Annotated in this window: 56 protein-coding genes and 1 riboswitch (2 of these 57 only partly in view); of the genes, 15 read left to right on the forward strand and 41 right to left on the reverse strand. The window is 37.4% G+C overall.

The features are described from left to right. Nucleotides 1–1685, reverse strand: the 5' portion of a protein-coding gene (gene typA, locus MUA90_RS09525) for a translational GTPase TypA (protein ID WP_114603623.1). It extends 163 nt beyond the left edge of the window; the window shows 1685 of its 1848 coding nt (coding positions 1–1685); the start codon lies at nt 1683–1685; the stop codon falls past the left edge of the window. A gap of 94 nt (nt 1686–1779) precedes the next feature. Here typA and MUA90_RS09530 point away from each other — a divergent pair, with 94 nt between their 5' ends. After that, complete coding sequence (locus MUA90_RS09530) at nt 1780–1971, forward strand: DUF5325 family protein (RefSeq protein WP_262586550.1); 192 nt, start codon at nt 1780–1782, stop codon at nt 1969–1971. 162 nt (nt 1972–2133) lie between these two features. Here the strand turns inward: MUA90_RS09530 and MUA90_RS09535 are convergent, their stop codons facing one another. Next, nucleotides 2134–2952, reverse strand: coding sequence for an inositol monophosphatase family protein (locus MUA90_RS09535; protein WP_262586551.1), 819 nt, complete (start codon nt 2950–2952; stop codon nt 2134–2136). Between the two features lie 120 nt (nt 2953–3072). Between MUA90_RS09535 and MUA90_RS09540 the strand changes: the two genes are divergently transcribed. After that, nucleotides 3073–3684, forward strand: a complete 612-nt coding sequence (locus MUA90_RS09540) for a YktB family protein (RefSeq protein WP_232167105.1) — start codon at nt 3073–3075, stop codon at nt 3682–3684. A 208-nt stretch (nt 3685–3892) separates the two neighbouring features. After that, nucleotides 3893–5239, forward strand: a complete 1347-nt coding sequence (locus MUA90_RS09545) for an Nramp family divalent metal transporter (RefSeq protein ID WP_262586553.1) — start codon at nt 3893–3895, stop codon at nt 5237–5239. Nucleotides 5240–5588: 349 nt separating this feature from the next. Here MUA90_RS09545 and MUA90_RS09550 read toward each other — a convergent pair whose 3' ends face one another. The 15 genes from MUA90_RS09550 to MUA90_RS09620 form a co-directional block, all read right to left on the reverse strand. Next, a complete protein-coding gene (locus tag MUA90_RS09550; protein ID WP_262586555.1) occupies nt 5589–6458 on the reverse strand; it encodes an NAD(P)-binding domain-containing protein in 870 nt (289 codons plus the stop codon). 86 nt (nt 6459–6544) lie between these two features. After that, nucleotides 6545–7129 carry a TetR/AcrR family transcriptional regulator gene (locus tag MUA90_RS09555; protein ID WP_262586557.1) on the reverse strand — a complete coding sequence of 195 codons (585 nt, stop codon included), beginning with the start codon at nt 7127–7129 and terminating at the stop codon, nt 6545–6547. A gap of 475 nt (nt 7130–7604) precedes the next feature. Continuing rightward, nucleotides 7605–8192 carry a DUF4064 domain-containing protein gene (locus tag MUA90_RS09560; protein WP_262586559.1) on the reverse strand — a complete coding sequence of 196 codons (588 nt, stop codon included), beginning with the start codon at nt 8190–8192 and terminating at the stop codon, nt 7605–7607. Nucleotides 8193–8392: 200 nt separating this feature from the next. Continuing rightward, complete coding sequence (auxB, locus tag MUA90_RS09565) at nt 8393–9550, reverse strand: lipoteichoic acid stability factor AuxB (protein WP_398577346.1); 1158 nt, start codon at nt 9548–9550, stop codon at nt 8393–8395. Between the two features lie 31 nt (nt 9551–9581). Next, a complete protein-coding gene (locus MUA90_RS09570; protein WP_262586563.1) occupies nt 9582–10655 on the reverse strand; it encodes an ABC transporter substrate-binding protein in 1074 nt (357 codons plus the stop codon). Beyond that, on the reverse strand, nt 10652–11464 hold the full coding sequence (locus tag MUA90_RS09575; protein WP_262586565.1) for an ABC transporter permease: 813 nt from the start codon (nt 11462–11464) through the stop codon (nt 10652–10654). Before MUA90_RS09575 ends, MUA90_RS09570 begins: the two co-directional genes overlap by 4 nt. Continuing rightward, the gene (locus MUA90_RS09580; RefSeq protein ID WP_262586568.1) at nt 11461–12267 is read right to left on the reverse strand and encodes an ABC transporter permease; all 807 of its coding nucleotides are present in this window, start codon (nt 12265–12267) and stop codon (nt 11461–11463) included. Before MUA90_RS09580 ends, MUA90_RS09575 begins: the two co-directional genes overlap by 4 nt. Before the next feature lie 3 nt (nt 12268–12270). After that, nucleotides 12271–13350 carry an ABC transporter ATP-binding protein gene (locus MUA90_RS09585; RefSeq protein ID WP_262586570.1) on the reverse strand — a complete coding sequence of 360 codons (1080 nt, stop codon included), beginning with the start codon at nt 13348–13350 and terminating at the stop codon, nt 12271–12273. A gap of 13 nt (nt 13351–13363) precedes the next feature. Then, nucleotides 13364–13903, reverse strand: a complete 540-nt coding sequence (locus MUA90_RS09590) for a helix-turn-helix domain-containing protein (protein ID WP_114603633.1) — start codon at nt 13901–13903, stop codon at nt 13364–13366. A gap of 123 nt (nt 13904–14026) precedes the next feature. Then, a complete protein-coding gene (locus MUA90_RS09595; RefSeq protein WP_262586573.1) occupies nt 14027–14302 on the reverse strand; it encodes a UPF0223 family protein in 276 nt (91 codons plus the stop codon). Between the two features lie 126 nt (nt 14303–14428). Beyond that, nucleotides 14429–15835 (reverse strand): dihydrolipoyl dehydrogenase, encoded by a 1407-nt coding sequence (gene lpdA / locus MUA90_RS09600; RefSeq protein WP_105993809.1) that lies wholly within the window; start codon nt 15833–15835, stop codon nt 14429–14431. A gap of 3 nt (nt 15836–15838) precedes the next feature. Beyond that, a complete protein-coding gene (locus tag MUA90_RS09605) occupies nt 15839–17170 on the reverse strand; it encodes a dihydrolipoamide acetyltransferase family protein (RefSeq protein WP_262586576.1) in 1332 nt (443 codons plus the stop codon). A gap of 351 nt (nt 17171–17521) precedes the next feature. Then, nucleotides 17522–18499 carry an alpha-ketoacid dehydrogenase subunit beta gene (locus MUA90_RS09610; RefSeq protein WP_105993807.1) on the reverse strand — a complete coding sequence of 326 codons (978 nt, stop codon included), beginning with the start codon at nt 18497–18499 and terminating at the stop codon, nt 17522–17524. Between the two features lie 3 nt (nt 18500–18502). After that, nucleotides 18503–19615, reverse strand: a complete 1113-nt coding sequence (pdhA, locus tag MUA90_RS09615) for a pyruvate dehydrogenase (acetyl-transferring) E1 component subunit alpha (protein WP_114603636.1) — start codon at nt 19613–19615, stop codon at nt 18503–18505. A 169-nt stretch (nt 19616–19784) separates the two neighbouring features. Next, nucleotides 19785–20417, reverse strand: coding sequence for a YkyA family protein (locus tag MUA90_RS09620; protein WP_262586579.1), 633 nt, complete (start codon nt 20415–20417; stop codon nt 19785–19787). A 124-nt stretch (nt 20418–20541) separates the two neighbouring features. Between MUA90_RS09620 and def the strand changes: the two genes are divergently transcribed. Next, on the forward strand, nt 20542–21102 hold the full coding sequence (gene def, locus MUA90_RS09625) for a peptide deformylase (RefSeq protein ID WP_105993804.1): 561 nt from the start codon (nt 20542–20544) through the stop codon (nt 21100–21102). Between the two features lie 54 nt (nt 21103–21156). Here def and MUA90_RS09630 read toward each other — a convergent pair whose 3' ends face one another. Next, nucleotides 21157–21606: a DUF1801 domain-containing protein gene (locus MUA90_RS09630; protein WP_262586580.1), complete on the reverse strand. Its 450-nt coding sequence runs from the start codon at nt 21604–21606 to the stop codon at nt 21157–21159. An 18-nt stretch (nt 21607–21624) separates the two neighbouring features. Further along, nucleotides 21625–21897, reverse strand: a complete 273-nt coding sequence (locus tag MUA90_RS09635; RefSeq protein WP_262586581.1) for a hypothetical protein — start codon at nt 21895–21897, stop codon at nt 21625–21627. A gap of 376 nt (nt 21898–22273) precedes the next feature. Between MUA90_RS09635 and MUA90_RS09640 the strand changes: the two genes are divergently transcribed. Next, complete coding sequence (locus MUA90_RS09640) at nt 22274–22489, forward strand: DNA-dependent RNA polymerase subunit epsilon (protein ID WP_262586582.1); 216 nt, start codon at nt 22274–22276, stop codon at nt 22487–22489. Next, complete coding sequence (gene rnjA / locus MUA90_RS09645) at nt 22489–24405, forward strand: ribonuclease J1 (protein ID WP_105993800.1); 1917 nt, start codon at nt 22489–22491, stop codon at nt 24403–24405. Before MUA90_RS09640 ends, rnjA begins: the two co-directional genes overlap by 1 nt. Nucleotides 24406–24510: 105 nt before the next feature. On the opposite strand, the gene MUA90_RS09650 is transcribed toward rnjA, so the two are convergent. From MUA90_RS09650 to MUA90_RS09660, 3 genes are all read right to left on the reverse strand, one after another. Then, complete coding sequence (locus MUA90_RS09650) at nt 24511–25170, reverse strand: potassium channel family protein (protein ID WP_105993799.1); 660 nt, start codon at nt 25168–25170, stop codon at nt 24511–24513. 94 nt (nt 25171–25264) lie between these two features. Then, the gene (locus MUA90_RS09655; RefSeq protein ID WP_262586584.1) at nt 25265–26302 is read right to left on the reverse strand and encodes a cytochrome d ubiquinol oxidase subunit II; all 1038 of its coding nucleotides are present in this window, start codon (nt 26300–26302) and stop codon (nt 25265–25267) included. Further along, nucleotides 26299–27654, reverse strand: a complete 1356-nt coding sequence (locus MUA90_RS09660; RefSeq protein WP_262586586.1) for a cytochrome ubiquinol oxidase subunit I — start codon at nt 27652–27654, stop codon at nt 26299–26301. The genes MUA90_RS09655 and MUA90_RS09660 overlap by 4 nt, the downstream gene beginning before the upstream one ends. Before the next feature lie 166 nt (nt 27655–27820). Here MUA90_RS09660 and MUA90_RS09665 point away from each other — a divergent pair, with 166 nt between their 5' ends. Further along, nucleotides 27821–28057 (forward strand): glutaredoxin family protein, encoded by a 237-nt coding sequence (locus MUA90_RS09665; protein ID WP_114603649.1) that lies wholly within the window; start codon nt 27821–27823, stop codon nt 28055–28057. Nucleotides 28058–28362: 305 nt separating this feature from the next. On the opposite strand, the gene ptsP is transcribed toward MUA90_RS09665, so the two are convergent. The 5 genes from ptsP to auxA all read right to left on the reverse strand — a co-directional run bounded on the left by ptsP (nt 28363) and on the right by auxA (nt 33694). Next, nucleotides 28363–30084, reverse strand: coding sequence for a phosphoenolpyruvate--protein phosphotransferase (ptsP, locus tag MUA90_RS09670; RefSeq protein WP_262586588.1), 1722 nt, complete (start codon nt 30082–30084; stop codon nt 28363–28365). A 1-nt stretch (nt 30085) separates the two neighbouring features. Continuing rightward, entirely contained in the window at nt 30086–30352 is a 267-nt protein-coding gene (locus MUA90_RS09675; RefSeq protein ID WP_105993794.1) for a phosphocarrier protein HPr, read from the reverse strand. A 157-nt stretch (nt 30353–30509) separates the two neighbouring features. Beyond that, nucleotides 30510–31061, reverse strand: a complete 552-nt coding sequence (locus MUA90_RS09680) for a DUF697 domain-containing protein (protein WP_262586589.1) — start codon at nt 31059–31061, stop codon at nt 30510–30512. 3 nt (nt 31062–31064) lie between these two features. After that, on the reverse strand, nt 31065–32267 hold the full coding sequence (locus MUA90_RS09685) for a class I SAM-dependent rRNA methyltransferase (protein WP_262586592.1): 1203 nt from the start codon (nt 32265–32267) through the stop codon (nt 31065–31067). A 131-nt stretch (nt 32268–32398) separates the two neighbouring features. After that, nucleotides 32399–33694 (reverse strand): lipoteichoic acid stability factor AuxA, encoded by a 1296-nt coding sequence (gene auxA / locus MUA90_RS09690; protein WP_262586594.1) that lies wholly within the window; start codon nt 33692–33694, stop codon nt 32399–32401. 237 nt (nt 33695–33931) lie between these two features. Next, nucleotides 33932–34033, forward strand: a riboswitch (TPP riboswitch). 104 nt (nt 34034–34137) lie between these two features. Here auxA and MUA90_RS09695 point away from each other — a divergent pair. The 4 genes from MUA90_RS09695 (at nt 34138) to MUA90_RS09710 (ending at nt 37384) form a co-directional block, all read left to right on the forward strand. After that, a complete protein-coding gene (locus tag MUA90_RS09695; RefSeq protein ID WP_105993790.1) occupies nt 34138–34713 on the forward strand; it encodes an ECF transporter S component in 576 nt (191 codons plus the stop codon). Nucleotides 34714–34725: 12 nt separating this feature from the next. Next, nucleotides 34726–36135, forward strand: coding sequence for an ABC transporter ATP-binding protein (locus tag MUA90_RS09700; protein WP_262586597.1), 1410 nt, complete (start codon nt 34726–34728; stop codon nt 36133–36135). Beyond that, entirely contained in the window at nt 36128–36922 is a 795-nt protein-coding gene (locus MUA90_RS09705; protein WP_262586599.1) for an energy-coupling factor transporter transmembrane component T family protein, read from the forward strand. The genes MUA90_RS09700 and MUA90_RS09705 overlap by 8 nt, the downstream gene beginning before the upstream one ends. A gap of 237 nt (nt 36923–37159) precedes the next feature. Next, entirely contained in the window at nt 37160–37384 is a 225-nt protein-coding gene (locus MUA90_RS09710; protein WP_105993787.1) for a hypothetical protein, read from the forward strand. A 226-nt stretch (nt 37385–37610) separates the two neighbouring features. Here the strand turns inward: MUA90_RS09710 and MUA90_RS14095 are convergent. From MUA90_RS14095 to purE, 12 genes are all read right to left on the reverse strand, one after another. Further along, nucleotides 37611–39163 (reverse strand): IS3 family transposase gene (locus MUA90_RS14095; protein WP_398577347.1). Its coding sequence is split into 2 segments (ribosomal slippage): nt 37611–38483 and nt 38486–39163, totalling 1551 coding nucleotides; the frame shifts between segments, so codons are not numbered across the junction. A gap of 229 nt (nt 39164–39392) precedes the next feature. Beyond that, the gene (purD, locus tag MUA90_RS09725; RefSeq protein WP_262586602.1) at nt 39393–40640 is read right to left on the reverse strand and encodes a phosphoribosylamine--glycine ligase; all 1248 of its coding nucleotides are present in this window, start codon (nt 40638–40640) and stop codon (nt 39393–39395) included. A gap of 24 nt (nt 40641–40664) precedes the next feature. Then, nucleotides 40665–42143, reverse strand: a complete 1479-nt coding sequence (purH, locus tag MUA90_RS09730; protein ID WP_105993785.1) for a bifunctional phosphoribosylaminoimidazolecarboxamide formyltransferase/IMP cyclohydrolase — start codon at nt 42141–42143, stop codon at nt 40665–40667. Between the two features lie 17 nt (nt 42144–42160). After that, nucleotides 42161–42727, reverse strand: coding sequence for a phosphoribosylglycinamide formyltransferase (purN, locus tag MUA90_RS09735; protein WP_105993784.1), 567 nt, complete (start codon nt 42725–42727; stop codon nt 42161–42163). Then, nucleotides 42724–43761, reverse strand: a complete 1038-nt coding sequence (gene purM / locus MUA90_RS09740) for a phosphoribosylformylglycinamidine cyclo-ligase (RefSeq protein ID WP_262586605.1) — start codon at nt 43759–43761, stop codon at nt 42724–42726. The genes purN and purM overlap by 4 nt, the downstream gene beginning before the upstream one ends. 4 nt (nt 43762–43765) lie before the next feature. Continuing rightward, complete coding sequence (gene purF / locus MUA90_RS09745; protein WP_114603660.1) at nt 43766–45187, reverse strand: amidophosphoribosyltransferase; 1422 nt, start codon at nt 45185–45187, stop codon at nt 43766–43768. Further along, complete coding sequence (purL, locus tag MUA90_RS09750; RefSeq protein ID WP_105993781.1) at nt 45166–47355, reverse strand: phosphoribosylformylglycinamidine synthase subunit PurL; 2190 nt, start codon at nt 47353–47355, stop codon at nt 45166–45168. Before purL ends, purF begins: the two co-directional genes overlap by 22 nt. Next, nucleotides 47348–48019, reverse strand: coding sequence for a phosphoribosylformylglycinamidine synthase subunit PurQ (gene purQ / locus MUA90_RS09755; protein WP_105993780.1), 672 nt, complete (start codon nt 48017–48019; stop codon nt 47348–47350). Before purQ ends, purL begins: the two co-directional genes overlap by 8 nt. Next, nucleotides 48019–48279, reverse strand: coding sequence for a phosphoribosylformylglycinamidine synthase subunit PurS (gene purS / locus MUA90_RS09760; protein WP_105993779.1), 261 nt, complete (start codon nt 48277–48279; stop codon nt 48019–48021). Before purS ends, purQ begins: the two co-directional genes overlap by 1 nt. Continuing rightward, nucleotides 48279–48983 carry a phosphoribosylaminoimidazolesuccinocarboxamide synthase gene (gene purC, locus MUA90_RS09765; RefSeq protein ID WP_262586609.1) on the reverse strand — a complete coding sequence of 235 codons (705 nt, stop codon included), beginning with the start codon at nt 48981–48983 and terminating at the stop codon, nt 48279–48281. The genes purS and purC overlap by 1 nt, the downstream gene beginning before the upstream one ends. Beyond that, nucleotides 48983–50110 carry a 5-(carboxyamino)imidazole ribonucleotide synthase gene (gene purK / locus MUA90_RS09770; protein WP_262586611.1) on the reverse strand — a complete coding sequence of 376 codons (1128 nt, stop codon included), beginning with the start codon at nt 50108–50110 and terminating at the stop codon, nt 48983–48985. The genes purC and purK overlap by 1 nt, the downstream gene beginning before the upstream one ends. Then, on the reverse strand, nt 50097–50579 hold the full coding sequence (gene purE / locus MUA90_RS09775) for a 5-(carboxyamino)imidazole ribonucleotide mutase (protein ID WP_262586612.1): 483 nt from the start codon (nt 50577–50579) through the stop codon (nt 50097–50099). Before purE ends, purK begins: the two co-directional genes overlap by 14 nt. Before the next feature lie 208 nt (nt 50580–50787). On the opposite strand from purE, the gene folD reads away from it, so the two are divergent. Beyond that, nucleotides 50788–51648: a bifunctional methylenetetrahydrofolate dehydrogenase/methenyltetrahydrofolate cyclohydrolase FolD gene (gene folD / locus MUA90_RS09780; RefSeq protein WP_114603663.1), complete on the forward strand. Its 861-nt coding sequence runs from the start codon at nt 50788–50790 to the stop codon at nt 51646–51648. A 155-nt stretch (nt 51649–51803) separates the two neighbouring features. Here folD and MUA90_RS09785 read toward each other — a convergent pair whose 3' ends face one another. Both MUA90_RS09785 and MUA90_RS09790 read right to left on the reverse strand, forming a co-directional pair. After that, nucleotides 51804–52880, reverse strand: a complete 1077-nt coding sequence (locus MUA90_RS09785) for a M42 family metallopeptidase (protein WP_262586613.1) — start codon at nt 52878–52880, stop codon at nt 51804–51806. Between the two features lie 157 nt (nt 52881–53037). Continuing rightward, a complete protein-coding gene (locus MUA90_RS09790) occupies nt 53038–54186 on the reverse strand; it encodes a globin domain-containing protein (RefSeq protein ID WP_262586615.1) in 1149 nt (382 codons plus the stop codon). Between the two features lie 468 nt (nt 54187–54654). Here MUA90_RS09790 and MUA90_RS09795 point away from each other — a divergent pair, with 468 nt between their 5' ends. The 3 genes from MUA90_RS09795 to qoxB all read left to right on the forward strand — a co-directional run. Next, nucleotides 54655–54972, forward strand: coding sequence for a DUF5011 domain-containing protein (locus MUA90_RS09795; protein WP_105993772.1), 318 nt, complete (start codon nt 54655–54657; stop codon nt 54970–54972). A gap of 300 nt (nt 54973–55272) precedes the next feature. Continuing rightward, nucleotides 55273–56385, forward strand: coding sequence for a cytochrome aa3 quinol oxidase subunit II (gene qoxA / locus MUA90_RS09800; protein WP_262586616.1), 1113 nt, complete (start codon nt 55273–55275; stop codon nt 56383–56385). Continuing rightward, nucleotides 56385–57671, forward strand: partial view of a cytochrome aa3 quinol oxidase subunit I gene (gene qoxB / locus MUA90_RS09805; RefSeq protein WP_262586617.1) — the 5' portion only. It continues 696 nt past the right edge of the window; the window shows 1287 of its 1983 coding nt (coding positions 1–1287); the start codon lies at nt 56385–56387; its stop codon lies off the right edge, out of view. Before qoxA ends, qoxB begins: the two co-directional genes overlap by 1 nt.

A 57671-nucleotide genomic window follows, 5' to 3' on the forward strand; every position in this document is an offset into this window, starting at 1 on the left:
CGTTTCATTACTTGTGTTTGGTCTTTTGTTGCTGAACGGACGTTGGTTTGGTTTTTAGTTTTTGTGATGTTGACTGTTAAGTCATTTTCACGGTTGTTTTCACCAACAATCATACCTTCGTATACTTCAGTACCAGGTTCCATGAAGTTTGTACCGCGGTCTTCTAAACCGATAATTGCATATTGGCTGGCTTTACCTTGGTCCATTGAAACTAATACACCGTTACGGCGTCCGCCGATACGGCCTTTAACACGTGGACGGAATTCTTCGAATGTGTGGTTGATGATACCATAACCGCTTGTCATAGACATGAATTCAGTTGTATAACCGATCATACCGCGTGCAGGCACCATAAAGATTAAACGTGTTAAACCGTTATCAGTTGTAACCATGTCTAACATTTCACCTTTACGTTGACCTAATGATTCAATAACTGAACCTGAATTTTCTTGAGGTACTTCACATTGTACACGTTCGAATGGTTCGCATAATACGCCGTCGATTTCTCTTAAGATAACTTGAGGTTTAGATACTTGTAATTCGTAACCTTCACGACGCATATTTTCAATTAAAATTGATAAGTGCAATTCACCACGACCAGCAACAATCCATGCATCCGGTGAATCTGTAGGTGTAACTTTCAATGATACGTCTGTTTCAAGCTGTTGATCTAAACGGTCTTGAATTTGACGTGCAGTGACGTAAGTACCTTCACGGCCGGCAAATGGAGAGTTGTTGACACGGAATGTCATTTCAAGTGTCGGTTCGTCAATACGAAGTACAGGCAATGCTTCTTGATGGTCATGCGGTGTAACTGTTTCACCAACGTTGATGTCTTCCATGCCTGATACTGCGATTAAGTCCCCTGCATGTGCTTCTTGGATTTCTTCACGTTTCAATCCGAAGAAACCAAAGATTTTTGTAACACGGAAGTTTTTCACGCTGCCGTCTAATTTCAATAAGGATACTTGGTCGCCGACTTTAATCGTACCTCTGAACACACGACCGATACCGATACGGCCGACATAGTCATTGTAGTCTAATAACGCAACTTGGAATTGTAGCGGCTCATCTCTGTTATCTACAGGTGCTGGTACATATTCTAAGATTGTTTCATATAATGACTGCATGTTTTCATCTTGTTTATCAGCATCTAAGCTTGCTGTACCGTTAACAGCAGATGCATATACTACTGGGAATTCAAGTTGTTCGTCGTTTGCGTCTAATTCGATAAATAAGTCTAAGACTTCATCCACAACCGCTTCAGGGCGTGCTGCTGGTTTATCGATTTTATTCACTACAACAACAGGTTTCAAGTTTTGTTCTAAAGCTTTTTTCAATACGAAACGTGTTTGAGGCATTGTACCTTCGTAGGCATCAACAACTAATACAACACCGTCTACCATTTTCATGATACGTTCAACTTCGCCGCCGAAGTCAGCGTGTCCAGGTGTATCCAAAATATTAATTCTAGTGCCTTTATAGTTAACAGCAGTATTTTTAGCTAAAATTGTAATACCGCGTTCTCTTTCAATGTCATTAGAATCCATTGCACGTTCATCAACATGCTCATTCTCACGGAAAATACCAGATTGTTTTAATAATTCGTCAACTAAAGTTGTTTTACCATGGTCAACGTGAGCAATGATAGCAATATTACGTACGTCTTCTCTTAAATTTGTCATACTAAATTTCCTTTCTTGAGTAAATTCCCACTTCAATTTGCAACTTTTTTATTATATCATATTATTGAGCAAAGAATAATAAGGTGGGGTTTGAATGCAGAAAAAAAAATCAAAAGCAATCTTCTGGATCTATTCAGTTCTTGCAGTGATTTTCTTAGTCTTGTTTAGTTTCAGTCTAGGTGCACAAAATTACTGGTTTATGGCAATTACAGCAATTGTCTTAATCACAATTTTCGGTGCCGGCTTTACGACTAAGAAAAAATATCGCGAAAATGACTGGTTCTAACCTTTCATTTCTACCGTAACAAAAGTTTCCACTTGTTGCAGTACCCTGCAGCGTGGAGAATACACATAAATACAGTCAAAAGAAAAAGGTTGGGTTCATGCAGCTGTAATTGTGCACTTTACTTAGTTCACAATAGCATACATGGTCCCGACCTTTTATTAATTATTGATGTCTTTTTTGTAATGCTGTCAAAGTTTCTTTCTCCGTCAGCAAGTGTTTTGTTAAAATCTCCTCATGTATGGCCGCATTGCCTACAAGTACAGAGTGCGGTTGTGTAATGACTAACGGATTGCCGAGCAAGTCCGTTCCTTTACCGCCTACTTCATTTAAAATAATTAATCCGCCGGCAAAATCCCAAGGTTGTAAGCGCGGTGTAATATAAGCACCTAATTTGCCTTGCGCTACATTGATGATTTCTAAGGCCGCAGAACCATATGCGCGACAGCTTCTCGCTTCATCTACTACCTTTTTGAATATAACACCTATTGTCGGCTTTGTTAACCAGTTTGGATTAATTCCGATTAAACTTTTATTCAATACTGTATTATTAAGCGGTTTCATCAGCTGTTCGTTAATAAAAGCACCTTGTCCCGTCTTAGCATGATATAAAATATCTCTCATCACATCATAAACGAAACCAGCATACGGTTTACCATCATTATAAATACCGATAGAAATCGCAAAGTTTTCTTGCTGGTGTACGAAGTTTAATGTGCCATCAATCGGATCAATCACCCACACCATACCTTTTTGTTCTATTTCAGACATCGGTCTGCCGTGTCCTTCTTCTCCGATAAATTGATGATCTGGATAATTCTCCATAATATTATTATAAATAAAGTCTTCAGTTGCTTTATCGACATTCGTTACTAAATCATTCGGATTAGATTTTGTTTCAATATCGATATCTTGCTGCATCATTTTACGAATATTATTTCCTGCTTCTATTACTAGCCCTTTAGCAAAATCATAAACTGCCATCTGATGACACCCCTTCTGTAACATATTAACGCTATTATTTGTGAATATAATATCATTTACTCTTCATTAAGCCTAACTTATGCTACAATATTTTCAATAATAGCAAACAGGAGGCTTTATATGTCTAAATATACTTTTTCTTTAAAAAACTTTAAAGTGTTTGAAGTGCCTGGTTTAGACGCACGCATGCAAGCCATTGAATCAGATATCCGCCCCAAATTACGCAACTTGGGCGAACACTTCACAGACTTTTTAAATACACATACTGCCGACGAATTCTTTCCGCATATCGCAAAGCATGCACGTCGCACAGTAAATCCTCCAAAAGATACATGGATTGCATTTTCAACTAATAAACGCGGCTATAAAATGCTGCCGCACTTCCAAATCGGCCTTTACGAATCGCAAGTCTTTGTCATGTTCGGTGTGATGCATGAAGCGAAAAACAAAGCACAAGCCATCGACGTGTTCGAAAAGCATCTGTCAGACATTGAAAACTTGCCTGAGGATTACCGTATCTGCCCTGATCACGTCAAAATGGAAAAACCGCTGATTAAAGATTTAACCACAGCGGACTTAGAAGAAACATTAGCACGCGCCAAACAATTAAAGAAAGGCGAGTTCTTTATTGCACGCACCCTTTCTCCGCGTTCGCCTGAATTAAAATCAGACCGTGCTTTCATTGAATTCTTAGAAGCGACTTTCGAACAATTATTAAAGTTCTATCCATAATAGCATACAAAAAAACATTACACTATTTATACAGATACCTCGTGCTGATTTCAACATCAATTGCTTGAAATCAGCTTTTTATTTTCCAAAAATTTGTCCATTGTTCACAATATGTCTTTCATTTTTGTGAATTTTTAGGTTGACCTAACTTTATTTTTACTTTATCATTAAACCATTATTAGAACACATTGAATTGGGAGTGACCTTCTTGAGTAAAAGAGAGGTCAATTATAATAACGACAGCTTAGATGAAATCAATAATACTGTCAGTTTCAACTCAAACAGCAGTATTAAACAGAAATTCCTCTCCTTCTTAGGACCTGGCTTGCTGGTCGCAGTAGGCTATATGGACCCCGGCAACTGGATAACTTCCATGCAAGGCGGAGCTAAATACGGATATATTCTGTTATTCGTGATTTTAATCTCAAGTGTGTCTGCGATGCTCCTGCAAAGCATGACTGTCAGGTTAGGTATCGCATCAGGGCATGATTTAGCCCAAGTTACCAAGCATTTTTTAAACAAACCGCTCGCATTTATTTTCTGGATTATAGCTGAACTCGCAATCATTGCTACGGATATTGCTGAAGTTATCGGCAGTGCGATTGCACTTGATCTATTATTCGGAATTCCATTGCTGGTTGGTGCGATTATTACAGTATTAGATGTCTTTATCTTATTATTCATCATGAAATTCGGTTTCAGAAAGATAGAAGCGATTGTCGGTACTTTAATCTTTACTGTACTTGCTATCTTCATCTTTGAAGTATATATTGCTTCACCGGATGTCGTGAAAGTCCTAAACGGATTCGTACCTAGCAGCAGTATCATTACTGAACACGGTGCGTTATATATCGCATTAGGTATTAACGGCGCAACAATTATGCCGCATAACCTGTACTTGCATTCATCTATCGTGCAATCACGTACGTATAACAGAAGAGATGAAGCATCAAAAGCACAAGCAATCAAATATGCGACGATTGATTCTAACATCCAATTATCTATCGCATTTGTCATCAACTGCTTATTGCTTGTTCTTGGTGCCGGATTATTCTTCGGCAGCGGCAATGCGGATAATTTAGGCGGGTTCTATGACTTATATCAAGCCTTAGAACAACAACCGCTGCTCGGTGCATCGCTTGGCGGCTTAATGAGTACACTCTTTGCGGTGGCATTGCTTGCCTCTGGTCAAAACTCAACCATTACAGGTACATTAGCCGGTCAAATCGTTATGGAAGGTTTCATCAACTTGAAAATGCCGAACTGGCTAAACCGTTTAATTACGCGCTCACTCGCAATTATCCCGGTTATCATTTGCTTGATTATCTTTCACGGCAATGAAAGCATGATGGAACAACTGTTAGTCTTCTCGCAAGTATTCTTAAGTATCGCTTTACCTTTCACATTGATACCGCTTCAGCTTGCGACTAACAACTCGAATCTTATGGGACAATTTAAAAACAAATTATGGATCAACATCGTATCATGGTCTCTCATTGTGATTTTAAGTCTCTTGAATATTCACTTGATTATTCAAACGTTCCAAGAATTATAATAAAGCTAACGCACGATCAATCATTCATAGCGATTGATCGTGCGTTTTTTATCATACTCTATAATAAATTCGGCTGATGGGATAATCTAGCGGTTATTTAAAGAGTGCAATTCTCTACTTCAAACGCCTTTACCAAAAGCGACTTAAAATAAAAAACTCAGTTAGCATCACTAAATTCTGGAGGAATTAAAGCAAAACTAACTGAGCTGAATATTTAATAAAAACCTAAAAATTTATTTCAAATTTTATACATAAAGTGAATTTAACATAGAGTCCATTTAAACAGCATAATAAAGTGATATAAGGACTTATTTTGTATACCATATACATTTCATAGTAACAAAGTCTCTTATTTTAATAATTGGGTAATTACTGCTTCAAAATCTTTGCTTCCATAACCGGCTTTAATAGCCTCTTTCATTTGTTTTTCCATGACTTCAGCTACACTAACATCGATATTATTTTCTTTCATATTATCAATTACTGTTTCCAAACCATGCGTATGAACATTTAAAGAAGCAATAGTCGCGTCTTTGAATGTTCCATCATAATTTTCTAAATCATTTGGTAAATGATTTGCTATTTGTTTTACTACTCCTGGAGCTGCTGCTTCCATATGTTTAGAATACTCTGTTATAGGCAAGTCATTTTTTATACATAATGATGATCCTAACAAAGCAAACCAATATATGCCATATTGAATTGCAGATGTACTTAACTCAATAATTTCTGCAAACTGTATACCTTCTCCTACATACTGTGGTTTTGAAAGAGCAGTAAGTTCCGATTCTATTTTGTCATAAATTTCACGAGAACCTGAATATACTAAATAAGCATCTTCTGTTCCAATTTGAATTGGATAAGACAAAATAACGCTTTCCAGAGGAAGTGCCCCTTTACTCTCAACTATATCTTTAAATTCCAGTGCTTCATCAGGTTTAATTGTCGATGTATTTACTACAATTTTACCTTTCAAATTATCCGATTTAATTTGTGTAATAACTTGTTTTACTATATCAAAATTTGGGAGATTTAATAAAACAAATTCACAATCTAAAGCATTATCTAGTTTTTCTTCAAATTTTGCTCCATCATTAACAAGAGTTTCTGCAGCGTTTGGATTTTTATCAACAATTGTAACTTCATGACCTGAATTCATGAACGCTCGTATCAAAGATTTACCCATAGTTCCACTTCCAACAACAGTTATTTTAGACATACTGAAACCTCCTATAATTTATTTTGACCAATTGGTCATAATAAATTATAGCTTTCACAGAAATTAAAGTCAAAGATTTCGAAGAATCAACATAGGTTAACATTATTGAGAATTCTGTTTATTCTTTCCTCATCATTTTCTTCAAACAATGAATAGGTTAAAAGTCCTTCAACTAACGTTAATATTACCTCTGATTCAGCTACTGTTTTACTTGGATGTTTATCAAAGATTTCTCCCAGAACTTTTCTCACAGAATTATGCCAAATTTTATAAGATTCCTTTATTTTATTTTCAATTTCTAGATTCTCACTTTCTAAAATGCTTATTTTTGCAAAAATCCAGTTTTTATTCTTCTGGTTATTTATAACTATATCTTTAATAAAAAATTTGATTAAGCTTTCTTGGCTATATCTCATATTCTTATGCTTTTTAATAAAATCCTGATACCAATTTTCTATTGATACTTTATAATTATCCGTATACATCTCTATATAAGATAAATACATTTGCTGTTTGTTTTTAAAATAATAATGAATTTTTGAATGAGGCATATTGGCTTTTAAAGCAATATCTCTCATTGTAACTTTAGATAAGTTTTTTTCTTCTAAACATAATTGTAAAGACTGTAATATTTCTTTTTTTTGTAATTCTTTATCGACAATCTTAGGCATTATATATACCTCCTGTTTTATTTACATAATTCCTTATATAAGTACGAAAAAGACGTTGGAAACCCTTTTAGGATTTCAGTCTCCATAAAAAATAAGGCGCAACCCCCTAAGAGTTAAGTTACCACAAACAAGAGAAGAATTGCGTATTATGATATATTGTATGTCAAAATTCCTTAATTATAAAGGTGAAATATTATTTTCGATGATGAAGTAGAGGTTATCTATTTTAATCGGATGAAAGCTATGAATCAATTAATAAAAATTAAAATATCGAAAAAATTGGCAAAAAATAAAACGATGTTACATAGAGTTAAAAAGCAAAGATTCGTCTGTTATTCATGTCATACTTCGTTCGTCGCAGAATCTATTTTGGCTAAAAAATCATTATAGTATTTAGTACGAATTTGATGTAGGTCCTGACAAATTTAACGCACGATCAATCGCTATGAATGATTGATCGTGCGTTTTTTTAACTTTATTTTGAATCATCACCTAAATCATGTCGTGTCGGACGTTCATTTGAACTTCTTCTGCGCTGTTGTGTTAAATCATGTGTCTCTAAATCCTCATGTTGCGCAGCGTCTTCTTGATGCGCATGCTCCTCAGCACGCTTTTCACGTTGATCTAAGTCTGTATTAGGATTAGATACAGCATCGAAATAGTTATGTTCTCTGTCGTATGCTTTATCCGCTTCGCTTTTAGCTTTGCTTCTTCTGACAAACAGCATAATCCCTGCAATAAAGAATAAAATCGTTGCGATGAAGTTTGAGAAAAAGATACCCGCAATCGCCGCAATAATTAAAATGATACCTGAAGCGATACGGTTTTTCTTAATCAATACCAAACCGATAGCCGCAATAATCGCAACTACAATCAAACCTATTGTCGTAAAGATTAATGTTTGATGCAGATATTCAGGCGACATGCTTGGGTCCCCTTGTTTAAGTAAAATATCAGAAAGCATACCTTTGCCCATGAAGATGCCGATTAAGAACAATAACATATAAATCAATGTTAAGCCGACACCTATCCAACCTAGTATTTTTTCAGCTTTTCTATTCATAATTTCCCTCCCTGATTATAAAAAGTAATCGCTTTGTTAAAGCCCGTTGAAGTGGGTCTTATCAACGTAAATACCCTTAAAGCTCAAATTTATGCAATTTTATTTTATTTTGTACATAAGTTAACTTATTTTTGAAACATTACTTGGAATTTATAAAAAAAGCCGAAGTCAGTGACGTCACTGCTTCGGCTTAGTTTGCTTTATTCTTTTTCTTTTGGATTATCTTGTTCTGTTTGTTGCGCTTGTTCATTTGATTCTTCTTTAGGCGCCTCAGGTTTTGTTTTGCCTTGGTTGAAAGAACGGCGTTCTTCAAAGTTCATACGTCTTTGATTAACCGCACTTGGACGGTTTTTACGTGCCTCTTTCGCACGTTTTTTACGTTCTTTTTTCTCGCGTTTGCGTGCTGCTTTTTCTTCAGCTGTTTCACCTTTGCGCGGTTCTGGATCGCGGTATTTCACTTCTTCAGGTTCTTGTTCTTCTTGATCCATCGCCTGCTTGCGTGCTTGTTCACGTTCATACGCTTCATTTTCTTGCTGCGCTTTGACTTCATCTTCTGATTTTTGTTTGTATTTCGCCTGACGTGATAAGAATGCAGGACCAGCAGCTTCCGCTTCTGAATGTTCTGCATCGCTTGTTTCAGCACTGTCTTCTTGATGCGGTGCTTCTGAATGTTCTTCTTGTACTCTGTCTTTCTTAGGTACATAAGGTTTTACATCGTCTTCGTCATCTTCATATTGTGCATGCGGTTCGTCGCGTTTCTCATATGAAGGAACATAGCGCGGATTTCTTTCCTCTTCTTCATAGTAACCGCCGCGATGTGATGGTTCTCTGTCATATCTATCATAACGGTCATAATCATTGCCGTATGCACCTGGATAATACGGTACTGTTTCTACTCTGTCTTTACGCGCAAACATCATAATTGCGACGATAAAGAACAATACTGGAATAATAATTGTAGCTAATAACAATACAAGCGGCAGCGTAATGATAGATGCGACTAAGAATAAAATTCCTGACAGCACTCTGATATTCATTGAAATAAGTGCTAAGAAAGAAATAAGCAAGCAGACAATCAAGTAAACAATGACTGCCCATATACCATTTTGAAGCCAAATCACAAATTGTGTGGTATTTAAACTGTTATTGGCTAACACTTGCTGTGCTAAGTCGTTATTATTAATCGACTGTTCTAGATTTTGAATTGATGTATTGTTGCTGAATGACACAAGTGCAATAAACATAGTAGTTACTGTTAACAACAGTAATCCAATCCAGTTCAGCCAGCCAAGTACTTTTTCTGCGACTCTGCTGACTGGGCGTTTTATTTGTGTATATTGTGGTTCATCAGACATCATTAACACTCCCTACTCTACTTACTAAATCGTTTTATTGTAATGACATTTTGAAATTCAGAAAATGTTCATTATAATCACTTAAAATATCTTTACCCAAATCCTTGTACACTTCAAGCCTATTTTGTGTTTCTTTCGAAGGATAAAAACGCTGATCCGTTCTGATTTCTTTAGGCAATAGTTTTGCGGCAGCCTTATTCGGTGTCGCATAACCTACCCATTCAGTATTCTGCTTACTGTTTTTAGGGTCCAATAAGAAATTAATAAATTGATGTGCACCCTCTTTATTTTGTGCAGTTTTCGGTATTACCATCGTATCGAACCACAAATTAGAGCCCTCTTTAGGCACAATATAATCAAATTCAGGATTTTCTTGTACGATAGGTGCTGCGGTACCGCTCCATACTACTGCGATATTCGCTTCATGCTGTTCTAACATCATCGTTATCTCATCACCGACAATACCTTTGACTTGCGGTGCTAAGTGAGCTAAATCCGCTTCAGCTTCGTTTAAATGCTTCGGATTGGTATCATTCAAACTATAACCGAGCTTATTCAAACTCAATCCCATGATTTCACGCGCACCATCCACTAATATAATATCATTTTTAAACTTAGGATTATATAAACTTCTCCAAGATGAAAAATCTTCCTTTGGATAAGCTTCTTTATTATAAATAATACCCACTGTACCAAAGAAATATGGAATAGAATAACGATTATTTCGATCATAGGCCATATTCATATAATTTTTACCCAAATATTTCATGTTTGGCAGCTGTTGATGATCTAAAGGTACCAGCAAATGATCCTTTTTCATCTTTTGTACAGTGTACTCACTTGGGAAAGCGACATCGTAATGCGTTCCGCCGTTGCGAATTTTAGCTTCCATTGCTTCATTGGAATCAAAGGTTTCATAAACTACTTGAATGCCTGTTTCTTTCTCAAACTTTTGAATCAACTCAGGATCAATATATTCTCCCCAGTTATAAACATAAATCTTCTTGCCTGACTTTTGGTCATCCTCTGAACTATACCATTTACTTACACCAAGGCATAGCAATCCGATAACCAATGCACCGATAACCAGTTGTAGCATTCGATTCATCGCAGCACACCTCGTTTCAATGCACTATGGCGTTTAGTGGAGCGTTGAATCGTATAGTAACCGATAATACCAATCATAATCACACCGAAGATCAAAGTAGAAATCGCATTGATTTCCATACTGATACCTTTACGCGCCATCGCATAGACTTCTACAGATAAAACACTGAAGCCGTTCCCCGTCACAAAGAAACTGACAGTAAAGTCATCTAATGAATATGTCAAAGCCATAAAGAACCCTGCAATAATTGCCGGCATCAAATTCGGAATCATAACACGATTCAAGACTTGCCAATCTGTGGCCCCTAAATCTTTAGCAGCCGTAAACATATTCTGGTTCATCTCATACAATTGCGGCAAGACGATAATGACCACAATCGGAATACAAAATGCAATATGCGAAATCAATACAGTCCAAAAGCCGAGGCCCATGCCTGTAAAATGACCAATCGCAGTAAACATAATTAAGAAAGATGCCCCGATAACAACATCAGAAGAAACTAACAAGACATTATTCAATGTTAAAAATGTTAATTTCATACGCTTATGGCGCAAGTGATACAATGCTATGGCACCGAAAGTACCAATGACTGTCGAGAGCGCCGCAGCTAAAAGTGCCACTGCGATGGTGTTGAATAAAATCGACATCAAACGGTCATTTTGAAACAACGTTTGATAATGTTCTAACGTAAAACCTTCAAAATGAATCATATTGCCGCCAGAGTTAAAGGAATATACCATTAAAAAGAGTATCGGGATATATAACCCGATAACGAGTAATCCTAAATATAATTTGCCATACCATGTCATGATCTGCGCCCTCCCTCGTTGCCTGATTTCGTGATGACTAAAACGAATGCCATAAAGACAATTAAAGCAATCGCAATGGTAGAACCCATGCCATAGTTTTGTATCACCAGAAATTGTTCTTCTATCGATGTCCCGATATTGATGACTTTATTACCTGCAATCAAGCGTGTAATCATGAATAATGAAAGTGCAGGAATAAATGTGACTTGTATACCAGATAATACCCCTGCTTTCGTCAAAGGCAAAATCACTTTGCGCAATGTAATCCACTTATTCGCTCCTAAATCAGTAGAAGCTTGAAGCAGATTATCAGGGATTGATTTCATACTGTTGAATATCGGCAAGATCATAAATGGAATGTAAATATAACTTGCTACAATAATAAAGGCAGCTGCAGTAAATAATAATTCTATTTTCGGAAGATGCATCACACCTAATATTTGATTGATAATACCATCATGACTGAAAATCCCGATAAATGCATACGTCTTGAGCAGTAAATTAATCCAAGTCGGTATGATTAAGATCAGTATCCATAAATTTTGATGGGCTGATTGACGAATAAAATAAGCCGCAGGATAACTGATTATCAATGTGACAAGCGTAATCACTGCCGCATAGAAAATAGAGATTCCCATCATCTTCAAATAACGCAGACTGAATATTTGCTGATAATTGCTGAAACTGAAATGCCCATGAATATCTAAAAATGAAAAATAGACTAATAAAATGACTGGAATGATAATAAACCCAACCATCCAAATCAAATACGGCACAAATAAAAATTTATTTAATTTTGTCATCAGCTAGCCCTCATAGCTTTCAATACGTTTGTCAAATTCTGCTTCCGTTTCACCCGGCACCATAATATGAATCGCATCAGGTTCAAAGTATAAGCCGACAGCCGCACCTGTTTGTGCTTTCTTTGTCGATTGAATCATCCATGCATAGCCTTCTTTATCTCGACAATTGATTTCATAATGCACACCTCTAAAGAGCATTGATTCGACGACCGCTTCAAACAGCCCCTCGCTTGGCGCTGTAATCGAGATATCTTCCGGACGAATCACAACTTCTATCTTTTGTCCTTTAGGAATACCCATATCCACACACTCTATCTCTTTATCATAGATATTAACCACACGATCCTTCACCATTGTACCTTCAATAATATTTGATTCGCCGATAAAATCAGCCACAAAACGATTTACAGGTTCGTCATAGATATTTAACGGTGTATCCAGCTGTTGAATTTTGCCGTCTTTAATCACCGCAATATAGTCGCTTAAAGCCAGTGCTTCTTCTTGGTCATGAGTCACAAATATAAATGTAATCCCCAAGCGCTTCTGCAAGGCACGCAATTCATACTGCATCTCTGTACGCAGCTTTAAATCTAAGGCTGATAGTGATTCATCCAACAATAATATTTTTGGTTCATTGACCAATGCACGGGCAATGGCTACACGTTGTTTCTGTCCGCCGCTCATTTCATCTATCGTACGCTGATCATAACCTTCTAATTTAACCAGTTTTAATGCTTCAGTTACTTTTTCTTTAATTTTAGCTGGTTTGACTTTCTTGATTTTTAATCCGAACGCCACATTTTCAAAGACATTTAAATGCGGAAATAAGGCATAGTCTTGAAAGACAGTATTGACTTGGCGCTGATTGGCTGGGATTTTATTTAGTACTTTGTCTCCATATGCGATTTCACCGGAATCCGCTTGTTCAAAACCGCCGATGATTTTTAAAATCGTTGTTTTGCCGCAGCCGGAAGGCCCTAGCAATGTATAGAATTTTCCTTGTTCGAAATCAATCGAAATATTTTTTAATATAGGTTGTCCATCATATTGTTTATTCACTCCTGATAAAGATAATATCGGCATTCGTTTTTTCCTCCTATAAATACGATGCGGTCGCCACTATCATGGCTTTCACTTCAGATTGGGTTGTGTTAGACAGCTGGTGTTTTTCATGTGCTTTAAAGTAGAGTGCATCTCCTTTTTTGGCATGATACACTGTTTCGCCTAACGTTAATGTCAGTTCACCTTTTAAACAGTACACAAAAGTATCAGAGTCAGATGGCTTGAATGCCTTATAGGCTGTTTGCGGACGCAAAGTCAAAATCAAAGGTTCCATTTCAAAGTCATTCGATCTTGCGACCGGCCAATTTAAAATATAACCGTCATCATATTCATCATAGACTGCTTGTTCCGCTTTAGGGTACAGTACTTTTTCTTGTTCTTCTCCTTTAAAGAAACGTTCTGGTGTCGTGCCTAACACTTCCAGCAGCTGCAAAAAGGTTTCCATACTGGGAGATGACTGTCCGCTTTCAATTTGCGAAATATAGCCTTTTGACAAATCCGTACGTTCTGCTAATTCTTCTTGCGTCAATCGTTTTATCTTTCGCAGATTGCGCAAATTCAATCCAATATCCATACTGCTTCCTCTCAATCGTCTTCATTTGTGCATAAAAAAAGCACAGTCCTGTTTAGTATTAGTAAACATTTTGTTTAATGCTTACTAAAAATAACAGAACTGAGCGTGATTTACAATATAAATTTAAGCGTCGGCACTAAATTTTTTTCGTGTCTCATCATTCTTGATTCTTTTGACTGCTTGATAGCTGTTATAGCCGCTGCGTTGTTCAAAATCATCTAAAATATTCTTTTCATCTGCTTTGCCGGGAATCACTTTTTTAAAGTTGCGATAGTCATTCATAAACTCATCGCGATCAACTTCTCTTTCATAATAGTCTTCAACACGATTGAAAAAGTGAATGACATCGACCATCTCATCTTGAGACCAATCCACATCAATAGGGTATTGATATTCCATTTCTGTGTTCCTCCTATCTAATTGAATTCACAAATATTATAACATGCAAGAAATCCTGAAACGTAAAAAAACCGCCGAGCTTGAGCCCGACGGTCTGTTATATGCTTAATCTAATGTTGGGTTGTATTACATAGTGTGGATTGGTAATCCGATTGCTTTTTCAGCAGCTTCCATAGTCATTTCACCTAAAGTTGGGTGAGCATGAACTGTTAATGCGATATCTTCAGCATTCATACCAGATTCAATTGCTAAACCTAATTCAGAGATGATGTCAGAAGCACCTGCACCTACAACTTGTGCACCTACTAATGTGTCATCTTCTTTAAGAGTAATCAATTTAACGAATCCAGTTGTATCGTTTAATGATAAAGCACGGCCGTTTGCTGCGTAAGGGAATTTAGAAGCTTTGTATTCTAAACCTTCTTCTTTCGCTTGCGCTTCAGTGTAACCTACTTGTGCTAATTCTGGTTCAGTGAAGCATACTGCAGGCATACCGATGTAGTCTACTGCAGATTTTTCGCCTGAGATTGCTTCAGCAGCAATTTTACCTTCATAGCTTGCTTTGTGTGCAAGTGGTAAACCAGGAACGATGTCGCCGATAGCGTAGATGTTGTCAGCTGATGTACGGCTTTGTTCGTCAACTTCTAATAAGCCGCGTTCGCCGAATTTAAGGCCAAGTTCTTCAAGACCCATTTCATCAGTGTTTGGACGACGACCTACTGTTACTAATACGTAGTCAGCTTCGATTGTTTTTTCTTCGCCTTTTGCTTCGTAAGTAACTTTAACGCCGTTTTCAGTTTCTTCAGCAGATTTAGCCATCGCTTGAGTAACGATTTCCATGCCTTTTTCTTTCATTTTTTTCTTAACAGGTTGCGTCATTTGTTTTTCGAAGCCGCCTAAGATATCTTTAGCACCTTCTAAAATTGTAACTTCTGTACCGAAGTTCGCAAATGCTGTACCTAATTCAGAACCAATGTAACCGCCGCCTACAACTACTAATTTCTCAGGCGCTTCTTGTAAGTTTAAAGCACCAGTTGAGTCGATTACGCGCTCACCGAATTTGAAATTAGGAATTTCGATCGGTCTAGAACCAGTTGCGATGATTGCGTTTTTGAAGTTGTAAGTTTGAGCACTTTTTTCGTCCATTACACGTAAGCTGTTTTTGTCATGGAAGTAAGCTTCACCTTTAACAATTTCAACTTTGTGACCTTTTAATAAGCCTTCAACGCCGCCTGTTAATTTGTTAACAACAGACTTTTTGAATTCTTGAACTTTTTCATATTTAAGTTCAACATCTTTAGCGATGATACCAAGATTCTCAGAGTTTTTAGATTCTTGGAATACGTGTGATACGTGTAATAATGCTTTAGATGGGATACATCCTACGTTCAGACATACACCGCCTAATTCGCCTTTCTCAACGATTGTAACTTTTTGTCCCATTTGTGCTGCACGAATTGCTGCAACATAACCCCCAGGACCTGCTCCGATTACAATAGTATCTGTTTCAATTGGAAAATCACCAACTACCATGTTTTACCCCTCCATTAATAATAATTCTGGATTATTTAATAAACGTTTGATGTGGTTCATTGCGTTTTGACCAGTAGCACCGTCAATTTGTCTATGGTCAAAGCTTAATGATAATGCTAATACAGGCGCTGCTACAATTTCTCCATCCTTAACAATTGGTTTTTGAGCGATACGGCCGATACCTAAGATAGCCACTTCAGGGTGGTTAATTACAGGTGTGAACCATTGACCGCCTGCAGAACCGATGTTACTAATTGTGCATGAAGCACCTTTCATTTCGTCAGAAGTTAATTTACCGTCGCGTGCTTTAACAGCAAGCTCATTAATTTCATCTGAAATTTCGAACATTGATTTGCGATCAGCATGTTTAACAACAGGAACTAATAGACCGCGGTCTGTATCAGCAGCAATACCGATGTTCCAGTAATGTTTATGAACTACTTCACCGTTTGCATCATCAAATTCAGTATTTAATGCTGGGTATTTCTTAAGTGCTGAAACTAATGCTTTAACAACGTAAGGTAAGAATGTTAATTTAGTACCTTGTTCCGCAGCAATTTCTTTGAATTTCTTACGGTGATCCCATAATGCTTGAACTTCTACTTCGTCCATCAATGTTACGTGAGGCGCAGTATGTTTAGAGTTAACCATTGCTTTCGCAATTGCTTTACGCATTGCAGGGATTTTTTCGCGTGTTTCTGGATATTCGCCTTCAGCTGATACAGGTGCTGATGCAGCTTCTTGTGCTGGTGCTGCTTCAGATGCTGTTTCAGTTGATTCAGCACTTGGAGCATCTCCGCTTAAGTAAGCTTCAACGTCAGCTTTAGTGATACGGCCGTTTTTGCCAGTACCTTGAACAGCTTTGATGTTTACATCGTTTTCACGAGCAAATTTACGTACAGAAGGCATAGCTTTAACTCTTCTGTTTTCATCTACTTCTTCTTCAGATGAAGCTGATCTTTCAAAATGGTCAGAACCTTCTTCTGAAACAGAAGCTGCTTGTTCTTTAGTTTCTTCTTGACCAGCATCGCCGGCTTTGTCTTCTTCAGCATCGCCTTCATGGCTGTGTCCGCCTTTGAATGACATTTCTTCTGCATCTGGTGAATCGATTTTGATAATTGTATCGCCGACTACTGCTACAGTACCTTCGTCTACTACAACTTCTTCAATTGTTCCTGAAACTGGAGAAGGGATTTCTACTACAGATTTGTCGTTTTGAACCTCACATAGAATATCGTCTTCTTCAATTTTGTCTCCAGCTTTAACAAACCACTTTACAATTTCACCTTCGTGGATACCTTCACCAATATCGGGTAATTTAAATTCAAATGCCACGTTCTTGTCCTCCTAAAAGTCATTTTAAGTCACATAAACCAAGACAAAACTGCTAGATTGAAACAAAAATGTCTACATTCGAGTTAAAACCCTAGAGACGACAGGTTTGCTGAAATCTAATCAATATATTGTTCTAGTTTATATTTTGACATAAAAGTTGATTTCGTTTCAACGAAATAATATCTTCAAAAATTTATACTAACTTGTAGACAAATCATTTGCCCCTGCCTATTTCAATGACCAAGCAAGAGCAAATAATACTGTCTGGCTTACTAGGTAGTAAAACGCTTACTTCATATCTACCCAAAAGCCCGTCTGAATATGCCGACTTGTTCGCGCAATTTTAAACAATTAGAAGTTTAAAGTCGCTTTAGCTTTTTCAACGATGTCGTTTTTGTTTGGCAACCAAACGTTTTCCGCTTCAGTGAACGGATAAACAGTGTCAGCTGCTGCTACACGAGCAATCGGAGCTTCTAATGAAAGGATTGTGCGTTCTGAAAGTTCAGCAACTACTTGCGCACCTACACCAGCTTGGCGTTGTGCTTCTTGAACCATCACTGCACGGCCTGTTTTTTCAACTGAAGCTACTAAAGTGTCAAAGTCGATCGGTTGTACTGTACGTAAGTCGATAACTTCTGCAGATACACCGTCTTTTTCAAGGTCTTCCGCTGCTTTTAATGCTTCTTGAACCATAGCGCCGTACGCGATTAATGTAATGTCGTTACCTTCGCGTTTAACTTTTGCTTTGCCAAGTTCAATTTCATATTCCTCTTCAGGAACTTCTTCACGGAATGAACGGTATAATTTCATGTGTTCTAAATAAACAACAGGGTCGTTGCTTCTGATTGCAGAAATTAATAATCCTTTTGCATCATATGGGTTTGATGGGATAACTACAGTTAATCCTGGAGATTGTGCCAAGATACCTTCTAAGTTATCTGCGTGTAATTCAGGTGTATGCACACCGCCGCCGAATGGTGCACGGATTGTAACTGGTGCTTCTTTTGTGTTGCCTGAACGGAATCTTGTACGAGCGATTTGACCTGCAACAGAGTCAAATACTTCGAATACGAATCCTAAGAATTGGATTTCCATTACTGGACGGTAACCTTCAACAGTTAATCCAAGTGCTAAACCGCCGATTCCTGATTCAGCAAGCGGAGTATCGAATACTCGATCTTCACCGAATTCTTTTTGTAAACCTTCCGTTACACGGAATACACCACCGTTAACACCAACATCTTCACCAAAAAGCAAAACATTTTCGTCGTTTTGAAGTTCAGTTTTAAGTGCGTTGTTAATCGCTTGTACCATTGTCATTTGTGCCATGGCTTACTTCGACTCCTTCTCTTTGTAAATTTCATACTGTTCTTTTAAATTTTGAGGCATTTCATCGTACATGATTTCCATCAAATCAGTAACAGTTTGTTTTTCAACTTTATCAGCTGCTTTAATTGCAGTTTTGATTTCGTCTTTCGCACGTTCGATTACTTCGTTTTCTTTTTCTTCATTCCATAAGCCTTTAGCTTCTAAGAATGCTCTGAAACGAACTAATGGGTCTTTTTTCTCCCAATCAGAATCTTCATCTGAAGTTCTGTAACGTGTCGGGTCGTCCCCAGCCATTGTATGCGGACCATAACGGTAAGTCATTGTCTCGATTAATGTAGGACCTTCGCCATTAACAGCACGGTCGCGTGCTTCTTTAGTAGCTTGATATACAGCTAATGGGTCCATACCGTCTACTTGAATTCCAGGGATACCTACTGCAATTGCTTTTTGAGCTAATGTTAAAGCTGCAGTTTGTTTGCTTCGTGGTGTAGAGATTGCGTAGTTGTTGTTTTGAATTACAAAGATCGCTGGCACTTTATATGCAGAAGCGAAGTTGATACCTTCGTAGAAGTCACCTTGTGATGAACCGCCGTCACCAGTGTAAGTGATTGCTACTGCTTTTTTACCGCGTTTTTTCAATCCTAATGCAACACCGGCAGTTTGAATGTATTGTGCACCGATGATGATTTGAGGACTGAATGCGTTAACGCCTTCAGGGAATTGGTTACCTTTATAGTGCCCTCTTGAGAATAAGAAAGCTTCTGTTAATGGTAAACCATGCCAAATAATTTGAGGAACATCACGATATCCTGGTAAAATCCAGTCTTCTTTTTCAAGTGCATATTGAGATGCAAGTTGTGATGCTTCTTGACCAGCAGTTGGAGCGTAGAAACCTAAACGTCCTTGTCTGTTTAAAGAAACTGAACGTTGGTCTAGAACACGTGTCCAAACCATTCTTTCCATCAACTCAACTAATTGTTCATCAGTTAAATCTGGTACTAAGTCTTCGTTCACTACATTACCTTTTTCGTCCAATACTTGGACCATCTTAAATTGTGCTTCAGTATCTTTCAATACTTGCTCAGCGTCGAATTGGGCTTGTAACTTCGGAGCCATTCAATTCACCATACCTTTCCCGTATAATAGAAAATTCATTTCATCCATAAATTAGTATATCATACATTATTAAAACTGTTAAATGAATTATAAAAGTTCTGTATCACTTGTGTTAAGTACAGTTATAGAACCTGTACCAGTCAAATATCTATAACTGTACCATTGTTGTTTACTTAATCTGTTGTGCTGCTTCCATTTGTTTTCCGCGTTCATCACGTGTCTTGCTGTAAGCTTTGATTTTTTTGTTTACGTCTTTGTATGAATCGTCAATTGCTTTTGTTTTCTCATCAATTTGTGATTGATTTGCTTGTCCGTTTGATTTTACGATGTATTCAAATAAATCTTTTTCTTTATCTAAGCTGTTTTTATATGCTTTTGCATAATCATCATGTGCTTTATAGTTTTTCTCAACGGCTTCATTTGTTTTTTCAATTGCTTCTTTACGTTTTTTGTTTCGAAGATCTTTTGTTTTCTTTTTAGCCTCTTCGAATTTTTTCTCAGATGCATCAAAAGCTTGTTCTTCTTTTTTGAACTCATCTTCGCGTTGATTGATATTATTAACAATTTTCTTAGATGTATCTACTACCTTACTTGTATCTTTACCATTAATCTTCTTAGCTAAATCATTTTTTTCATTAGTAAGTTTATTCAATTTTTCGCCGACTTTTACGGCTGTATTTTCTTTTTCAACTGCTTGTTTAAGTGTCTTGTTGTACTCTTTAATGTCATGGCTGTCTGTTGTACAAGCGCCTAATAATAGAGAGGATGCAATCACTAAACCTAATGTTTTATTAACTTTCATGCTTCAATATACCTCCTTGGGGATTTCAATAATGATGTTAATTAATTTTAAGCTATTTCGCAAATACTTTTCTGTTCTATCTCGATATTTTTTGTTATATTTTAAAATAAGGACGGTGTATGACATGATTACAATGAAAGATATAATTCGAGACGGACATCCAACGCTTCGTGCTAAAGCAGAAGAAGTGAAATTTCCTTTATCAGAAGAAGATCGCAATAAACTATTAGAAATGCATGAATTCTTAATCAACAGTCAAGATGACGAAATTGCACGCAAATACAAACTACGTTCAGGTGTAGGTATTGCTGCACCGCAATTGAATATTTCAAAACGTATGCTTGCTGTACACTTGCCGGATGACGGCAACGGCAAATCTTACGAATTAATGCTGATTAACCCTAAAATTGTCAGCTACAGCGTTCAAGAAGCTTACCTTCCTACTGGCGAAGGCTGCTTAAGCGTAGATGAAGATATTCCAGGTTTAGTGCATCGCCATAACCGAATTACTGTCAAAGCCAAAGATATCGACGGCAATGATATTAATTTACGTCTTAAAGGCTATATCGCGATTATCGTACAACATGAAATCGATCATTTAGACGGTATCATGTTTTATGATCATATTGATAAAGAAAATCCGCTTCAACCTCACGAAGATGCCATCCGTCTTTTTGATGAATAAGCAAAACCAAAATGAAGAGGCCCATAAAATATGCGGCCTCTTTTTGCATGCTGTTTAACAGATTTTGTTATTTCTTTCTTTATAATAGCGAATCAAATCTTCAACTGTTATTTTTTCGCACAAGTCCGCAATCAAGTCATATGGAATATTTTTCGGATTCGACATCCGTACACAACTCTTTCCCATATTCAGCTTAGTCGGTACTTCTTGTTCATATCTATGGATAAACCAAGATTTTAAATCTTCATCACCGTATAATCCCATATGATACAAACCGATAAAATTTTTCTGTGCTGCTATACTCACAAAAGGCAAAGGTACATCTGGATTGCCTAAATAACCTTGAGGATAGCGTTCTAACGGTACTGCAAAAGTCGGCATACCATATTGCATTACTGGTTGAAATCCTTTCGGCAAATGCTTTAGTATCACTTCAAACAACTGCACAAATGCAGGTCTCCGCTTTCCATCAATCTGTGCAATGTAGTCTTCTATCTCTGTCATCCCATCGCTCCTTAAATATTAAATAAATACATCTTTTCGTAATTGATACCTTACATTTAATTCATCCAATCCTTTTGTGAGGGATTGCATCATTGATTCATCTACCCATTCCGGATCATGATGATGTCTGATAAAGTGCTGATTGCCAGAAACATTATCAACAACTTGACGATATTCGAAGAACACCAGAATTTCTTTTCCGCGTTTTTCAAATACTATCCCTTTTAAAATCTTGTCTTTTCTTTCTTTTTCCCTTTTTACATCTTCAAGAATACGTTTTGTATTACTCATTGTCCTCACCCGCTTTTCAACGTTATTCATTCGCGCAGCATCACATTTTCTCTTTGTTTTATTTTACCACAACCTTTTTCATGTTCCTTTCTAGAGAACAAGGGATTATGTTTGTGCAATGAGAAGTAAAACCGCTTTATTTATTGAATTACATCATGTAAAATGAATAATAACTGTAAATGTATATAGGAAGCTATCATACATTGCAAACAAGAACGTCATTCATAACAAACCTAGCAAACATACTGGGCAGTTAAGCTGGTATGTTGTATTTATTTTCAGATTAAACAAAATGTACCAACTTCAAATAATGAACTAGGCTTGAATTTACTATAAATATGATTAACTGAACAAACTTAGGAGGAAATTATAAACTATGGCAATTTACAAAGTATTTTATCAAGACGACAAATCAGAAGTAATCGTTCGTGAGAACACACATACGATTTACGTAGAAGGCAACTCAGAAGAAGAAGTAAGAAAATATCTTAAAAACAGAAACTATAACATTGAGTTCATTACTAAATTAGAGGGCGCACATATAGAATATGAACAAAAATCACCTGATTATAAAGTGGAGCATATTCAATAATGAAACAACTCAAAAACAATGAGGTCGGTGTATACGCACTTGGCGGTCTCGGTGAGGTCGGCAAGAATACGTACGCAGTTGAATATAAGGATGAAATCGTTTTAATCGATGCCGGAATCAAATTCCCGGATGATAACCTGCTTGGTATCGATTATGTTATCCCTGACTATTCTTATCTTGTACAAAACAAAGATAAAATCATCGGCCTGTTTATTACACATGGACATGAAGACCATATCGGCGGTGTGCCCTTCTTATTAAAAGAACTTAACGTACCGATTTATGGCGGTCCATTAGCACTTGGTCTGATCAGAAATAAATTAGAAGAACATCACCTATTAAGAACAGCAGAATTGCATGAAATTACTGAAGACAGCGAGATCAACTCTAAACACTTCAATGTATCATTTTATTTAACAACACACAGTATTCCTGAAGCATACGGTGTGATTGTAAGTACACCAGAAGGCAAAATTGTGCATACAGGCGATTTCAAATTCGACTTCACACCTGTAGGTACACCGGCAAATATCGCTAAAATGGCTAAATTAGGCGAAGAAGGCGTATTAGCATTATTATCTGACTCAACTAACGCACTCGTACCTAACTTTACATTAAGCGAACGCGAAGTCGGTCAAAACGTTGATAAAATCTTCCGCAAATGTACTGGAAGAATTATCTTTGCGACCTTCGCATCTAATATCTACCGTGTACAACAAGCAGTAGAAGCCGCAATTAAATACAACCGTAAAATTGTTGTTTTCGGGCGTTCTATGGAAAACAACATCAAAATCGGTATGGAACTCGGCTATATTAAAGCACCGCCTGAAACATTTGTCGAACCTAATAAAATCAACTCAGTCCCTAAACATGAGCTCTTGATTTTATGTACAGGTTCTCAAGGTGAACCAATGGCAGCTTTATCACGTATTGCGAATGGTACACATAAACAAATTAAAATTATTCCTGAGGATACAGTGGTATTCAGTTCATCCCCTATCCCAGGCAATACAAAGAGTATCAACCGTACTATCAACGCTTTATATCGTGCAGGTGCTGAAGTTATTCACAGCAAGATTTCAAACATTCATACGTCTGGACACGGTTCACAAGGCGATCAGCAATTAATGCTGCGCTTAATCCGTCCTAAATACTTCATGCCGATTCATGGTGAATACCGTATGCTGAAAGCACATTCGCAAACAGGTATTGAATGCGGTGTTGATGAAGATAACGTATTTATCTTTGATAATGGTGATGTCTTAGCTTTAACTAGAGACTCTGCACGTAAAGCAGGACGTATTCCTTCAGGCGATGTCTTAGTAGACGGCAGCGGTATCGGAGATATCGGCAACGTTGTCATCAGAGACCGTAAATTGTTATCTGAAGAAGGTTTAGTCATTGTTGTTGTAAGTATTGACTTCAATACCAACACATTGCTTTCTGGACCGGATATCATTTCCCGCGGTTTTGTGTACATGCGCGAATCCGGACATTTAATCTATGATGCACAGCGCAAGATTAAAACAGAAGTGATTTCGAAATTGAACCAAAACAAAGAAATTCAATGGCACCAAATCAAATCTTCTATCATTGAAACGCTGCAGCCGTACTTATTTGAAAAAACTGCACGTAAACCAATGATTCTGCCTGTTATCATGAAAGTAAATGAAAACGGCGAACAAGTAACACCGACGAAAAAACCAAAATCATCTAGACCTAAACGTTCGAATAAAAAATCAAACGGCGACAACAAACAAAACAACCGCAGCAGCAAAGATAATCATAAACATGCGACAAACAAACGCCGTACAAACAACGCAAATAAATCACGCAATCCAAGAAGCCGCAAACCGCATCACAAAAAAGAGGCTTCAAAACAAAACCAAAAAGAATCACAAGCTAAACAAGACTAATACAGTGTAAGCTAAACACTTTAGAAGATAAGAAAAGCACATTCCGCGGAATGTGCTTTTCTGTATGCTTATATTTTCTATGTTTATAAACTTTCTTTAATTGAGTTAGTGGACGAGTTTTTTCTCGAAACGGTTCAAGTCATTATCATGACCAATCATAATCAGGATATCTCCTAATTCGATATTCATATTAGGATCTGGCGAAATAATAACGTCTTTGCCGCGCTTAATCGCAATAATGTTGATACCGAAATTCGCACGAATATCCAAGTCTACAATCGTTTGACCTGCAATGCGTTCGTTGGCTTTCGCTTCAACAATTGAATATTCATCCGCAAGTTCAAGGTAATCCAAGACACTTGCACTCGCAATATTATGAGCAATACGACGGCCCATATCACGTTCTGGGTGTACGACTAAATCGGCACCGATTTTATTCAAAATCTTAGCATGGTAGTCATTTTGCGCTTTCGCAATAACTTTTTTAACGCCTAACTCTTTTAGAATCAAAGTCGTTAATGTACTCGTTTGGATATTTTCACCAATCGCAACAATGACTTGATCAAAGTTGCGGATCCCTAAACTTTTCATAACCGCTTCATCTGTTGTATCAGCAACCACTGCATGTGTCGCAATTTCACTGTATTCATTTACACGGGCTTCGCTTAAATCAATCGCCATCACGTCCATGCCTAATGCATTCAGTTCACGGACAATACTGCCGCCGAAACGCCCCAATCCTATAACAACGAATTCTTTTTCCATAGCAACCTCCACAAAATAAAAGTGAGATAAGGCAATGAACGCTTTGCATCATTTACAGATGCATACGCTGCCTCACCTCACCTAAGACTCAATATCAATAATGACCTTCATCATTTTTACCTTCAACATAATCTTTGTTGAAGATGAATAATCTCATTAATAATATTAACGATGGAACAAGCAAAAGTAAACCAAGAATTGCCGCAATGGTTAAAGCAAGTGCCATTGTATCATCTGCACTGTGCAACTCACCATTGATATACGGGTATAAAATGTATGGCCATTTACTGATACCATAACCTGCTACGGCTGTACCCATTTGTGCAATCACAAGCATAAATACTGTTCCAGGTGATTTTTTCATTATAGATAAAATCCATGCGGCCAACAAGCATAAAATACTTAATGCAAACAGCCACCAATATTGACCGACCATAATGTCAAAGTGCTGTTTGTTTTGAGAACGCAATGTGATGAAAGTAAATAAAGATACTAAAGCCATCGGAGGCCCCCAGAAAATAAACCACATGCGTATAATATTATAAGCTTTCATATTTTCTGCTTTACGTGCATAGTAAGCAAGGAAACCTGCTGAAATATACATAACGGATACTAGGGATAAGAAGACAACAGCCCAAGCAAACGGACTGAAGAATAAATCTACCCAGTTTAAATCCACGCCTGTACCTTTGTTGGTCTTATGGATATAACCGCCTTCAGAAATAACAAGTCCCATACTTAATGCGGCTGGAATAAATAAACCAGAAACACTATGCAAGACGAGCCAAGAGAATTTTGAATCAGGTCCGTAGTTTTGGAAAGCGTAGAAACTGCCGCGAATCGTCAGCAAGATCAACGCAATAGAACCAGGCACCAATAAAACTGAACCATAGTAATATGCGAAGTCCGGGAAGAATCCGACAATCCCTACTGTAAAGAACACCAAGAACACGTTCGTGACTTCCCAAACCGGGTTTAAATAGCGCCCGATCAGCGGAACTAATGTACTTTCAGTGCCTCTTAATTTCGATTGTAAAATGAAGATACCTGCCCCAAAGTCAATCGAACCTACGATAATATACAAGAATAGGAATAGATAAAGAACAATCATACCAAACGCTGTGATACTCATGATGCTTCACCTCGGCTCTCTTCTAATTTTTCAACATCTTTATACGGCGGGTTATTCTTGAACATACGTATTAAGACATATGTCGCAGTGAATAGAATAATAAAGTAAACTACACCAAAGGCAATCGTTACACCCGTCAAGCCGCTTGCACGTGTTGCGGCTTCAGAAACTCTCATATAGCCTCTTATAATCCACGGTTGACGACCCATCTCTGTTAAGAACCAACCGAATTCGATAGATAACATTGCGGCAGGTCCTGTAAGCAAAATGCCGTATAATAAACTTTTATTGGTTGAGAAATTGCGCCATTTTTTAACAATACGTGTCAGAACATAAATACCTGAAACAACAAGACAGAAGATACCGCCGACCACCATTAAATCAAAGAAATAGTGAACGATTAAAGGCGGCTGTTCATCTTTAGGGAAACTGTTCAACCCTTTAACTTCTGTTTTGACATTATTGTCTGATAAGAAGCTTAGTAAGCCAGGCAATCTAATTGCGCCTTTGACTTCTTGTGTCTTTTCATCCAGTACACCAAAGAGTACCAGATCCGCGTTTTTCTCATCTTCAAAATGCCATTCATATGCGGCTAATTTTTCAGGTTGCTCGTTATGCAAGAACTTCGCTGACAAGTCCCCTGCCAACATTGAACCTAAAGTAAAGATCAAGCCGACTGTCATTGTCAGTTTCAAAGCCTTTTTATGATAAGCTTTATCTTTTTCAAATTTGCCTTTTAATAACTTAAATGCCGCAATCGCAGCTAATATAAAGGCCATTGTCATAATTGCAGTTGTAATCACGTGGAATGCTCGAACCCCGAAAGAAGCGTTGAACATTGCTGCGACGGGATCTACATAAAGCATTTTGCCATCAGACATTTTAAATCCATCCGGCGTATTCATAAATGAGTTAACAGAAGTGATGAAGAAGGCAGATAATGTACCGCCCAGCACAACTGGAATACTCATAATCAAATGTGTCCATTTATTTTTGAAACGTTCCCATGTATAGAAGTAAATACTTAAGAAAATCGCTTCAAAGAAGAATGCAAAGACTTCCATAAATAGCGGCAAGGCTATCACGTGTCCTGCAACTCTCATAAATTCCGGCCAAAGCAATGATAATTGAATTTCAATAATGGTACCTGTCACAACACCGACAGCTACGGTAACCGCATAACCTTTGGCCCACCTTTTAGCTAATGTAATATATTTTGCATCATTTCTCTTAATTCCAAGAAACTCCGCAATTGCGAACATAAGCGGCATGCCTACCCCTATCGTCGCAAAAATAATATGCACAGCTAAGGTCATACCGGTTAGAAATCTGCTTAATTCTACTGCTTCCATGATATCACCCTGTTCTCTTTATATTTGGTTACTGTACAATGCCCGCAATACTTTAAAGACAGCACTTTATACATTTTTGTACATTCAAATTCATGCAGTAACCTTGATTTTTATATTTCACTTTAATAAAGTTAAGTCATCAATTTATTGAAAGGAAAGATGATTAATGACGAATGTCGTAGTTTATACTCAAAACGAGTGTCCGCCTTGCCAATTCATTAAACAATATTTCGATCAGCATCAAGTTGCGTATACAGAGAAAAATATCTCTAATACAGAATACCGCAATGAGATGATAGATTATGATGCCTTTTCAACACCTTTTATCTTGATTGACGATACACCTATGTATCAAGTCGACTTGGATAAAATTAATGAATTGCTGAAAATTGAAGGAAATTAAAGTGAATTTGAATGCACGCTATTAATTTCTACCATTAAATTAAGACTTTTAAACAAAACAAAAGCAAGCGTACATAGGCACAGTACCCTTAATGTTACGCTTTATTGTGCTAGTTTACAATCATTCTAATCAAGAATTCAATAATATCAAATAGTTATTTAAACTTTCGTCACAATTTCGTAATACCTTAGTTTATTTCTGGCAAATATTAAAAACTATGTATATTGATTGGAATGCTCAACTAAATGAACATACAAAAAACCGTGAAAATGATGCAAGCATCATTCACGGTTTTATTTTATTAATTAAGCATTTTGTGTATATTCATTAACAAGTGCTACAACTTCGTCAGATGTTGCACAGTTGACTGCTTTAGCTGCTAATTCTTTCATTTGTCCTTCGCTTAATCCTCTGATCAAACGACGTGCTTTAAGAATAGATGTCGCACTCATTGAGAACTCATCTAAACCAAGACCTAATAATAAAGGAATTGCAGTTTGGTCTCCGGCCATTTCACCGCACATACCTGTCCATTTACCCTCAGCATGTGATGCTTCAATTACACGTTGAACTAAACGTAAAATTGCTGGGTTGTATGGTTGGTATAAGTATGAAACGCGTTCTGACATACGGTCAGCAGCCATTGTATATTGAATCAAGTCATTTGTTCCGATACTGAAGAAGTCTACTTCTTTAGCGAAGACATCTGCAAGTGCAGCTGTAGATGGAATTTCTACCATGATACCTAATTCGATATCATCTGACACTTCAACGCCTTCATTTTTAAGGTTTTGACGTTCTTCTTCAAGCAATGCTTTTGCATCGCGGAATTCTTGAATCGTCGCAACCATTGGGAACATAATGTTTAATTTTCCGTAAACAGAAGCACGTAATAACGCACGTAATTGCGGACGGAAAATTTCAGGTTGTGCTAAGCACAAACGAATAGCACGGTAACCTAAGAATGGGTTCATTTCTTCAGGCAAGTCAAGATAAGGAAGTTCTTTATCTCCACCAATATCTAAAGTACGAACAACAACACGTTTGCCTTCCATTGCTTCAAGCACAGCTTTGTATGCTTCGAATTGTTCGTCTTCAGTCGGCATTTGATCGCGTCCCATATAAAGGAACTCAGTACGATATAACCCAATACCTTCTGCGCCGTTTTCGATTACACCTGGTAAATCGTTAGGTGTTCCGATGTTGGCAGCTAATTCTACATGATGGCCGTCTTCTGTTACAGATTCAGAATCACGTAATTTTTGTAATTCTTTTTTGTCTTTGAAGAAGTTATCGCGTTTTTCTTGATACTCTGCCACAACATCTTCGCTTGGATTGATAATAACATCACCTGTCATACCATCTACGATAATGATGTCGCCCGCTTCCACTTCTTCTGTAATAGATTTAGTACCTACTACTGCTGGAATTTCTAATGAACGACTCATGATGGCAGAGTGAGATGTTCTGCCTCCAATGTTAGTTACGAATCCTTGCACATATTGTTTGTTAAGTTGTGCAGTATCTGAAGGTGTTAAGTCATTCCCGATAATGACAACACTTTCATCAATGATACTTGGATTTGGTAAATCCACACCTAAAATATGTGCTAATACACGTTTAGATACGTCGCGGATATCTGCTGCACGTTCTGCCATGTATTCATTGTCCATTGATTCAAATATTGTGATAAATTGATTTGAAACATCTGTTAATGCTTGTGCCGCATTAACATTTTCGTTTTTGATTTTGTCTTCAATAGGTTGGATAAGTTCAGGATCTTCAAGTACTAATAAATGTGCATCGAAGATCGCAGCTTTATCTGCGCCTAATTGTTGTTCAGCATTGTTTCTGATTTTAGTCAATTCAACTTTTGATGTGTTAAGTGCGCCGTTAAATTTAGCAACTTCAGCCTCTGTATCAGTGACCGTTTCATTATCAAACGTTAAGTCAGGTTCAACTAATAAATAGGCTTTTGCGATTGCAACACCGTCAGATGCTGCAATCCCGTTAATTGTTTTAGCCATATTATTTAGTTAAGCCTTCTTTTGATAAAACGTCAGTGATAGCTTGAATTGCATCAGCTTCGTCGCTTCCGTCAGCATAGATAGTGATGTCAGCATCTTTACCTACGCCTAAGCTCATAACACCCATAATTGATTTTAAGTTGACTTTTTTGCCGTTATATTCTAATTGAATATCTGAATCAAATTTTGAAGCTGTTTGTACAAGCATTGTAGCTGGACGAGCATGAATACCTGTTTCGTCAATGATAGTGTATGATTGTTGTTCCATAATAATCTTTCTCCTTCGCATCCATTAATTGGTGATAAGCTCACCTGAACATTATTACACCTTAACATTACCAAAATATGCCTCTAAATTCAATTTGTTTAACCCTTGCAGAGACATGATTTTAGTGTTTTTGTGAAAATATGCACAATTATTTTGCTTACTTATTCTCTAATAACTTTTTGGCAACGTTTTCACATTTTTGAATGTGATCTTCGCCCATTTTCTTCATAAAGTAATAACTGATTGAAGCTGAAATCGCTTGCCCGACAAACGGGAACCATTTCGTCTGTTTGGCTGCTGTTCTTTTCGCAACATCTCTGACAATTATTTTCAAAATACCTTTAGAAATCGTTCTGCCGATAAATTGACTGCCTTGGATAGATGCCGCAGCTAACACACGTTCTTTCAAGTCATCACTCATACGATTCACTTGTTTATGATCTACACCGTAAATTTTATTGATATCTTCGATAATATCTTTCATCAGCTTTAAGTCGACACCGAAACCTAAACCGGGAATCGGAACGACACTTGCTGTAGATGATAAAAATGATTTCTTTCTTACAAGCTCTTCCGCGCGTTCGCGTCTTTCCTGCAAGTCTTTTGCATTAACCGGTAATCTCCCTTTTTTTGAAACAGGGTCGATTTTTAAGACTTTATGACCGATTTTATCAGTCGTGCCTTTAATAAATTTATCTTTTATCCCCATATTTTAATTCTCCTCTATTATTACTTCTTCCTCTTTATGTGATACCCGAACGAAGACGACTTTTAAATATTTGGATGGCTTGAAATGCGGATGTGTTTTGAAATCTTTTGGAAGTCCCATAGCTTCTTCAATCTCAAAATCAACATTTTGCTCGTTCAGCGTCTTTTTAATCATGTTTTTAAACGTTTTTGAAGTCAGTGCACTTGAGTTGGTACTTAAAATCAAAGTACCGCCATCGCTGAGTATCGGCAATGCCTCTTCGATTAATTTGTGATAGTCTTTTTGCACAGTGAATACTTTCTTTTTATTGCGTGCAAAACTTGGCGGATCAATCACAATTGTGTCATAAAGCTTGCCGTGTCTTGCCGCATAATGATAAAAGTCAAACGTATCCATCACATAAATATATTGTGTTTTCGGGTCTATACCATTTACCCCAAAATTCTCTTCCGTCAAACTTCTTGAGCGGTTAGCTAAATCAACACTTGTTGTTTCTAACGCTGTTTGAGCCGCAATGACTGAGAATGCGCCTGTATAACTGAATAAGTTTAATACACTGCGCTCAGGTGCATAAACATCTCTCAATTTCTTTCTGACTTCTTTTTGGTCTAAGAAAATACCTGTCATAGGTCCATCGTCTAAATCAACATTATAAAATGTGAAGTTTTCTTCGATGACAATCGGGAATTCAGGTGCTTCACCTGTCACAAAGCCGCTTTTTACATCACTGTCTTTAAAGCGTGTCTTTTCGAAAATAGATGTATACGGGAACACAGCTTTGATTGCTTCTAGTACATTATATCTGAACTTATAAATACCTTTTGAATACCATTGAATCAATAAATGGCGATTATAATAGTCGATTGTCAAACCGCCTACACCGTCTCCTTCTGCGTTGAATAGACGAAACGCATTTGTACCATCGATATCAAAATAATATTGTCTGTAATCTAAAGCCGCTTCAAACAAACCTTCAAAGAATGAAGTATCGATTGTTTCTTGTGCATCATAACTTAATACCCAGCCAAGACCTTTATGCTGACGGCCTACGTAAGCCGTAGCAATATAACGGCCGTCATCAGTAATGATATGGAAAATATCCCCGTCTTTTAAATGACTATGTTCAAAAATGTCTTCTTCATCTACTAAAGGATACTGGTTTAAATATTTTTGTTCTTTGCCTTTATTTAAAATTGCTGTCTTCATAATTATTATTCCGCCTTCTATGTGTAGTTACTTTCATCTTAACGTATAATACAGTCCCTTTCTAAACAGAACAACTAAAAAAATAAAAAAGCCGAGAAATCTTTATTTGATTTCTCGACTTCAGCTTGTTGTTAATGGTCCGGTGTTCTTAATTGAATAATAAATGCAATGGTTACCGCAACAAGCATTATAAATAAAATCGGTGTGATAAAAATTGATAATAATAAGCCATGAATCATAATGTTCACGAATTCAGTAAGTAATTTGAAGAACAAGATACTTACCATGAAGAGTTGTGCATAGTACAGTTTGCCGCGTAAGAAATGCGTCAATGTTGTAATAATATAAGCGATGATGACAAGCAGCAATAGGAATAAAGTCACCCATTCAATAACATAAGATGTCTGTGACAATTCCCAATCGCCTGACATAAATAATCCATTACGGTTGTTCAATTCTAATAATGTGAATAAGAACAGAATCGTTCCGCAAATTAACTCTACAATACCTGGTTTGATCCATTTCGGTCGACGCATCCAATTCGGAATATCGTCTTCCTGCAAATCAATTTTATCTTTAATTGTCTTTTTAATTTTATCTTTTTTTGTTCTGATTTTCTCTAAGTCAATGCTTCTGCGTGTACGGTGTGTGAATTCTTGGGTACGTTCTTGAATTTCACGCAATTGTTCTTTCGTTTGGCTGATTGCACCATTTTTATCAGTTCTAGAGTATTCCATCTCTTCTCCAAGTTCTGCTTTAGTTAAAGGCAATGAACGTCTTAGGAATAAGAAGTTCCAAATCGACATTTGGCCTAAACACCACATCACTAAGAAGAAAGCATTGACACTTAAAATATCAATCAATGCAATTTCATGACTCTCTATTCTTCCGTATAACGAAATCTGAGATATTAAATAACTGATACCATACGTACAGATGATCCATAAATAATGTTCCTTCTGATGGTCGCTGTTAAGTTCGTCCTTATAAACAATATAGCCAATATGCACAATGAACGGGATAATAAAGATAACTGCGAAGAAACCGTAGACTTGTGTCATAAAGACAATTGTGATGAGGAAGAAAAAGATTCCTATTATAAGGAAGAAAATTGAAATATCATAATCATATTTTGTCGTGATAAATAACAAATAGCCGATCCAAAGCAATGCAACGCCGAATAAGATGATTAAGATGGCGCTGATGATAGGGAAATGGCCGATAAATTGACTCATAATCCGGATAATTTCAATAAAGAATGCATTGATGAAATCCCACACATTATTAATATGTAAGTCAACCTTGCTCCCCTTAGCAAGTTTATGGATGAATGATAAATTGAGCAGTACAATGATGCCAATTAAAAGTGAAACAATGCCAATAATCAAACTAAAAATGATCTCAGCGTGCTTCTTTATATACGACATGTTTTTCACCTCATAGTTATTATATATGAACAGACGTGTTGTGTCTTTAAAAATTATAGTAAATCATTCTATGGTAGTATATTAGAATTGGTCAGCACACTCAATCCTTTACTTTTGTTTTTACACAAATTTAATCTTTTGTCATCTTAATTCAATACCCGTTCTTATAAGGATGAATCGCAAAATGACCTTGACATCTAGTACTAAAAAGCATACATTTATTATAAATCAAATGAATAAATGCACTAGGGGTGTTTCGAACTGAGATGAAGCACATGCTTCAAACCCTTCGAACCTGATCTAGCTTGGACTAGCGTAGGAAAGTGCGGAAGATGAACCGGTTGTCGATTGAGGGTGGTACCGGTTTGTTCCGATGCCTGTTTCACGCTGCTTGCTAGACAAGTTTGCGTGTTTTTTATTTTTATAGGAGGAATTGATTCATTATGTCTAAAGGGCTTAAACTTTCAGATATCTTAGTTACTGTGTTAATCGCAGTCATCTTTGCAATCATTTACAACATTTGGAACCTTGTATACAAAGCGATGCAAGTGACTGGATTGCACTTAGAAGAATTATCTTATGGTATGTGGTTTGCTGCAGCTGTTGTTGCTTACCTGATCATTCCTAAAGCAGGCGTCGCTTTACTCGCTGAATTTGCTGCGGGTGCTGGTGAAACTATCGTCATGGGACGCTTTGATATTGCAACAATTATTTACGGCTTGCTTCAAGGTTTAGCATGTGAAATTATTTTTGCGATTTTCCGTTATAAATCACGCAAATTAATGGTGGCAGTCATTGCTGGTTTAGCAGCTGCACTTGTTACTTTCCCTATCGACTTCTACTATGGTTATCTTGGTGAAGTTGCAGGATGGAACTTATTCTTATATGTGTTCTTCCGTTGTATCAGCGGTATTGTATTAGCAGGGATTTTCCCATACTATCTTGTCAAAGCACTGGATCAAACCGGAGTTACCAAACTCTTCCGCCCTGCTTCTAAAAAAGATTACGACAATTTGTAAGGAGATATTATCTTGTTATTTGCTCAAAATTTACGACTCAAATATCCAAATGCACAAAATAAAATCTTTGATGGTTTAAATATAGAAATACCTGACAAACAAAAAGTCTTGCTTTTAGGTCCATCAGGCTGCGGCAAAAGTACTTTGCTTAATGTATTAAGCGGTATTGTACCGAACTTGATTGAATTGCCTATGAAGTATGATGACTTAAAAGCAGATTTAAACAGCGGTGTCATTTTCCAAGACCCGGATACACAGTTTTGTATGCCTAAAGTATATGAGGAATTAGCATTCGTATTAGAAAACAAACAAGTACCGCGTAAAGATATGGATGCGTTAATTCAACGTGCTTTAGAATCTGTAGATTTAGAAGTAGGTCCAAAACAAACCGTGTCTCAATTAAGCGGAGGTATGAAACAAAAATTAGCTATTGCTGAAACGGTACTCCAAGAAGCAGATACCCTCTTCTTGGATGAACCGACCGCTATGCTGGATGTAGATGCGACTGAGGATTTATGGAATAAAATCAAAGAGATGTGGCAAGATCAAACTGTACTCATCGTTGAGCATAAAGTAGAACATATTTGGGAACATGTCGATCGTGTCATATTAATGGGCCATGGCGGCCACATCATTGCTGATGACACACCTGAGGTAATATTGAACCAGCATGAAGATTTATTGACAGAATACGGCGTATGGCACCCTAAAGCTTGGGACCATGCACCACAACCAAATTTAAACGCTGCTGCACCTTCAAAAGCACGCTTTAAGTATACAGAGGGTGAAATTATCAGAGGCAAAAAGACCTTGATTCAAGTCCCTGACTTTGAAATTGGTGATGGCGAGTGGATTACGATTACCGGTAAAAACGGTGCCGGTAAAACCACTTTATTAGAATCGATGATGCAGCTGATTAAATATCGCGGTGCCATGTCCTATGACGGCCAACCGCTTCACAAAATTAAAGAAGCTGCCCAGCATATGTACTTGGTCTATCAAAATCCAGAACTGCAATTTATCACAAATTCAGTTTATGAAGAGATTTTCATCAACTTCAGCGGCCCTGATGCAGAAGCAGAAACAAAACAACTGATACAAATGTTGAATTTAGAAGCTGTTCAAGAACATCACCCGTTCGAATTATCTATGGGTCAAAAACGTCGATTAAGCGTCGCAACAGCGCTAAGCTCTCATGCTGATATTATCTTATTAGATGAGCCGACGTTTGGTTTAGACAGCCGCAACACATTTAATTTATTATCACTTTTCCAAAAACGTGTTGCACAAGGACAAACCATTATAATGGTTACACACGATCCGCATATTATCGAACGCTACCCTACAAGACGTATTGAGTTGCGCGATCATATGTTATGTGAAGATGAGCTTTTTGAAATGGAAGGTGAAGACAATGTTTGAAGCATGGAAAAAATATTTCACCTTCGTAGATGAAGTCAATATCATTACCAAATTAGGTTTAGGTATTTTCTTATTCTTCTTTGTCATCTTTATACACAATTTTGATGTGATGATTTATTTAACCGTTCTGATGTTATTATTCTTACTCATCTTTGGCGGTATGAAGTTTAAGATAACAGCACTATTTGTAGTTTATACGATACTATTCAGTATCATCTCAGCACTGTTCATGATTTTCTATGGTGATGGTACACATACGCTATTTAAGTTAGGATTTATTCATATTACGACAGAAAGTTTAGTCAGAGGTCTGCATTTATCAATGCGTACAGATACTGTAACTTTCTTTGGAATTGTGATGGCATTCACTTCTCAAATTGTGATGATCTTCTACAGTTTAATGCAGCACTTAAAAGTAAAACCTAAAGTCGCTTATGCCTTTATGGCAGCGATACGTATGGTACCTTTAATCATCAGTTCATTTGTACAATTAAGAAAATCATTGAAGATGCGCTATCGTATGGTGGATAAATCCAATTACAGAGGCTTTAAACGCATCAAGCATTTGATGATTCCTCTATTAAGCCAAAACATCCGAAAAGCACATCAACTCTCTGTTGCGATGGAGAAAAAAGGATTTAAAGATGGTCCGAGAACTTATTATTACTACCCACCATTTAGTTATCGCGACTTGATCTTTATCTTACTCTTCGCCGCAATATTAAACACTGCTATATTATTAGCACATTATGTGCCGATTACAGGCATCATGGATGTACGTGGTTGACACATTTCGATGTAGTTTTTAAAATAGCTATCGGGCTGTTAGTCGTCGAGCTGCAGCCCAACCAATATTTACATTTTCATTCATCCATATTTTTCCCAGCAGTAGACGGTTACCGATTCGACCGTTTGCTGCTTATTTTTATAATAACCATCATTTCTTTTTTTAGTTAATACACCCCTATTATAAATGCTATAATTAAGGTAATCAGATTTACACATACGATGGGAGGCAATTTTCATGAAGAAACGTAACGATGCATACGAAAAAGGCTACCAACAAGCCGTAAGAGAAATTGAAACCATGACAAAACTTAAAAATAAAAAACGCCGACTTAACCGTTTTATCAAAAAACGCAAACGTGCTTGGCGCTTCCGCCAACTTTTCAATAAACACAGCTCTCGCTTTGTGGCTGGCTATAAACAAGCCTATATCGATATGGCAAAATCAACACCTGATGAGTAAGGGATGAACTGCTCCCTGTCAAGTAGACAGGAAAAAAACAAAAAATAATTTATTAGGAATCTGATAAACAAATTTTAAGTTACTGTACAAATGAGTTGATAAATCTCGTTTGTACAGTTTTTTTATTCTCCTAGCGCACTATCGTTTGCTTGATCTGGTAAAAAAGTGGTGCGCTACGCACACTACTTCTTTTACCAGATTATTTAGGGTAGACATTAGTTAGAAGTTAAGCAATTAATCTTTCCATTTCCAAAGTAATTCTCTCATTGTTGTAAAAATCAATGTATTCTTTAAACTGCGAGCGTGCAGTTTTTATATCCTTGAATTTATAATGTCTATTACCGCGATAAATTTCTGATTTCATTATTCCCCAAAATGATTCCATTGGACTATTATCTATGCATCGTCCGACTCGTGACATGCTTTGAATAACACCTTGCTCATCGAGCAAGAATTTAAAATGTTTGCTTGTATATTGAAAACCTCTGTCGCTATGTAGTATTAAGCCGCTTATATTTTTCACTTTCTTTAACGCTTTATTGAAAGTATTAAAAACCAGCTGATTGTTATTTGAATAACTTATATCATAGCTTACAATTTTACCTGTTCCGAGATCTCTGATAGCGCTTAAATAAAATTTCCTTCCATTTTCTAAAATAAGTTCTGTCACATCTGTTACCCATTTTTTGTTAGCTTCCGTTTCACTAAATTCTCTATCTAATAAATTCTCTGCAGTAATAGTAGGTGTTGAGGGTCTATATCTTTTTCTTGCAGCACGTATGCAAGATTTTAGACCTAATTTTTTCATTAAACGATATACTCGTTTACGACTTACTTTTTTATCCAGTCTTAAACAGATATATATACGAATACGACGATAACCATATTTACCGTTGTATCTATTGAAAATCCACAAGATTTCTTTCATTAATATTTCATCTTCAATTTCACGCTGTGTTTTAAATTCTCTTCTCTTTCTCCACTTATAATAACTGGCTCTAGAAATTCCAACCACCTTACATAACAGAGTTATTGGATATTCATTTTTTAAGTCTTCTATTACAAGGTACTCAACTATTTGTCTAAACGGCGATTGATCAGCTCTCTTTCTTTCTCCTTCAACTTTTTTAAAATCTTGTTTTCCATTTCTAAGTATTTGATTCTTTCTTCAAGAGCTTTTGTTTTAGCTAATGCTTGTTCTTCATCAGTCATTGTCTGAGTTGGCTTACCTTTACCTCTTCCGTCTACAAGACCGGCACTTCCAAATTGTTCATATTTTTTAACCCAACTATATACTTGGCCATAATTAACATTATATTTTAAAGCTGTTTTCTTATAATCTTTTTCTGACTCAATACATGCTTCTACTATTTCTACACGTTCTTCGAACGTTGTTTTTCTCGCTTTCATTGAATACACCCCTAGTAATGGAGAATATGAAACATTCTCTTTTCCTAAAGTATATCGTTTTATCCAATCCCTAACAGTAGAATATGCTGGAATATTATATTTTATTGCTAAATCAACAGCAGAAACACCTTCAGTTAAGTATTCCTGAACAATTGTTTCTTTAAATGCTTTACTATAAGTATTATTGCTTTTCTTTGGTAATAGTACCTCAACGCCATGTACTTTATATTGGTGATATTTAAACATCACCTGTTTACGATTTAATTCTATACCACTCTTTTCTATAGCTTCATTACAACTATAACCTTCATCTATTAAACTAAATGTTAAGAGAAATAATTTAATGTCACTTTCGAGATATTTAGACATAAGAATGCTCCCCCTATAGTTTTGTTTTTTTAGTGTCTACTATAGGGGGAGCATATCAGGAAATCCCCCTTGCTCATTTTTTATAACAAAACAATAGTAATAGATGTGCAATCGTATTATGTGAGTAGTTCATATATATTTAAACTGGTGCAGACACACGACTAACTTAATATAAAAAACCAACCAAACAATTCAGAGAAAAAGTTTGGTTGGTTTAATGTATCTTCGATTATTGTTCGTGTTTAATTGCTTTATCACAAATGTCTCTGCGATAGAATAAGCCGTCACTTTCAATTGCATCTGCTTTTTTGTAAGCTTCTGCTTTTGCTTCTTTGACAGTTTTGCCTTCGCCAGTGACTAAGATGACACGGCCGCCAGAAGTGACATAGTCGTCGCCTTCTTTTTTCAAGCCGCTGACAAATGTGCTGCCGTCTAAATTGAAGCCTGAAACTTTAACGCCTTTTTCGTAAGCACCTGGATAGCCTTTAGAAGCAAGCATCACACCTGCGACTGCTTCGTCTTTCCATTTGAATTCAATTGGTTGACGTGCTTCTAAATCTAAGATGTGCTGCATTAAATCGCTTTCCATACGAGTTAAGAGTACTTGTGCTTCCGGATCCCCAAAGCGTGCGTTAAATTCAATGACTTTCGGTCCTTCTTCTGTAAGGATGGCACCGATATAAAGGACACCAAAGAATGGATACCCTTCTTGTTGCATCGCTTTTGCGATAGGTTGTGCAATTTCTTCATTCGTACGTTTTAATACGTCTTGTGAGATATGAGGTACTGGACAATAAGCACCCATACCGCCTGTATTCGGTCCTTTATCACCGTCATAAGCGCGTTTATGGTCTTGTGCAATCGTATCAAACGGTACTGCATAGTCTCCATTGACGAAAGTCATTACAGAGTATTCTTCACCTTCCAAGAATTCTTCGAAGACTACTTTGCCTTCTTCTTCTGGATAAAGTGTTTCAACGCCTTCTTTCGCTTCTTCGCGTGTCATCGCAATAATAACACCTTTACCTGCAGCTAAACCATCTTTCTTCAAGACAACTGGAATTTTACAGTCTTCCACATACTTTAATGCTTCTGTTTTAGAATCCACTTCAACATACTCAGCTGTCGGAATACCGTATTTCTCCATGATATGTTTTGCAAAAGCTTTAGAGCCTTCGATTTGAGCAGCAGCTGCGCCTGGTCCGAAGACTTTAACGCCCGCTTCGCGCAATTTATCGCCTAAGCCTTCAGTTAACGGTTGTTCAGGACCTACAACTGCCCATTCAACACCATTTTCTGCAGCGAATTTCACGATTTCATCATGTGCTGTTTCAGCGATTTCACCATGCACTTCAGCTACAGTTTCCATCGCTGCATTTCCAGGAATTGCATACACTTGGTCAACAAGTTCAGATTGATTTAATTTATGGGCAAGAACATGTTCACGTCCTCCGCCCCCGATAACTAATACTTTCATCTTGAGCATTTTCCTCCTGAATGATTAATGTTTGAAGTGACGTACACCTGTCATTACCATCGCAATGCCGTGTTTGTCAGCCATATCAATTGAGTCTTGGTCTTTAATAGAACCGCCTGGTTGGATAATTGCTTTAATACCCGCTTTAGCAGCTAATTCTACTGTGTCATCCATAGGGAAGAAACCATCAGAAACCAAAGCAACATTGTCGTTGATTTCAATTGCACGTTCAATTGCAATTTCTGCAGATCCGACACGGTTCATTTGTCCCGCACCGATACCTACTGTTTGATGATCGTTGCTTAAGATAACGGCATTACTTTTAACCGCCGCAACAACTTTCCAACCTAATTCCATTGCTTTCCATTGTGCTTCAGTCGGTTCAGCTTTTGTGACAACTTTCATATCGTCGCGTGTAATTGTTTTAGTATCTTTATCTTGAACTAAGTAGCCGCCTGAAACAGAAACGAATTCTTGTTCATCATGGTCTAATGTCATATCTACTTCTAATAAGCGGATATTTTTCTTTTGAGTTAAGACTTCAAGTGCTTCATCTGTGAATGAAGGTGCAATCACAACTTCTAAGAAGATGGAATGTAATTTTTCAGCTAATGCTTTTGAAACTGGACGGTTGACCGCAACGATACCGCCGAAGATAGATTGGCTGTCTGCTTCATAAGCATTTTGATAAGCTTCTTCGATTGATTCGCCTACACCAACACCGCAAGGGTTCATGTGTTTCACTGCAACAGCAGCCGGCCCTTCGAATTTCTTAACTAATGCGAGTGTTGCGTCCGCATCTTTGATATTGTTAAAGCTTAATTGTTTCCCGTGTAATTGTTTAGCGCCTGCAATAGTATTATCTGCATCTGAAGTACGTACAAAGTAAGCAGTTTGTTGAGGGTTTTCACCATAACGCAACTGTTCTTTGTTTTCTTTAAAGAAGTTCACAATCGCATTATCATAATCATTTGTATGTTCGAATACTTTAATCATTAATGATTTGCGGAAGTTTTCATCTAAAGTATTGTTTTTCAAATGTTCAATTACTGTATCGTAGTCTGCTGGATCTACAACTGTTGTCACATGTTTAAAGTTTTTCGCTGCTGCACGCAACATTGTCGGTCCGCCGATATCAATATTTTCAATCGCATCCATTTCAGTAACATCTGGATTTGCGACTGTTTCTTTGAATGGATATAAGTTCACAACAACCATATCAATCAAGTCGATACCTTGTTCTTTTAATTGTTTCAAATGTTCTGGTTTATCGCGATCTGCTAAGATACCGCCATGTACTGCAGGATGTAAAGTTTTAACACGGCCATCCATGATTTCATCAAATTGTGTTAAGTCTGAAACAGATTTAACTGGTACACCCGCTTCATCTAATGCACGTTTTGTACCGCCTGTTGAATAAAGTTCATAATCTAACTCAACTAATGATTTGGCGAAATCTACAATGCCGCTTTTATCTGATACACTTAAAATTACTTTTTTCATGATAGAAATTGCCCCTCTTATCGAATAATTTTTGCGATGACTCTAGGATAAAGTTCATATTCTAAATTTTTAATACGTTCTTCTAGTTGTGCTTTGGTATCATCCGGATGAATCTCACAACGACTTTGCTCGATAATCTCACCAGTGTCCATACCGCTGTCTACATAATGCACGGTTGACCCTGTTTCTTTATCTCCGCTTTCATAAGCTTGGCCGATAGCGTCAATACCTTTAAATTTAGGCAATAATGAAGGATGAATATTTAAAATTCGTCCTTCATATGCCTCTAATAAGTCTGGGCCGATTAAACGCATATAACCGGCTAAGACGATCCATTCTACTTGTTCTGCTTTCAGCAGCTTTATTAATTGTTGTTCGTATTCTTTTTTAGAATCAAACGTTTTAGGGATTGTCACATGTACAGGCACACCTAGTTGCTGTGCACGTTCAATCGCATAAGCATCATCATGGTCTGTGTATAATGCTGTGACTTCAATATTTTGCAGTTGTCCCTCTTTGACACGTTGTACAATGTTTTCAAAGTTGCTGCCAGAACCTGACGCAAAGATTGCTACTTTAGTCACGCTTTAACCCCCGTTAATTCGATTGGTTCTTCTTTACCTTCAACAATTTTACCGATTTGATAAGCAGTGACATTTTGTGCTTTCAAGATGTCTAAAGCTTTGTCAGCATCTGCTTCATCAACCACTAAAGTGAAACCAATACCCATATTGAAGATATTGTACATTTCTTCAGTGTCGATGCTGCCTGCTTCTTGCAGCCAGTCAAAGATTTTCGGTGTAGTGAAAGATTGCACATCAATTTCAGCTGTAACACCTTCAGGCAAAGCACGCGGAATATTTTCATAGAAACCGCCGCCAGTGATATGTGTCATCGCATGCAATTTCACTTGTTCTTTAACAGCTAAGACAGGTTTTACATAAAGACGTGTAGGTTCTAAGAAAGTCTCTAAATACGTACGTCCGTTATCGAACTCTGCATTTAAATCAACACCAGATTCTTTGATTAAGTGACGCACTAAGCTGTAGCCGTTTGAGTGGATACCGCTTGATGCCAAACCAATGATTACTTGGCCAGGTTTGACAGATGAACCATCGATGTAGTCATCTTTCTCAACAGCACCTACCGCAAATCCGGCTAAGTCGTATTCGCCTTCATGATACATTTCGCCCATTTCAGCAGTTTCTCCGCCGATTAAAGCAGTGTTTGTTTCTTCACAGCCGTCGCTGACACCTTTAACAATTTGTTCGATGACTTCTGGTACTACTTTGTTTGTCGCAATGTAGTCAAGGAAGTAAAGCGGCTCAGCGCCAGTCGTTAAAATGTCGTTGACACACATAGCGACTGCATCGATACCGATTGTGTCATGTTTGTCATTGTCGATAGCTAATTTCAATTTAGTTCCAACACCGTCAGTACCTGAGACTAAGACAGGTTTTTGCATGTTTAATTGTGATAAATCAAACGCTGCACCGAAACCTCCTAATCCGCCAAGCACCTCTTTACGCATTGTACGTTGCACATGGCTTTTCATACGTTCTACTGCTTCATAGCCGGCATGAATATCTACACCAGCATTTTTATAAGACTCTGCCACAGCTTTACACTCCTCTTCTTTTCAGTTCTTTAACTTCTGGTAATTGATGGTCAACAATTTCGATAGGATAGTTGCCTGTAAAGCAAGCATCACACTCGCCTTTTGAATCGAATTCTTTAAAGACTTCGTGCATACCTTCAACAGATAAGTAAGTTAAGGAATCTGCACCGATCATTTCTTTAATCTCTTCAACAGAATGCTGTGCTGCCATTAATTCTGCATGTGTAGAGACATCAATACCGTAATAGCAAGGATCCACAAGCGGAGGTGATGAAATACCCATATGTACTTCTTTCGCTCCTGCAGATTTTAAAGCCTTCACGATATATTTGCTTGTTGTACCGCGTACAATCGAGTCATCAATCACAACGACACGTTTGCCTTCAATGACGTCTCTGATCGGAGAGTGTTTCATGCGTACTTGTTTCTCGCGTACACTTTGATCAGGTGTAATGAAAGTACGGCCGATGTAACGGTTTTTAAGCAAGCCTTGTTCGTTAGGAATACCTGAATATTCCGCGAAACCTTTCGCTGCTTGTAATGACGAATCAGGAACACCAATTACGATATCCGCATCAATGCCCATTTCGCTTGCTAATTTCTTACCTAATGCTTTACGCACATTGTAAATTGAATGTTTATGGAATTCTGAATCAGGACGTGCAAAGTACACATATTCCATAGAACACATATTATGATTGATATCAGTTGAATAATAATCATAATCTATATCATGTTCACCGCTGAATGTGATTAATTCACCCGGTTCGATATCTCTGATATAAGTTGCGCCAATTGCTTGGAATGCACATGTTTCGCTGGCTACGCAATACGCACCGTCAACTTCGCCAAGCATTAATGGACGTACACCATTGTTATCTCTAACCGCTGCTAATTGATTCGTATTTAACATGACACAGCTGAATGCACCTTTAACTTGGTTCAAGGCTGCTTTTTGGTTCGTTTTGATATTAGGCGAGTTGCCTTTAATCAATAAATGCGCTAACACTTCTGAATCGCTTGTAGTTTGGAAAACACTGCCTTCAGATTCTAAAGCATGACGTATTTTCACTGCATTCGTTAAGTTGCCGTTATGCGCAAGACCTAAATCGCCTTTTGAATGTTTGAATAAAAATGGTTGTACATTTGCAATTTCGCTTGCACCAGTTGTCGCATAGCGAACGTGACCGATCGCATGCTGATAACCTTGCAATGATTCTAGCTGTGCGTCTGAAATCGCCTCAGTCAACAAACCCATGCCGCGTGCGCCAAACAGATTTTCTCCGTTTGAGCACACGATACCAGCACCTTCTTGACCACGGTGCTGCAAGCTATGCAACGCCATGTAAGTTAAAGTTGCTGCATGGGGATGATTCCATATGCCAAAGACTCCACATTCTTCATTTAATCCGCGGATGTCATACATTGAGGAATTGCTCCTTCCCAAATTTCGTTTAACGTCGACACGTTTTCTTCTACAGTAGTTTGACCGTTTGTTACTTTGAACTTGCCATCCTCAGTGATAGTTCCAATTTCTTGTGCGTTTGGAATATCTAGCGATTGTCCTTCTTTAACAGCAACAATGTATCGGCCTTGTGTTTCACTGAATAATTGAGCGTCTGACACGTCTAATTTTGCGTCTACACCTAAACCGTAGTGAGCACTGATTCTAGCTAATGAAATCAATAAGCCGCCTTTACCTACAGTTTGGACATGAGAAGCTTTGCCGTTTCTGACAGCTTCTTTGATTTGTTCGCCTTTTTCAACTTCGTTTGATAAGTCGATAGCTTCTGATTCATGGTTGACTTTGCTGTATAATAATTTTTCGATTTGGCTGCCGCCGAAATCGTCGCGTGTTTCGCCTACAACATATAATTTATCGCCAGCATGCGGTTGGAAATCTTTTAAGTAATCGATATCTTCGATTAAGCCCACCATACCTACTACAGGTGTTGGGAAGATTGATGTACCGCGTGTTTCGTTATAAAGTGAAACGTTACCTGAAACAACAGGTGTTTTAAGTACTTCACATGCTTCAGCCATACCTTTTGTAGAATCAGCAAGTTGTTGATAGATTTCTTTTTTCTCTGGAGAACCATAGTTTAAGCAGTCTGTCATTGCAAGCGGTGTTGCACCTACAGCAATTAAGTTGCGGTATGCTTCAGCAACGACCATTTTACCGCCTTCGTATGGTTGGTTGAATACGTAACGTGCTTCACCATCGATAGTTGAAGCAACAGCTTTATTTGTACCTTCAACACGTACAACAGATGCTTGCAAGCCTGGTTTGATAACAGTGTTTGCACCCACTTGTTGATCGTATTGTTCATATAAATAACGTTTAGAAGCAATTGTTGGATGTGCTAATAATTTATGGAATACATCGTTCACATCTACATTGCTGTAATCATTTTTAGAAGTGTTATATTCTTTTTCTTCCCCTTCTAAAATGTATACAGGAGCTTCATCAGATAATGGTTGTACAGGAATATCTGCATAAACTTCGTCTTCATAAGTAAGAACGAAACGATCAGTATCTGTAACTTCACCGATAATTGCACTGTCTAATTCATGCTTTTCAAATAAGTCTAAGAATTTTTGTTCTGTACCTTTTTCAACTACAAGCAACATACGCTCTTGTGTTTCTGAAAGCATCATTTCATAAGGTGAGATACCTTCTTCACGTACAGGCACTTGGTCTAAACGCATATGCATACCGCTGCCGCCTTTAGCTGCCATTTCTGAAGAAGATGATGTTAAACCAGCAGCACCCATATCTTGAATACCTACTAATTCTGGGAAAGTAATCGCTTCAAGCGTTGCTTCCATTAATTTTTTACCAACGAATGGGTCGCCGATTTGTACTGAAGGACGTTTGCTTTCGCTTTCTTCACTTAATTCTTCAGAAGCGAATGTAGCACCATGGATACCGTCACGGCCAGTTTTCAAACCAACATAAATGACAGAGTTGCCTTTACCTTTTGCAGTACCTTTTTGGATTTTATCGTGGTCGATGATACCTACGCACATAGCGTTAACTAACGGGTTGCCGTCATAACGTTCATCGAATTCGATTTCCCCTGCAGTTGTCGGGATACCGATACAGTTGCCGTATCCGCCGATACCAGCTACAACACCGCGTAATAATGTACGGTTTTGAACTTCGTCTAATTCACCGAAACGCAAGCTGTTTAATAAGTTGATCGGACGCGCACCGATTGAAACGATGTCACGGATAATACCGCCGACACCTGTTGCTGCACCTTGGTAAGGTTCGATTGCAGATGGGTGGTTATGTGATTCAACTTTGAATACTACTGCTTGGTTGTCACCGATATCTACAACACCAGCACCTTCACCAGGTCCCATTAAGACATGCTCGCCTGATGTAGGGAACTGAGTCAAGAAAGGTTTAGAGTGTTTGTATGAGCAGTGTTCACTCCACATTACTGAGAAGATACCGATTTCTGTAAAGTTTGGCTGACGTCCTAGGATTTCAACAACTTTATCATATTCAGCATCTGTTAATCCCATATCACGGTATAAATGTTCTGATTTGATTTCTTCGATACTTGGTTCAATAAACTTAGGCATTTTGTTCCCTCCAACTATTTACCATTGACTCAAATAATTTTACGCCATCGTCTGTTCCTAAAATTGCTTCTAAAGCACGTTCTGGGTGAGGCATCATTCCGCAAACATTACCTTTTTCGTTAACAATTCCGGCAATATCATCATATGATCCGTTTGGATTGTGTGCATATTTCAAGATAATTTGATTGTTTGCTTCTAATGCTTTGTACATTTCTTCTGTACAGTAATAGTTGCCTTCACCATGTGCAACTGGATAAATCACTGTTTCGTTTTCAGCATAATCTTTAGTGAAAGGTGTAGTGTTGTTCACTACTTTCAATTCTTCATTACGGCTTACGAATAAATGAGAATCGTTGTGTAATAATGCGCCTGGTAATAAACCGATTTCCGTTAAAATTTGGAAGCCGTTGCAAACACCAAGTACAGGTTTGCCTTCTTCTGCAAAGCGTTTCACTTCTTTGATAACGGGTGCAACACTTGCCATCGCGCCTGAACGCAAGTAATCTCCGAAAGAGAATCCGCCAGGGATTAATACACCGTCAAAACCTTCTAAAGAAGTTGCGCGGTAATCTACATATTCTGCTTCTGCACCTGTTTTCAAAGCTGCATTTAACATGTCTCTGTCACAGTTTGAACCAGGGAATACAAGTACTGCGAATTTCATTATGCATTCTCCTTTTCATCGAGTACTTTATAGCTGTACTCTTCAATTACAGTGTTTGCGAATAATTTTTCACTTAATGTTGTAACGATATTATGAACCGCTTCATCTGTTGCTTCATCCACTGTCATATAAAGTAATTTACCTACACGGATATCATTCACTTGGTTGTAGCCTAAGTCATGTACTGCACGGTTAAGTGCTTGTCCTTGTGTATCTAGTACCTGTGGTTGTAATGTGATGTGCAATTCGATAGTTTTCATTATTTAAGATCCTCCAGTTTATTTAAGAAAGTTTGGTAAGTTTCGATAATTGAACCGCGGTCTTCACGGTAAACGTCTTTGTCAAAGTTAGTATCGCTGTCTTTTTCCCAGATACGGCATGTATCAGGTGAAATTTCGTCAGCTAATAAAATGTGACCGTCTTCAGTACGGCCGAATTCAATTTTAAAGTCTACTAATCTTAAGTTAATGCTGCTTAATAAATCAAGCAAGGCTTGGTTGACACCTAAAGCCATTTGTTTCAATGTTGCAATTTCTTCTTCGTTTGCAATGTTGAGCAATTTAATATGGTCATCAGTGATTAAAGGATCATTTAAAGCATCGTTTTTATAGAAAAATTCAACAAGCGGTGTTTTAAATTCATGTCCTTTATCAAAACCTAATCTTCTTGTAATAGAACCTGCTGCAATGTTGCGTACAACAACCTCTAAAGGAATAATTTTGACTGCTTGTACTAATTGTTCAGTTTCAGAAGTTTGTTTGATAAAGTGGCTTTTAATGCCGTGTTCTTTAAGGTGTTCAAAAATAATTGAAGTAATTTTGTTGTTTAAACGGCCTTTGCCATCGATGTGGTCTTTTTTAGCACCGTTTCCTGCTGTAACTTCGTCTTTGTATTCTACGCGTAAAACTCCATCTTCTTCTGTTGAATAAATACGTTTGGCTTTTCCTTCATATAATAATGACATTATTGTGCTCCTCCCTTAAAGGTTGCCAACATGTCTTGTTCAGTTTTATCAATGTCATCAGTTAAAACTGTCATGTGGCCCATTTTTCTTGATGGTTTTCTTGATGCTTTGCCATAAATATGAACATGCCATTCCGGATGATCTCCGAAGTCGTCTTCTAATAAATCTAAATCTTTACCAAGCAAATTCATCATTACAGCTGGTTTTAAAATTTCAATGCGTTCTGGCAGTTTCTGTCCAGTTACCGCTAAGATATGTGTATCAAATTGAGAGAAGTCACATGCCTCGATTGAGTAATGGCCAGAGTTGTGCGGTCTTGGTGCAATTTCGTTTACATATAAGTTGTTGTCCTTATCAATAAAGAACTCTACTGTAAATGTACCCACAAAATGCACTTTTTCTTTGATTTTATCTACTTCAGCACGTGCTTCTGCTTCTTTGTCAGAACGTGCCGGTACGATAGTCTTGAATAAAACTTGATTGCGGTGTTCGTTTTCTTGTAATGGGAAATAAACGATTTGGCCGCCATTTCCGATTGTTACGGTTAATGAAACTTCTTTATATAAGTCTAAGAATTTTTCAGCTACACATTCTTGTACTTCGATTAACGCTTTAGCTTCGTCCAAGTCTTCTGCTGAGCGGACTAAGATTTGGCCTTTGCCGTCGTATCCGCCGAAGCGTGTTTTAACCATGAACGGATAGCCTAATTTTTCTACTGTTGCGTCAAGATCTTCTGCATTTGTTAATTGTGCATAAGGAACGATTTTTGTTCCGGCTGATTCTAATGTCTGCTTTTCAGTCAAACGGTCTTGCAATAAATGAATTGCTTGATAACCTTGAGGCACATTAAATTCTTTCGTGAGTGTTTCTAATTGATCTGCAGCAATATTTTCAAACTCATATGTTACAACATCAGAAGCTTCACCTAGTTGTCTTAATGCATCTAAGTCATCATAAGCTGCATTAATAAATTCGTGTGCTACATATTGGCACGGTGCTTCTTTGTCAGGATCGAGAACAATGACTCTGAAGCCCATTTTCTGAGCTGATTGTGCCATCATTTTGCCAAGTTGTCCGCCGCCGATGATTCCGACAGTTGATCCAAACTTTATTTTACTGAAGTTCACTTTGCATCTCTCCTACTTTATCGACTAGTGATTGTTGGTAAGCTTCTAATTTCTCTTTTACTTCATCGCTTTGAATACTTAAGATTCTAGCTGCAAGAATTCCAGCGTTTTTCGCACCTGCTTTTCCGATTGCTGTTGTCGCAACTGGAATGCCGCCAGGCATTTGGACGATTGAAAGTAATGAATCTAAACCTTTTAGACTCTTAGATTCAATTGGTACTCCGATAACAGGCAATGTTGTCATAGAAGCAACCATACCTGGTAAATGTGCTGCGCCGCCTGCTCCTGCAATGATGACATCATAACCGTTTAATCTTGCTTGTGTCGCAAAATCAAACATAAGTTTCGGTGTACGATGTGCAGAAACAACCTTCTTATCATACGGAATTCCGAATTGATCTAACATCTGGCAACTTTCTGACATCATGTCCCAGTCAGAGGAGCTGCCCATAATAACTGCCACTTTCAAATTGAACACCCTTTCAATTATTTGAAATTTTAATCTAGTAAGTTGTATATTACAGATATAGCATAACAAATCAGGTCATGCTTTTTCAATCAAAAACCGAACTTTCTGATGAATATTCAATCAAAGTTCCGGATTTTATCGGAAAATGGTTGATTTACACTTCTTAATGTCAAGGAAAGTTCGAAAAAATATTAGGAGGAATTTACACATGGTTGCAAAAATTTTAGATGGCAAGCAAATTGCTAAAGATTATCGTCAAGGATTGCAAGATCAAGTTGAAGCGTTAAAAAAAGAGGGCTATACGCCAAAACTTTCCGTTATTCTTGTAGGTAACGATGGCGCAAGCATGAGCTATGTAAGATCAAAAAAGAAAGCTGCTGAAAAAATCGGCATGATTTCTGAAATTGTTCATTTAGATGAATCAACTTCAGAAGAAGACGTATTAAGCGAATTAGAACGCTTGAACAACGATGACTCAGTCAGCGGTATTCTTGTACAAGTTCCGCTTCCAAAACAAGTAAGCGAACAAAAAGTATTAGAAGCAATCAACCCTGAAAAAGACGTTGACGGCTTCCACCCGGCAAACATCGGTAAATTATATATTGATGAACAAACATTCGTACCTTGTACACCGCTTGGTGTTATGGAATTATTGAAAAATGCGGATATTGATTTAGAAGGTAAAGAAGCAGTTGTTATCGGACGTTCACACATCGTGGGCCAACCTGTTTCTAAATTATTACTTCAAGAAAACGCAACAGTTACTATCTTGCACTCACGTTCTAAAGACATGAGCAGACATCTTAAAAATGCGGATGTAATTGTAAGTGCTGTTGGACGTCCTGGTTTAGTTACGAAAGATGACGTTAAAGAAGGCGCTGTAGTCATCGACGTAGGTAATACTCCAGATGAAAACGGCAAATTAAAAGGTGACGTTGAATACGACGAAGTGAAAGAAGTTGCAGGCGCAATCACTCCAGTTCCTGGCGGTGTAGGCCCAATGACAATCACTATGGTATTAAACAACACTTTATTAGCAGAAAAAATGCGCAGAGGCTTAAACAAATAAGACACTGCGTTATATAACAGATACATTGAGGGGTATCTAAAATAAAACGGACGGTTTGCTTTTAATTAAGCAAGCCGCCCGTTTTTTTATGCTTTCTCTTGATAGAAAATACGTGTTTTCTTTTATTCTCAACCAAGAATGTTCGTGTTTTGTACTTACCAAATAATATTGTCTACTGTTTCGTCATCTAATGATTTCACAACTTCTGTTACTAGTTTTACAGCATTAAGATAATCTTGTTTATGCATTACAGAAACATTAGAGTGCATGTAGCGTAACGGAACACCGATAACAATAGATGGAATTCCTTCATTCGCTAAGTGGATACTGCCGGCATCTGTACCGCCGCCTGGCGTTGTATCCCATTGCACTTCAATTCCTTTTTCTTCTGCAACTTTTTTAACGTGTTTTCTGAAACCAGAATGTCCGATAACAGAAGCATCCATCATCACAACTAAAGGTCCTTTGCCTAATTCTGCTTCATGCATGCCTCCGCCCATTCCTGGCGTATCGTAAGCAATGCCGACATCTACTGCAATTGCTAAATCCGGCTTGATTTTGTTAGCTGCGACTTTCGCACCGCGCAACCCTACTTCTTCTTGTACTGTGGCACCTGACACTAAATCAATATTGATTGACGTATCCTTTAAATGATTTAATGTTTCAACAGCCAGTGCGCAACCAAAACGGTTGTCAAATGCTTTAGCAGTTAAATAATCATCGTTGCCTAATACTTCAAACTCAGAATATGGTGTTACCATGTCACCGACATCTACCCCTAATTTTTGCGCTTCCTCTTTTGATTTCACGCCAATATCGATAAACATTTCTTTCATATCAATCGGTGCTTTTCTTTGTTCAGGTGTCAGCACATGCGGCGGTTTAGATCCGATAATCCCTCTGATTTCTTTATCGTCGTCAGTTGTTACTGTAACTTTTTGAGATAACATGACTTGGTTCCACCAACCGCCTACCGGTATAAATTTCAAGAAGCCGTTGTCATCGATTTGAGTTACCATAAAGCCTACTTCATCTAAATGTCCCGCAACCATGACTGTTTTAGATCCTTTTGCTGCTTTCTTCTTACCGAAGATACCGCCTAAATTATCTTCAACCAATTCATCAGATACAGGTTCTAAATAATCTCTCATTACTTTTTTAACCTTGTATTCATGACCCGCTGTACCATTCACATCTGTTAGTGTTTTTAATAATTTGTTTGTTTTATCCATATGTAAAATCCCCCTTCTTTTCTACATATCATATCAATCTTTATTCACGATGAACACTTTTTGACACGATTTGAAGTACGAAAAAAGGAGCTGCTTACTCCGACAATATTCGGAATAAGCAGCTCTCATAATTTCAGTAATTTGTTTTAAGTTGCGATTATACTTCTACACTTAAACGCGGAATGAATGTTTCGAAATGAATTTGAGATTTATCTACACCTAATTCATAAAGTTCATTCACGATTGATTTTAAGAATGGAATACCGCCGCATACATAAACTTCTGTATCTTTTGAGATATATTGTTTTAAATGTTCTTTTGTAATATAACCATCTGCTTCGCGATCATGAACTTCATAAGAAGCATGATCATTTTCTTCAGCGTCATTAGATAAGCGTTGTGCAAACGGCACATCTTTAATATCTTTGACATTGTGAATGAATTGAATGCTAGGCGCATCAACTTCAATGGCTTTTTCAAACATTGAAACTAATGGTGTAACACCAATACCTGAAGCAAGTAACAATTGATCTTTATCAGTGTTGTGCAATCTGAATGCTCCGACTGGCGCTGATAAATTAATGTCATCTCCGACTTTGAATTCATCATGAAGGATAGTTGAAACTTCACCTTCATTGTCTTCTGATACATCGCGTTTAACCGCAAATGTTAATGTATCTTCATCTCCGCCTACAATTGAATAGTGGCGTTTTGCTCTATATGGAAGTTTTTCGCTTGATACATCTACAGTAATATATTGTCCAGCTTCAAAATTGCTTAAATCATATTTATCAGATGAAACTGTGAATGCTTTAATATCAGAAGCTACATTTTCAATATTTGTAATTGAGAAAGGTTGGAAGCCGTCCCATAACATTTCAGCATACATTTCTTTTTCAACTTGAATGAAAACATCAGCAATTTCCCAATATGCATTGATCCAAGCTTGGATAATCGGATCTTCTTCTTTTAAATCCAACACGTGCATAATTGCGGCAATTAAGTTTTCACCTACAATTTTGTAACCTGATTCCGGTACTTGAAGTGCACAGTGTTTGTAAGCAATTTCTTTAACTACAGGCATGATTGCGCCTAATTTTTCAATATTCGCTGCTGCAGCTAATACTGTTTGAGCTAAAGCTGTGGATTGCAAACCTTTTTTCTGGTTGGTTTGGTTGAACATATTACGAAGTTCTGGATGTTCATTAAACATTCTGTTATAGAAGAATGATGTAATTTCCACACCTCTTTCTTGAAGAACTGGTACTGTTTGTTTGATAATATCTTTATCTTTTTCAGATAACATAAAACTTCACTCCCTCTTCGACTCATTTCTATCATAATATGTTTATGTCGAAATTAAAACTTTTAATAATCAAGTTCACATAACAGACAATATTATTGAGGTATCGTTCAAAATCTTTCCATATATTTTATTGACATTGTGACAATTATGAAACAAACCGGCAGAATTTTTATTCAGATACAAGCCTTGTTAAAAACCAGATTCTGATTTTTCTATATCCCCTTTTATATTTTTCTTCTCTGACACAGTAAATATTTGACAAATCGCAAAATTTAACAGTTTTTTAATCTGATTTTCATAATAAACCTCTAAAATAAGACTTGTTAGCAAGATTCGGTCCATAGTAGGATGAAAATACGAATGAAAATCGATATATTAAAAATAACTTAAACGCACATCACCTCACGATAAGGGATGTACGACTATTATCCATTTAATGATTAGCCATTGAATACGGAGGTTTAAACAATGAACAAACTATTACAGTCACTATCAGCTCTTGGTGTTTCAGCTACATTAGTTACACCAAACTTAAATGCTGAAGCTACGGATAATACTGTTCCAAAGCTTAAAGGCGTTGAAGATGCAATTATTCAAAAAGGCGAAAATTATAATTTGCTTAACGGCGTTTCTGCATATGATAAAGAAGATGGTGACCTTACTGATCAAATCAAAGTCAGCGGTCACGTTGATACAAATACTGTAGGAAAATATAAAGTTCAGTATCAAGTCATCGATTCTGATGGCGCAAAAGATATTTCAGAGCGTTACATAGAAGTCAAATAATAACTGTTCTGATTAAATTCTTGAATTATATTTTTATATTTTGACGCTATCTCCTTCAGGGCCTTAATTGATAAGGGTTCTCAATTGTAGCGTCCTTTTTTGTGTTTTCCACGATTTATGTCAGTATTCACAAAATGGACACATAAATTTAACAAATCTGTGAAAGCCCGTCAGTCCTAGTGTCTGTAAGGCTTTCTTTATTTTTTATTAAAAAAAATCCTTATACCCACTTGTAAATATTGCGTAATAAACTAAAATTATTGTTAAGCCCTACAATTGTAGTATTAGGAGGTCAATAAAGTGTCAAAAATCAAGTCTTTGCTTCTATTGTTCGGCTCACTGATTTTACTCAGTGGTTGTGAACATATGGAAGTACTTAACCCAAAAGGGCCAATGGCAAGCAGTTTAAAATGGCTGATTATTTATTCAATCATCTTTATGCTTGTTATTGTCGTGGTTGTATTTGTTCTATTCGCAGTATTTGCTTATAAATACCGTTATTCAAATACAACTGAATCAGGTAAAGTACATCACAGTACTTTATTAGAAACTATTTGGTTCATCGTACCATTCATCATTTTACTTGCTTTGGCAATTCCAACAGTAAAAACACTGTATGAGTATGATGCTCCGCCTGCAAAAGACAAAGACCCTGTCGTTGTTTATGCAACAAGTGCAGGATTCAAATGGTTCTTTGCTTATCCAGAGCAAAAAATCGAAACAGTGAATCATTTAACGATTCCTAAGAACCGTCCTATCGTGTTCAAATTACAAGCTATGGACACAATGACAAGTTTCTGGATTCCGCAACTCGGCGGTCAAAAATATGCAATGACTGCTATGACAATGGAATGGACATTAGAAGCTGACCAAGAAGGTACGTTCCGTGGACGTAACTCGAACTTCAACGGTGAAGGTTTCGCTCGTCAAACATTCCCAGTAAAAGCAGTAAGCAACTCAGAGTTCAACAAATGGGTAGAAAAAGCTAAAAAAGCACCTAAGATTTCACAAGATGCTTTTGATAAACAATTACTGCCTACAACTAAAAACGAAGAGTTGACATTCAGCGGTACGCACATGGCGTTTGTGGACCCAGCTGCAGACCCTGAATACATCTTCTATGCATATAAACGTTTCCACTACACACCTAAGGATCCGAACTTCTACGATGTAACTGAAGGCGTACTTGACAAACCGGATGCTAAATATCCAGCTCGTAAGTCTCAAGTTACTAATGCTATGTACAAACGTCATGGTATGGAAGCTATGATTCTTAAGAACGACCAGCCATATGATAATGAGTTCAAGAAAGGCGAATCTCATAATATGGACGAAATGGAAAAAGCTCACAAAGGTTCAAAAGACGAAAAAGCTGAAGAGCTTCAAAAGAAAAACAATGGAGGTGAACATTAATGAATTTCCCATGGCATGAATTACTCGTACATGGTAACTGGATGATTACAATGGCCCAAATCGGTGCCCCATTCTTAGTTATCGGTGTAATCGCAGTAATCACTTACTTTAAGTTATGGAAATATCTTTACAGAGAATGGTTCACAACAATTGACCATAAGAAAATCGGATTATTGTATCTGATTTGTGCTGTATTAATGTTCGTCCGCGGTGGTATTGATGCAATCTTGATTCGTACGCAATTAACGATTCCAAACAACCCATTCTTGGAATCAAACCACTATAACGAAATCTTTACTACACACGGTGTTATCATGATTATCTTCATGGCAATGCCATTCATTTTCGGTTTATGGAACGTTGTTGTACCATTACAAATCGGTGCACGCGACGTTGCATTCCCAGTTATGAATAACATCAGTTTCTGGTTATTCTTCGGTGGTATGTTGTTATTCAACATGTCATTCATTATCGGTGGTTCACCTGCTGCAGGTTGGACTAACTACGCACCGCTTGCCGGTGAATTCAGTCCTGGCCCTGGTGTCAACTACTACTTGCTAGCGATTCAGCTTTCAGGTATCGGTACACTTATGACAGGTATTAACTTCTTCGTAACAATCTTACGAATGAAAACACCAACTATGAAATTCATGGATATGCCAATGTTCACAGTAACAACTTTCGTTACTGCATTAATCGTTATCTTGGTATTCCCTATTTTCACAGTTACATTAGCACTTATGACAATTGACCGTATCTTCGGTTCTCAATTCTTTACAGTTGATAATGGTGGTATGCCAATGCTTTGGGCGAACTTCTTCTGGGTTTGGGGGCACCCTGAAGTATACATCGTTGTCCTTCCAGCATTCGGTATTTTCTCAGACGTTATCTCTACGTTCTCACGTAAACACTTATTCGGTCATAAAAGTATGATCTGGGCAACAGCTGCTATCTCATTCTTGAGTTTCTTAGTTTGGGTTCACCATTTCTTCACTATGGGTAATGGTCCTTTAATCAACTCATTCTTCTCAATCTCAACAATGTTAATCGCTGTGCCTACCGGTGTTAAAATATTCAACTGGTTAGCTACGCTATACCAAGGTCGAATTTCATTCGAATCGCCAATGCTATTCTCATTAGCGTTCATCCCAACATTCACAATTGGTGGGGTAACAGGGGTAATGTTAGCAATGGCTTCAACAGACTATCAGTACCATAATACGTACTTCTTAGTAGCCCACTTCCACTACACATTAGTTTGTGGTGTTGTGTTTGCTTGTTTAGCA

The organism is Staphylococcus sp. IVB6181 (assembly GCF_025561445.1).
GTDB classification, from domain to species: domain Bacteria; phylum Bacillota; class Bacilli; order Staphylococcales; family Staphylococcaceae; genus Staphylococcus; species Staphylococcus simulans_B.

Coding starts and splice junctions, on each gene's coding strand:
- MUA90_RS09530 (WP_262586550.1), top strand. CDS start 1,780: ATGCAGAAAAAAAAATCAAAAGCAATCTTCTGGATCTATTCAGTTCTT.
- MUA90_RS09535 (WP_262586551.1), bottom strand. CDS start 2,952: ATGGCAGTTTATGATTTTGCTAAAGGGCTAGTAATAGAAGCAGGAAAT.
- MUA90_RS09540 (WP_232167105.1), top strand. CDS start 3,073: ATGTCTAAATATACTTTTTCTTTAAAAAACTTTAAAGTGTTTGAAGTG.
- MUA90_RS09550 (WP_262586555.1), bottom strand. CDS start 6,458: ATGTCTAAAATAACTGTTGTTGGAAGTGGAACTATGGGTAAATCTTTG.
- MUA90_RS09555 (WP_262586557.1), bottom strand. CDS start 7,129: ATGCCTAAGATTGTCGATAAAGAATTACAAAAAAAAGAAATATTACAG.
- MUA90_RS09560 (WP_262586559.1), bottom strand. CDS start 8,192: ATGAATAGAAAAGCTGAAAAAATACTAGGTTGGATAGGTGTCGGCTTA.
- auxB (WP_398577346.1), bottom strand. CDS start 9,550: ATGATGTCTGATGAACCACAATATACACAAATAAAACGCCCAGTCAGC.
- MUA90_RS09570 (WP_262586563.1), bottom strand. CDS start 10,655: ATGAATCGAATGCTACAACTGGTTATCGGTGCATTGGTTATCGGATTG.
- MUA90_RS09575 (WP_262586565.1), bottom strand. CDS start 11,464: ATGACATGGTATGGCAAATTATATTTAGGATTACTCGTTATCGGGTTA.
- MUA90_RS09580 (WP_262586568.1), bottom strand. CDS start 12,267: ATGACAAAATTAAATAAATTTTTATTTGTGCCGTATTTGATTTGGATG.
- MUA90_RS09585 (WP_262586570.1), bottom strand. CDS start 13,350: ATGCCGATATTATCTTTATCAGGAGTGAATAAACAATATGATGGACAA.
- MUA90_RS09590 (WP_114603633.1), bottom strand. CDS start 13,903: ATGGATATTGGATTGAATTTGCGCAATCTGCGAAAGATAAAACGATTG.
- MUA90_RS09595 (WP_262586573.1), bottom strand. CDS start 14,302: ATGGAATATCAATACCCTATTGATGTGGATTGGTCTCAAGATGAGATG.
- lpdA (WP_105993809.1), bottom strand. CDS start 15,835: ATGGTAGTTGGTGATTTTCCAATTGAAACAGATACTATTGTAATCGGA.
- MUA90_RS09610 (WP_105993807.1), bottom strand. CDS start 18,499: ATGGCACAAATGACAATGGTACAAGCGATTAACAACGCACTTAAAACT.
- pdhA (WP_114603636.1), bottom strand. CDS start 19,615: ATGGCTCCGAAGTTACAAGCCCAATTCGACGCTGAGCAAGTATTGAAA.
- MUA90_RS09620 (WP_262586579.1), bottom strand. CDS start 20,417: ATGAAAGTTAATAAAACATTAGGTTTAGTGATTGCATCCTCTCTATTA.
- def (WP_105993804.1), top strand. CDS start 20,542: ATGATTACAATGAAAGATATAATTCGAGACGGACATCCAACGCTTCGT.
- MUA90_RS09630 (WP_262586580.1), bottom strand. CDS start 21,606: ATGACAGAGATAGAAGACTACATTGCACAGATTGATGGAAAGCGGAGA.
- MUA90_RS09635 (WP_262586581.1), bottom strand. CDS start 21,897: ATGAGTAATACAAAACGTATTCTTGAAGATGTAAAAAGGGAAAAAGAA.
- MUA90_RS09640 (WP_262586582.1), top strand. CDS start 22,274: ATGGCAATTTACAAAGTATTTTATCAAGACGACAAATCAGAAGTAATC.
- rnjA (WP_105993800.1), top strand. CDS start 22,489: ATGAAACAACTCAAAAACAATGAGGTCGGTGTATACGCACTTGGCGGT.
- MUA90_RS09650 (WP_105993799.1), bottom strand. CDS start 25,170: ATGGAAAAAGAATTCGTTGTTATAGGATTGGGGCGTTTCGGCGGCAGT.
- MUA90_RS09655 (WP_262586584.1), bottom strand. CDS start 26,302: ATGAGTATCACAGCGTTTGGTATGATTGTTCTTTATCTATTCCTATTC.
- MUA90_RS09660 (WP_262586586.1), bottom strand. CDS start 27,654: ATGGAAGCAGTAGAATTAAGCAGATTTCTAACCGGTATGACCTTAGCT.
- MUA90_RS09665 (WP_114603649.1), top strand. CDS start 27,821: ATGACGAATGTCGTAGTTTATACTCAAAACGAGTGTCCGCCTTGCCAA.
- ptsP (WP_262586588.1), bottom strand. CDS start 30,084: ATGGCTAAAACAATTAACGGGATTGCAGCATCTGACGGTGTTGCAATC.
- MUA90_RS09675 (WP_105993794.1), bottom strand. CDS start 30,352: ATGGAACAACAATCATACACTATCATTGACGAAACAGGTATTCATGCT.
- MUA90_RS09680 (WP_262586589.1), bottom strand. CDS start 31,061: ATGGGGATAAAAGATAAATTTATTAAAGGCACGACTGATAAAATCGGT.
- MUA90_RS09685 (WP_262586592.1), bottom strand. CDS start 32,267: ATGAAGACAGCAATTTTAAATAAAGGCAAAGAACAAAAATATTTAAAC.
- auxA (WP_262586594.1), bottom strand. CDS start 33,694: ATGTCGTATATAAAGAAGCACGCTGAGATCATTTTTAGTTTGATTATT.
- MUA90_RS09695 (WP_105993790.1), top strand. CDS start 34,138: ATGTCTAAAGGGCTTAAACTTTCAGATATCTTAGTTACTGTGTTAATC.
- MUA90_RS09705 (WP_262586599.1), top strand. CDS start 36,128: ATGTTTGAAGCATGGAAAAAATATTTCACCTTCGTAGATGAAGTCAAT.
- MUA90_RS09710 (WP_105993787.1), top strand. CDS start 37,160: ATGAAGAAACGTAACGATGCATACGAAAAAGGCTACCAACAAGCCGTA.
- purD (WP_262586602.1), bottom strand. CDS start 40,640: ATGAAAGTATTAGTTATCGGGGGCGGAGGACGTGAACATGTTCTTGCC.
- purH (WP_105993785.1), bottom strand. CDS start 42,143: ATGAAAAAAGTAATTTTAAGTGTATCAGATAAAAGCGGCATTGTAGAT.
- purF (WP_114603660.1), bottom strand. CDS start 45,187: ATGTATGACATCCGCGGATTAAATGAAGAATGTGGAGTCTTTGGCATA.
- purL (WP_105993781.1), bottom strand. CDS start 47,355: ATGCCTAAGTTTATTGAACCAAGTATCGAAGAAATCAAATCAGAACAT.
- purQ (WP_105993780.1), bottom strand. CDS start 48,019: ATGAAATTCGCAGTACTTGTATTCCCTGGTTCAAACTGTGACAGAGAC.
- purS (WP_105993779.1), bottom strand. CDS start 48,279: ATGAAAACTATCGAATTGCACATCACATTACAACCACAGGTACTAGAT.
- purC (WP_262586609.1), bottom strand. CDS start 48,983: ATGTCATTATTATATGAAGGAAAAGCCAAACGTATTTATTCAACAGAA.
- folD (WP_114603663.1), top strand. CDS start 50,788: ATGGTTGCAAAAATTTTAGATGGCAAGCAAATTGCTAAAGATTATCGT.
- MUA90_RS09785 (WP_262586613.1), bottom strand. CDS start 52,880: ATGGATAAAACAAACAAATTATTAAAAACACTAACAGATGTGAATGGT.
- MUA90_RS09790 (WP_262586615.1), bottom strand. CDS start 54,186: ATGTTATCTGAAAAAGATAAAGATATTATCAAACAAACAGTACCAGTT.
- MUA90_RS09795 (WP_105993772.1), top strand. CDS start 54,655: ATGAACAAACTATTACAGTCACTATCAGCTCTTGGTGTTTCAGCTACA.